Origin of the sequence: Pseudomonas sp. NBRC 111119 (assembly GCF_001320125.1) — a bacterium.
Classification (GTDB): Bacteria; Pseudomonadota; Gammaproteobacteria; order Pseudomonadales; family Pseudomonadaceae; genus Aquipseudomonas; species Aquipseudomonas parafulva.
In genome coordinates, this window is sequence record NZ_BCAV01000005.1 from 113,906 (window position 1) to 169,220 (window position 55,315).

Sequence of the window (55,315 nt, forward strand, 5' to 3'; positions counted from 1 at the left end):
GGAACACCACGCCGATCTGGCGGCGCAGGAACGGGATCTGCGAGTTGCTGATCTGGCCCAGGTCCTGGCCGGCCAGCATCAGCTTGCCGCTGGTGGGGCGCTCCATGGCCAGCAGCAGGCGCAGCAAGGTACTCTTGCCGGCGCCCGAATGGCCGGTGACGAACAGGAATTCGCCCCGGCGCGCCCGGAAACTCAGCTCATGCAGCCCCACATGACCATTGGGATAGCGCTTGGCAACCTGTTCGAATCGGATCATGGTCAGTCTCGCTCGGCGAACAGAGCCTTGACGAACGGCTCGGCTTCGAAGGTGCGCAGGTCATCGATACCTTCACCGACACCGATGAAGCGGATGGGCAGCTTGAACTGCTTGGCCAGGGCGAAGATCACGCCGCCCTTGGCCGTGCCGTCCAGCTTGGTCAGGGCCAGGCCGGTCAATTCGACGCTCTGGTTGAAGTACTTGGCCTGGCTGATGGCGTTCTGGCCGGTACCGGCATCGAGCACCAGCAGCACCTCGTGAGGTGCTTCGGGGTCAAGCTTGCCGATGACCCGGCGCACTTTCTTCAGCTCTTCCATCAGGTTGTCTTTGGTGTGCAGGCGGCCGGCGGTATCGGCGATCAGCACGTCGACGCCACGGGCCTTGGCAGCCTGCACGGCATCGAAAATCACCGAAGCTGAATCGGCGCCGGTGTGCTGGGCGATGACCGGGATCTTGTTGCGCTCACCCCACACCTGCAACTGCTCCACGGCTGCGGCGCGGAAGGTGTCACCGGCCGCCAGCATCACCTTTTTGCCTTCCAGTTGCAGCTTCTTGGCCAGCTTGCCGATGGTGGTGGTCTTGCCGGCGCCGTTCACGCCTACCACAAGGATCACGTAGGGCTTGTTCTGCGCCTGCACCACCAGCGGCTGCTCAACCGGCCTGAGCAGCGCAGCCAGCTCTTCCTGCAGCGACTTGTACAGCGCATCGGCGTCAGCCAGCTGCTTGCGGGCGACCTTCTGGGTCAGGTTCTGCACGATCGTGGAGGTGGCCTCCACACCCACGTCGGCCGTTAGCAGGCGGGTTTCGATTTCATCCAGCAGGTCGTCATCGATCACCTTCTTGCCCAGGAACAGGCTGGCCATGCCTTCGCCAATGCTGGCGCTGGTCTTGGACAGGCCCTGCTTGAGGCGGGCGAAGAAGCCAGGCTTCGCGGCTTCCACCTGGGCGGCCACTGCCACTTCGGCAGGCGCATCTACCTGGGTTTCAGCCACTTCGACGGCAACGGGGGCGGCAGGCTCGGGGGCCTGGCGCTCGGGGATGGCAGGCGGGGCCTTGGGTTCGAGGTCCGGCACCAGCGCCACAGGCTCTTCGGCCACGGGCAACACCAGGTTGCTGATAGGCGCGGCCTGCTCGACGGGCTGCGTGCCAGGCGCTTCGACAACTGGCTGGGCAACCGGCGCAGGCACAACGGGTGCAACCTGCTCAGGCTCCGGCACGCTGGGGGGAGCCACGGGCGCTGGCGCAGGCGGTGAAACGACCGGTGCGGGGGTGACAGGCTGCGGCGCCGGGGCAACAGGCTCGGCCGGCGCTTCCTGCGGCTGCTCGGCAACCGGGGCAGGCGCTACCGGTTCGCCAGCATGCGGCTCGGCGGACGGCGGTTCTGGGGTTTGCGGCTGTTCGGCGACAGGTTGCTGCGGCTTCTTGCGAAACCAGCTGAACAGGCCTTTCTTCTCGCTGGCCTCGGCCGGCGCTTTCTTGTCGTCGTTGGAACCAAACATGGAGACGGCTATCTCAGGGTAGCGATGGGCCAGCTATGGCGCATCGGGAATTCTTTCTACGCAGAACAGACTATCTTGAAGCCGGCTGGTTCATGCGCAACGTTTTGTCTTGATGTCCTGCAAGCCAGAACGGCGACAGGCATGGTCGCCAGGCAACCGGATCAGTATCCTAGCACCTCCTGGCCTGCCGACGCTAAACCCAGCGGGCCGCCGAACAGGTTAAACACCGTATGAATGCTCTAGCCCGCCGCGCCGCAGGCCTGTTGCTCGGCACACTGTGCCTGCCGCTCGCGGCCTTCGCCGCCGATGTGCAACCCACCCACGAATTCATCCTCGACAACGGCCTCAAAGTGGTCGTGCGTGAGGACCACCGTGCCCCGGTGGTGGTTTCGCAAATCTGGTACAAGGTTGGCTCCAGCTACGAAACCCCCGGCCAGACAGGCCTGTCCCACGCGCTTGAGCACATGATGTTCAAGGGCAGTGCCAAAATCGGCCCGGGCGAAGCCTCGCGCATCCTGCGCGACCTGGGTGCCGAAGAAAACGCCTTCACCAGTGACGACTACACCGCTTACTACCAGGTGCTGGCCCGCGACCGTCTGCCGGTGGCCCTGGAACTCGAAGCCGACCGCCTGGCCAGCCTGCGCCTGCCGGCCGACGAGTTCAGCCGTGAAATCGAGGTCATCAAGGAAGAACGCCGCCTGCGCACCGACGACCAGCCCAATGCCAAGGCATTCGAGCTGTTCCGCGCCATGGCCTACCCTGCCAGCGGCTATCACACCCCCACCATCGGCTGGATGGCCGACCTTGACCGCATGAAGGTCGAAGAGCTGCGCCACTGGTACGAGTCCTGGTACGCCCCCAACAACGCTACGCTGGTGGTGGTGGGCGATGTCACCGCCGATGAGGTGAAAGGCCTGGCGCAGAAGTACTTTGGCGCCATCCCCAAGCGCACCGTACCCGCCGCCAAGCTGCCACTGGAACTGGCCGAACCTGGCCAGCGCCAGCTGACCCTGCATGTGCGCACCCAGTTGCCCAGCCTGATCTACGGTTTCAACGTGCCGGGCCTGCCCACCGCGCAGGACCCGCGCACGGTGCATGCCCTGCGCCTGATCTCGGCGCTGCTTGACGGTGGCTACAGTGCGCGCATGCCTGCCCGCCTGGAGCGCGGCCAGGAGCTGGTGGCTGGCGCATCGTCCAGCTACAACGCCTTCACCCGCGGCGACAGCCTGTTCCTGATCTCGGCCACCCCCAACGTGCAGAAGCACAAGACCCTGGCCGACGTCGAGAAAGGCATCTGGCAATTGCTGGATGAACTCAAGACCACCCCGCCGACCGCCGAGGAACTGGAGCGGGTACGCGCCCAGGTCATTGCCGGCCTGGTCTACGACCGCGACTCCATCAGCAGCCAGGCCACCACCATTGGCCAGCTGGAAACCGTCGGCCTGTCCTGGAAGCTGATCGACAGCGAACTGGACGAGCTCAAGCGCGTCACCCCGCAGGACATCCAGAACGCCGCGCGCACCTATTTCACCCGCGAACGCCTGAGCGTTGCCCATGTACTGCCCGAGGAGTCCGCCCATGAGTGACCGCCGCGCACCACGCCCCACCCTGCTGGCCACGGGCATCCGTGCCCTGGCACTGGCGACCGTGCTGGCCGCACCGGCCCTGGCCGACCAGGCGGCCAAGCCCGATACCGCGGCGGCCCGCCCGGCCAATACGCTGCAATCGCTGGCTGAGCTCGACGGCAAGGCCCCCAGCCGTCGTCAGCTGAACATTCAGCACTGGAATACGGCCGAGGGCGCACGCGTGCTGTTCGTCGAAGCCCGCGAACTGCCCATGTTCGACCTGCGCGTAACCTTTGCCGCCGGCAGCAGCCAGGATGGCGCCACCCCCGGGGTGGCAGCTCTGACCAACGCCATGCTCAATGAAGGCGTGGCCGGCAAGGACGTGACCGCCATCGCCCAGGGCTTCGAGGGCCTGGGCGCGGACTTCGGCAATGGTTCCTACCGCGACATGGCCGTGGCCTCGCTGCGCAGCCTGAGTGCCAAGGACAAGCGCGAACCTGCACTGAAGCTGTTCACTGAGGTCGCGGGCAAGCCCACCTTCCCTGAAGAGGCCCTCAAACGCATCAAGAATCAGATGCTGGCGGGCTTCGAGTACGACAAGCAGAACCCGGGCAAAATTGCAGGCAAGGCGGTGTTCGAAAAACTCTACGGTACCCACCCCTACGCGCACCCGAGCGACGGCAGCCCTGAGAGCATCAACAGCCTTGGCCTTGCACAGTTGCGTGCCTTCCATGCCAAGGCCTATACCCCAGGCAACGCGGTCATCGCCCTGGTCGGCGACCTGAGCCGCAGCGAAGCCGAAGCCATCGCCGCCCAGGTGTCCGCCGGCCTGCCGAAAGGCCCTGCATTGCCCGCCCCGGCCCAGCCAGCCGACGCAAAGGCCGGGCTTACCCACATCGACTTCCCCTCCAAGCAAACCCACCTGATGCTGGCCGAGCTGGGCATCGACCGCCAGGACAAGGACTGGCCGGCGCTTTCGCTGGGCAACCAGATCCTGGGCGGTGGCGCGTTCGGTACGCGGCTGATGAGCGAAGTGCGGGAAAAACGTGGCCTGACTTACGGCGTGTATTCGGCGTTCAGCCCGATGCAGGTGCGCGGGCCCTTCATGATCAACCTGCAAACCCGAGCCGAGCTTAGCGAAGGGACGCTGAAGCTGGTTCAGGGTATTCTTGCCGATTACCTCAGCACGGGCCCGACCCAGCAGGAGCTGGACGACGCCAAACGTGAACTGGCCGGCAGCTTCCCGCTGTCCAATGCCAGCAACGAAAGCATCGTCGGGCAGTTGGGCGCCATTGGCTTCTACAACCTGCCACTGACCTGGCTGGAGGACTTCATGCAGCAGTCCCAGGCGCTGACCGTCGAGCAGGTCAAGGCCGCCATGAACCGGCACCTGGCCGCTGACAAGCTGGTGATCGTCACCGTCGGCCCGAACGTGCCGCAAAAGCCGTTGCCTGCCCCCACCGACAAACCCGCCGAGCCAGCCCTCGGGGTACCGGAGCACTAATGCCAAGATCCACCCCTCCCGCCCGCCCGCAGCCGGACCAAAGCAAAGGCTCGGGCCACCTGCGCATCATCGCCGGCCAGTGGCGCAGCCGGCGCCTGGCGGTGCCTGACGGCGAAGGCCTGCGCCCTACCCCCGACCGGGTACGTGAAACCCTGTTCAACTGGCTGGCGCCCTACATCGAAGGGGCACGGGTACTGGATGCCTTCACCGGCAGCGGCGCCCTGGTGCTCGAGGCCTTGTCACGCGGGGCCGAGGATGCCGTGGCGCTGGACAGCAACCCGGCCGCCATCGCCAACCTGAAAAACAACCTGGAGATTCTGCGTTGCCCAAGGGGGCAGATCCTGCAGACCGACGCCCTGCGCTACCTGCAGGCACCGGCCAAACAGCAGTTCGATGTGGTGTTCCTCGACCCGCCGTTCCACCAGCAACTGCTGGCTGAAACCTGCAACCTGCTGGAGCAGAACCAGTGGTTGCGCGAGCAGGCATGGGTGTACACCGAGAGCGAAGCGGCGCCGTCCAGCCTGCAACTGCCTGCCAGCTGGCGCCTGCACCGTGAGAAAAAAACCGGCCAGGTGCATTACGCACTGTGGCAGCGGGGCTAGTTATCTAGCGCAGGCAAGGCGCGCCATTGGCTGAAGCTGTTGGGCTTTCCAACCACCCGAGCACTTCAGCCATGCCACTACCCTCACCTGCGCCGGCCCCTCTCGAAGGGGTGCCCGAGGCACTTGCGTCTCTTGCAGCGGCCACCCCTTCCCCCGTTCAGCATTTCACCCTGGAAAACGGCTTGTCCGTTTACCTTCGCCAGCAGCACGGAACCTCGCTTGCCGCTGTGCAACTGTGGTACCACGTGGGCACCAGCCACGAACCGGCAGGCCACACCAACCTGTCACACCTGCTCGAACACCTGATCTTCGAAGGCAGCAGCAAGCTCGCGGCCGGGGATTATTCCCGCGTCGTCGCACGGCTGGGCGGCCGGGCCAATGCCAGCACCCGCCTGGATGCGACCGCTTACGAGATCTCGCTACCCGTCTCACGCTTGCCAGTGGCACTGGAGATCATGGCCGATGCCATGCACAGCGCCACCTTCGACGCCCCTGACCTGGCCCGGGCTGCCAAGGCGATCGTCGACGAACGCCGCCTCAAGCTCGATACACAGCCAGCCCAGCAAGCACTCGACCACCACCAGGCGCTGGCACACGGTCACAGCCCCTATGCAGCCCCAAGCTTCGGCACTGCGGCCGACCTGGGCAGCCTCGACCTGCAGCAACTGCGTACCTGGTACCGCACCTGGTACCGCCCGAGCAACGCCACCCTGGTGGTGGTCGGCGATATCGACCTGGCGACCCTGCGCGGGCCTGTGGACAAGTACTTTTCACCCTTGATCAGTGGGCCTGTCACAGACTGCCCGGCACCCAGGCACGACGACGCGCTACAGGCGCGCACGCACACCGTCAGCTTGCCGGGGCTCGCCCATGGCCTGTTCATGTCGTTCAACGTTCCTGGCTGCGCCACCGCACCCGACGAAACCACCACGGCGGCCCTCGAACTGATCGGAGAGCTGCTTGGCCAAGGCGCCAGCTCTTGGCTCTACAGCGAGCTGGTGCGGGACCAGCGTGTACTGACAGGTGTAAGAGTGAATTACGACCCCCTGGTACGCGGGGACACGCTGCTCACCGTTGCCGCCTACGTGAATACCACCCACGCCACCCCCGAGCAGGCCGCCGAGGCGGTGTACCAGCAAATTGACCAGCTACGCAGCCTGACGCTGCCCAGCAGTGAACTGCAGCACCTGAAGCTGGGCCTGCTGGCAAGGCGGCTATTCACCCTTGAAGACCCCGCCTCGCAGGCCGAGGGCATTGGCTCGGTAGCTGCGGCCGGTCAACCCGCCAGCCTGGTCGACAGCGAAGCAGCTCGGCTGGTGGCCATCGACGCAACCACCCTGCAACAAGTGGCCAATACCTACCTGGGGCGTGAACGCCTGACCATCACCTTCCTTCGGCCAGGAGCGCAAGCATGACGCACGAACAGTTGCCACCTCATCACCCCCTGCTTTGCCAAGGCCCCACCACAGACCCGGCATTGGCCGCGATGGCGAACCTGGAGTCCATGCAGGCGATCGAGCTCGGCAGGGCGCCCTCCGTGCAGGCGACCGCCGAGCAATGGCAAACGGCCGAGGGGACGCGAGTCAGCTTCATTGCAGCGCGGGGGCGCCCCATGATCGACCTGGTGCTGCGCTTCAGGGCCGGCAGCATGCTGGACGGTGACACCCCAGGCCTTGCAGCACTTGCCCTGTACAGCCTCGACCAAGGCACCGAAGACCTGGACGCGGCACAGTTCGCCCAACGGCTGGCAGGGCTGGGTGCATCCCTGAGCAGGAAAATCAGCGAGGACAGCACCTCCATTGCCCTGCGATGCCTGAGCATGCCCACGTTACGGGCCCAAGCCATCGGCTTGCTGACGCAAATGGTGGCCCGGCCAGCACTGCGCGAGGCTGAGGTGGCGAAGATCCGCGAACGCATAGCGTTCAATCAGGCCCGGCAAAGCCGACACCCCATTCTGCGAATGGCCAATGCCACCATGAGCCATGTGTTCCACGGCCACCCCTACGCTGCGCAGCCGGCTGCACGACCGGCTGATGACCTGGGTGCCGAGCAGGTTCGCGCCTTCCACCAGAAGGCGTACTCTGCCAACAACCTGGACATCGGCCTGGTCGGTGATGTGAGCCGCACTGAGGCCGAGCAGTTGGTAAATGTGCTGGCGCAGGCGCTACCGCAGCAGTGGGCGGCGCAAACCCCGCCCGCCCCGGCCGACCCTCTACCCCTGGTGCAACACCTGGATTTTGCTGGCAGCGCTACCCAGGCGATGCTGACCATCGCGGCCAGGGTTGCCCCCAAAGACCCGCCCTACCCTGCGCTGGTGCTGCTCACCGCTATTCTGGGGGGCAGTTACGAGGCTCGCCTTACCCAGGAACTGCGCCACCTGCGCAGCCTTACCTACGCCGTGTCGGCGTTTCTCAGGCCGCTCGATGCAACCACCCTGTTCCAGATTCATTGGGATGTAGTGCCCCAGCACCGCGACGCATCGGGTGCCCTGGTATCGGCCATGCTGAACTGCCTGCGCGAGCATGGGCCCAGCCAGGCCGAGTGTGACATGGCGGTAAACCAGATCGCCGCCCGGCTGCACCATGACCTGGCCGACCACGGCAAATTGGCCAGTGCACTTGCAACCTACAGCCACCAAGGCTTGCCGGCCGACCACCTGACTACCTACGTGGACACCCTGGCGGCGCTGACACCTGCCCACCTGCTGGAAGCCGCTCAGGTATGGCTGGGCCAGGCGCCAGAAGTGTTCGTTACCAGCGGGCCTGCCGTCGAGCAACTGCCGCTCTCGCAGCCTACGCCAGACGAGCGCTAGCCCAGGCAGGGCGGCGCGGTTCGTGGCATGCTAGGCGGGCACCTCATGAGCCGCCCAGCATGCCCAACCCTGACGCCACCTTTCGCCCCGCCACCGGCCTTTCCAATCCGCACCTGCAGACGTTGTGGGGGCCGCTGTGGCGCAAGATGCCTGACTTGCAGCGCGAGCGGGAGCGTATGTGGCTGGCCGATGGCGACTTCATCGACCTGGACTGGTACGGCCCACACCAGCCAGACGCCCCCTTGGTACTGGTGCTGCACGGCCTCACCGGCTCGTCCCAGTCACATTACGTAAAAGGCTTGCAGCAAGCCTTGCACGCCTGTGGTTGGGCCAGCGCAGCGGTGAACTGGCGTGGTTGTTCGGGTGAACCCAACCTGCTGCCACGCAGCTATCACTCCGGTGCCAGCGAAGACCTGGCTGAAGTCGTCAGCCACGTAAGGGCGCGGCGCCCACTGGCGCCCCTGTATGCGGTAGGTTACTCGCTGGGTGGCAACGTGCTGCTCAAGTACCTGGGCGAATGCGGCGCGGCCAGCCAGTTGCAGGCCGCGGTGGCGGTTTCGGTGCCGTTTCGTCTTGACCACGCCGCCGACCGCATCGCCCAGGGGTTTTCCAAGGTGTACCAGGCCCACTTCATGCGCGAGATGCTGGCCTATGTGCAGGTCAAGCAACGTCACTTCCATGACAATGCCCATCACGACCGGTTGGCAACCCTGGAACAACTGGGGCCACTGGGCAACCTGCGCACGTTCTGGGAGTTCGACGCCAAGGTCACCGCGCCACTCAACGGCTTCAGCGACGTGCACGACTACTACCGTCGGTCATCCAGCCACTTCTTCCTCAAGCAGAACTGTACGCCCACGTTGATTATCCACGCCAACGATGACCCGTTCGTTTCGACCCGGAGCCTGCCGGGCCCTGGGGACCTGGCTTCGAACACCCGGTTCGAACTGCACGGTCGAGGTGGCCATGTGGGGTTTGTGGAGGGCAGCCTGCGGCGCCCGGGGTACTACCTCGAACGCCGGATACCGCAGTGGCTGATGCAGGGCCAATGAGCCGCGATCAGCTGCCAGTCGCTACACCCCGTGCCGGGTCGTTGATCCACTCACTCCACGAGCCGGCATACAGCTTGCCTAACGGGTAACCGGCAAGCGCCAGGGCAAACAGGTTATGGCACGCCGTTACACCTGAGCCGCAGTACGCCACAACCTGCTCCGGCGCACGCCCGGCCAACTGCTGGTCAAACCGCTGCCGCAGCTGCTCCGGCGGCAGGAAACGCCCATCAGGCCCCAGGTTGTCGGTAAAGGCCGCACATTGGGCGCCAGGGATGTGCCCTGCCACCGGGTCTATCGGCTCTACCTCACCGCGAAAGCGTGGCTGCGCGCGGGCATCGAGCAGGGTCAGGTCGCTCGCACCCAGGCGCCTGGCCAGGTGCTCGGCATCAATCAGCAGCTTGCCGTCGGGTTGGCCTACAAACGCTCCCTCACGCTTGAGCGGTGGGTCGAGGCTTAATGGCAAATGGGCGGCGTGCCAGGCCTTCAGCCCCCCGTCCAGAATCGCCACGCCACTACGTTTGCCCAGCCAGGCCAGCAGCCACCAGGCCCGGGCAGCGAAAGCCCCGGGGCCATCGTCGTAAAGCACCACCTGGCTATCGTCGTCGATACCCCAGTCGCGCAGCCGCTCGGCCAGCCTGGCCGGGTCGGGCAACGGGTGCCTGCCGGTCACCCCTTTGCTGATCGGGCCGCTGAGGTCACGCTCCAGGTCGGCGAAATGGGCCCCGGCGATATGCCCTTGGGCGTAACTACGCTGGCCATAGTCCACATCTTCAAGGGCAAAGCGGCAGTCGAGGATCACCAGCCCGGGCGAGTCCAGCCGCTCGGCCAATTGCTGTGGGGTGATCAGTTGCGCAAGTGGCATGACAATCTCCTGGTAGATGACGCCAAGCCTTGCCAGGTCTGCAGGGCCTGGTTGAACGGTACATGAAATACCTGGCGATGGCGCACAAACCTCGCGCCGCAGCATGGGGAGAAGTATAGTGGCCCCAGCCGGCCACATGACTTGGCCGGGCGCAGTCGCTGCGCTACCATCCGACTCCCCAACGCACTCCAGCCAGGATGACGCGATGAACCGAGTGTTGTACCCGGGTACTTTCGACCCCATTACCAAAGGCCATGGCGATCTGGTGGAGCGCGCCTCGCGGCTGTTCGACACCGTGATCATCGCGGTGGCAGCCAGCCCCAAGAAAAACCCGCTGTTCCCACTGGAGCAACGGGTAGCGCTGGCGCGTGAGGTCACCAAGCACCTGCCCAATGTCGAAGTCATCGGCTTTTCTTCGCTCCTGGCGCACTTTGCCAAGGAACAGGGCGCCAACGTCTTTCTTCGTGGCCTGCGCGCGGTGTCCGATTTCGAGTACGAGTTCCAGCTGGCGAACATGAACCGGCAACTGGCGCCGGATGTAGAAAGCCTGTTCCTCACACCTTCTGAGCGCTACTCGTTCATTTCCTCGACCCTGGTGCGGGAAATCGCAGCGCTGGGCGGCGATATCAGCAAGTTCGTCCACCCGGCGGTGGCAGACGCGCTGACCGAGCGCTTCAAGCAGTAGCCACGCTTGCCAGTTTGTCGCGCCCGCGTGCACTGCGGGCGCGAATGCGGCACAATTGTGCCCTTGCGTTGAACATGCCCGGGCCAGGAGCCCCGGCCGGAGCCCCCATGTCTTTGATCATCACCGACGATTGCATCAATTGCGACGTCTGCGAACCCGAGTGCCCGAACGAGGCCATCTCCCAAGGCGAAGAGATCTACGTGATCGACCCCAACCTGTGCACCCAGTGCGTAGGGCACTACGATGAGCCTCAATGCCAGCAGGTATGCCCGGTAGACTGCATCCCGCTGGATGAAGCCCACCCGGAAAGCGAAGAACAGCTGATGGCCAAGTACCTCAGGATTACCGGCAAGGCCTGAGCCCGGGCGGGCAGCAGCGGGTGCTCAGCGCTGGCAGCGTGGGCAGAACACGCTGGCCCGCTGGCCCAGCTTCACATCCCGCAGTTCGGTACCGCACACCTTGCACGGCTGGCCGCCGCGCCCGTAAGCGAACAGGGTCTGCTGAAAATACCCGGGCTGGCCATCGCCGCCGATGAAATCACGCAAGGTCGTCCCGCCCTGTTCGATGGCGGCGGCCAGCACCCGCTTGATCTCGATCGCCAGTTTCAGATAACGCGCCCGCGAGATGCCACCGGCCGGCCGGCGTGGGTCGATGCCGGCGGCAAACAGCGCCTCGGTGGCGTAGATGTTGCCCACCCCCACCACCACGGCGTTGTCCATGATGAACGGTTTGACGGCCATCGACCGCCCGCGTGACAGCTGGAACAAGCGCTCACCATCGAACAGGTCGGTCAGCGGTTCAGGCCCCAGGCGCAGCAACAGCTCATGATTGAGCGGGTCCTGGCTCCAGAGCATCGCGCCAAAGCGGCGGGGGTCGGTGTAGCGCAGCATCAGGCCCGATTCCAGTTCGATATCCACGTGCTCGTGCTTGCCGGGCGGCAGACCCAGCTCGACCAACCGCAAGTTGCCTGACATGCCAAGGTGGCTGATGAGGGTGCCGACCTCGGCATTGATCAACAGGTACTTCGCCCGCCGCTCGACAGTGACGATACGTTGCCCGGACAAGCGTACGTCCAGGTCTTCCGGCACAGGCCAGCGCAGGCGCCGGTCACGCACCACCACACGGCTGACCCGCTGGCCCTCCAGGTGCGGCGCGATCCCGCGCCGGGTGGTTTCTACTTCAGGAAGTTCCGGCATGTGTCAGCGCCCACCCAGCTCTTGGATATTCTGCTTGAGGTTGTCGAAGTCGTATTCCGACAAGCCTATGTAATCGAGCACCAACGGCCCGACCGCGTTCCATTCGTGATCCACCGCCTGGTTGCCCAGTACCCGGAACGACGCGCAGATGTGCTCCGCCATTTTCAGCACCGCCAGCAGGTTCTTCATCTGGCCCTGGTTATTGCTTGAGCTGTCGTCGCGGAACACCGAGAGGGCATTGTGGTGGTTGGCAATGGCCGCGGTCAGGTGTTCGGGCAGGCGCCAGGACTTGGCCGTGAAATACCCCACCACCGAATGGTTGGTATTGAGCGTGCGGTTTTCGGTATCGACCACGCGGGTGTGTTCGTCGGCCTTGGCATAGGCGTCTTCCAGCACCTGCATGTAGTGGGGGAAGCGCTTGAGCATCAGCGGCACGCCGCAGTCATGGAACAGCCCCAGGGTGTAGGCCTCGTCCGCCGGCTGGATGCCCGTGCGCTTGGCCAGGGTCAGGCAGGTCATCGCCACGTCCTGGGCGGTGTCCCAGAAGCGGTTGAGGGTGACGATGGTTTCGTCGCTCATCTCGCCCTTGATCGACTGGGCGTTGATCAGGTTGATGATCGAACGGCTGCCCAGCAGGTTCACCGCGCGCTGGATCGAGCCGATCTTGTTGCTCAGGCCGAAGTGCGGCGAGTTGACGAGCTTGAGCAAGGCACCGGAGAGCCCTGGGTCCTGGGATATCAGCTTGGCGATGGTTTCCAGGTCCGGGTCGGGCATGTATTGCTCGAACTGCAGATCGACCATGATCTGCGGCTGCGGCGGAATGGTAATGCCTTGCAAGGCTTGCTGGATCTGTTCGGCGCTGAGTTCTTGGGACATGCGTGCACACTCGTATGGGACCGCCAATTCTAACGCGGCGGGCGGCCAGGAAACTAACCATTGAATCGGTGCGTTGGAACTTTCCTTTAGCGCCACTGGCCTGTTTCTCATATACATCGAGTAAGGGAGTAAGACCATGAGTACAGCACTGAACGGCAAGCGCGTGGCCATTCTGGTTACCGACGGTTTTGAGCAGGTCGAGCTGACCGGCCCTCGCGAGGCCCTGACCAAGGCCGGCGCACAGGTGCACATTCTCAGCGAGAAAGAGGGCAAGGTGCGTGGCTGGAACCACGACAAACCGGCGGATGAATTCCAGGTCGACGCCACCTTCGATGCAGCCGGCCAGACGGTCTACGATGCGCTGGTACTGCCAGGCGGCGTGCAGAACTCCGACACCATCCGGCTGATTGCCGGGGCGCAGCAACTGGTGAAAAGCCACGATGCGGCCGGCAAGCCGCTGGCCGTGATCTGCCACGGCGGCTGGCTGCTGATTTCCAGCGGGCTGACCAAGGGCAAGCGCATGACCAGCTTCAAGACCTTGCAGGACGACCTGCGCAACGCCGGCGCCGAATGGGTGGATGAAGAGGTGGTAGTGGATGGCAACCTGATCAGCAGCCGTCAGCCAGATGACATCCCCGCCTTCAACGCGCAATTGGTAAAGGCCCTGTCGGCCTGACAGCTGGCAGGCAGCGCGAAGGCCGGACAGGCGTTATACTCCCGCTCTTTTTCCCGGAGCGACGTCATGTCCCTGCCCAGCCTTCGCCTCAAAGCCAACGCCGACCGCCGCCTGCGCGCAGGCCACCTGTGGGTCTACAGCAACGAGGTCGACGTGGCCGCCAGCCCGCTCCAGGGCTTTCAGGCCGGCCAGCAGGCGGTACTGGAAGCTGCCAACGGCAAGCCCCTGGGGATCGTTGCCGTCAGCCCCAATAACCTGATCTGCGCCCGTTTGCTGTCCCGTGACGCCAAGCTGCCGCTGGACAAATCGCTGCTGGTACACCGCCTGAACGTAGCCCTGTCCCTGCGCGAGCGCTTGTTCGAACAGCCCTGCTACCGCCTGGTGTACGGCGATTCCGACCTGCTGCCGGGCCTGGTGGTGGACCGCTTCTTCGATATCCTGGTGGTGCAACTGGCCTCCGCGACCATGGAAGCCCATAAGGACGAGGTGGTCGCCGCACTGGTGCAGGTACTCAAGCCTAGCGGCATTCTGTTCAAGAATGACTCGGCCGCACGGGATGCAGAAGGCCTGCAGCGTTACGTGGACACGGTGTATGGGGAGGTACCCGACTGGGTGCCACTGGAAGAAAACGGCGTTCGCTTCGAAGCCCCGGTACGCGACGGCCAGAAAACCGGCTGGTTCTACGATCACCGCATGAACCGTGCGCGCCTGGCGCCCTACGTGAAGGGCAAGCGCGTACTGGACCTGTTCAGCTACATCGGCGGCTGGGGTGTACAGGCAGGTGCCTTTGGTGCCAGCGAAGTGTTCTGCGTGGATGCGTCTGGCTTCGCCCTGGACGGCGTTGAACGTAACGCGGCCTTGAACGGTATCAGCGAAAAGCTGACCTGCATCGAGGGTGACGTGTTCGAGGCCCTGCGCGAGCTGAAAGCGGCCGAAGAACGTTTTGACGTGATCATCGCCGACCCGCCCGCCTTCATCAAACGCAAGAAAGACCTGAAAAACGGTGAAGCGGCCTACCGGCGCCTGAACGAGCAGGCCATGCGCATGCTGAGCAAGGACGGCATTCTGGTGAGCGCCTCCTGCTCGATGCACCTGCCGGAAGACGACCTGCACAACATCCTGCTGACCAGCGCCCGCCACCTGGACCGCAATATGCAGTTGCTGGAACGCGGCGGCCAGGGCCCGGACCACCCGGTGCACCCGGCCATCGCCGAAACCCGCTACATCAAGAGCATCACCTGCCGGTTGCTGCCCAACAGCTGACCTGCGCGACAAGGGGCCGCTCGGCGGCCCCTCATCCATGCCCTTGCAGGTTAAAGCGCCAGTACCTGCGTGGCGATGCCAAAATACACCAGCACACCCGCCGCATCGGCAATCGATGTGATCAACGGGCCACTGGCCGTTGCAGGGTCCAGCCGCAAGCGGCTGAGCAGAAACGGCAAGCTCATGCCGATCAGGCTGCCCACCATCACGATCACCACCATGCTGCTGGCAACGATCAGTGCAATCTCCGGCCCACCGCGCAGCAGCCCCAGCGCCGCCACGGCAACAGCCATGGTGCAGCCCAACAGCAACGCTACCCCGAACTCCCGGCCCAGCATGCGTGCCCAGTCGCGCAGCATGACTTCGCCGGTGGCCAGCCCGCGCACCATCAACGTTGCCGACTGGGAGCCGGCATTGCCGCCGCTGTCTACCAGCAATGGCAGGAAGAATACCAACGCGATGTTGGCGGCGATGGTTTCTTCAAAGGCTGCGATGCCGGCCCCCGAAAACAGGTTGCCGAACACCAGCAACACCAGCCACAGCACACGCTTGCGGTACAGCAGGCCAAGCGTGGCATGCCGCAGGTTGCCTATGTGGTTGGTGATGGAAGCACCCTTGTGGAAGTCTTCGGTAGCTTCGCGGCGTTGCGCCTCGAGCGCCGCGTTCACGTCCGAACCTGGGGTGTTTTTTTCGATTTGCTGTTGCATGAAGTTCTCCAGGCGCCGATGCAGGCGCCTGCAGACCTCAACCACACGGGCTCAAGCCTTCGGCAGCCCTGGCGACGGCGCGCTCAGTGCCAGATTGCAGTTCGTTGGGAACCGGTAACTGGGAAGGTCCATTGAGGATGTATCTCGTGTAACCGCACATGCGGCGGCCGGATGATAGTGATAGGTGGCAGCAAGGTCAGCCCTTTGCAGGGCATTTCAGACGTTTCCTACAGGCACCGGTAACAAGCCCAAAACCGCCGTCCAGGCACATCGTCGTTCCCTCCCCGCCTCAGCGGTGTAGAATCGGCCTATTCATCGCCAGTCATCCCCGGCGGGTTTATGAGCTCTGGTCAAGCACGCGGCGATCCCGCGCGGTCTTCGGCCCCATCCGTGCCTGTGGCAACCGGCCTGCGGTACAAAGGACAAGAGAAGCTCACTCCCCTTTTTGTGACCTGATTAAGCCGCCAGGAGTGCTTCATGCCTGATTATCGTTCCAAGACTTCCACCCACGGCCGCAACATGGCCGGCGCCCGTGCCCTGTGGCGCGCCACCGGCATGAAAGACGACGACTTCAAGAAGCCGATCATCGCCATCGCCAACTCGTTCACCCAGTTCGTCCCAGGTCACGTACACCTGAAGGACCTGGGCCAGCTGGTTGCCCGCGAAATCGAGTGCGCCGGTGGCGTGGCCAAGGAATTCAACACCATCGCGGTCGACGACGGCATCGCCATGGGCCATGACGGCATGCTGTATTCGCTGCCAAGCCGCGAAATCATCGCCGACGCCGTGGAGTACATGGTCAATGCCCACTGTGCTGACGCCATCGTGTGCATCTCCAACTGCGACAAGATCACCCCAGGCATGCTCATGGCTGCCCTGCGCCTGAACATCCCGGTGATCTTCGTGTCCGGCGGCCCGATGGAGGCCGGCAAGACCAAACTGGCCAACCATGGCCTGGACCTGGTGGACGCCATGGTCATCGCCGCCGATAGCACGGCGTCCGACGAGAAGGTCGCCGAGTACGAGCGCAGCGCCTGCCCAACGTGCGGCTCCTGCTCCGGCATGTTCACGGCCAACTCCATGAACTGCCTGACCGAGGCTCTGGGGCTGGCACTGCCGGGCAATGGCTCGACCCTGGCCACCCACTCCGACCGCGAGCAGCTGTTCCTTACGGCTGGCCGTACCATCGTCGATCTGTGCAAACGCTATTACGGCGAGAACGACGAGTCGGTGCTGCCGCGCAACATCGCCAACTTCAAGGCGTTCGAAAACGCCATGATGCTCGACATCGCCATGGGTGGCTCCACCAACACCATTCTGCACTTGCTGGCAGCCGCCCAGGAGGCCGAAGTGGCCTTCGACCTGCGAGACATCGACCGCCTGTCGCGCAAGGTGCCGCAGCTGTGCAAGGTGGCGCCGAACATCCAGAAGTACCACATGGAAGATGTGCACCGCGCGGGCGGCATCTTCAGCATTCTTGGTTCGCTGGCACGTGGCGGCTTGCTGCACACCGACCTGCCGACCGTTCACAGCCGCAGCATGGAAGAAGCCATCGCCAAATGGGACATCACCCAGACCGACGATGAGGCAGTGCACACGTTCTTCAAGGCAGGCCCTGCCGGCATCCCGACCCAAACCGCGTTCAGCCAGTCCACCCGCTGGCCAACCCTGGACCTGGACCGCGCCGAGGGGTGTATCCGCAGCGCCGAGCACGCCTACTCGCAAGAGGGTGGGCTGGCCGTGCTGTACGGCAACATCGCCCAGGACGGTTGCGTGGTGAAAACTGCCGGCGTCGATGAGTCGATCCTGGTGTTTGAGGGCAATGCGAAGATCTTCGAGAGCCAGGACAGCGCCGTGCGTGGCATTCTTGCCGACGAGGTAAAGGCCGGCGACATCGTCATCATCCGCTACGAAGGCCCCAAAGGTGGCCCGGGCATGCAGGAAATGCTGTACCCCACCTCCTACCTGAAGTCCAAGGGCCTGGGCAAAGCCTGCGCACTGCTCACCGACGGCCGCTTCTCGGGCGGCACCTCGGGCCTGTCCATCGGCCATGCCTCACCGGAGGCCGCAGCAGGCGGTGCCATCGGCCTGGTGCGCGACGGCGACAAGGTGCTGATCGACATCCCCAACCGTTCGATCAACCTGCAGGTCAGCGATGAAGAACTGGCACACCGCCGCATCGAGCAGGACAAGAAAGGCTGGAAACCCGCCGAAGTGCGCCCCCGCAAGGTAACCACCGCCCTCAAGGCCTACGCCCTGTTGGCGACCAGTGCCGACAAGGGTGCAGTGCGGAACAAGGCGATGCTGGACGGGCTTTGAAGCTGCAGTTGCTCGGGTTGGTTACAGGGGCCGCTTTGCGGCCCCTTTTTGCGGCCCGACCTACTGAATCTGCTCCGGCGTCACAATCACCCAGTTCTTGTCGGCAGTCACCGGCAACCCTTCCTTGGCCTGGGCCGCCGCCTGCTTGGCGATCATCCCGTTCAGCTGGTCCATGTACTTGGCCTTGCGGTTTATCCACAGGTGGATACCCCCCTTGCCAACATCCACCCCGTGGAACTGCATGTAGCCGTCGCTTGTGGGCGTGTCGCCGCCGACCAGCACGGGTTTCCTCCACTCATCGATGTACGTCAGGATGGCGGCCTGCTTGCCGGCCATCCAGGTAGCCGGCGTCCACAGGTAAGGGGTGAGTTCGAGACGCTCGTTGGCCTTGGGGTCATAGTGCCCGGCGCTGATCTGCTTGCGCGCGGTGGTGAGCGCGCCGCTGGCGGGGTCCTTGAGCAGCAGGCTGACGCCGATCACGTTCTGGGGTTTGACGTTGTAGCCGTACTTGGGGTCTGACGCGACCATGCGCACCAGTTCCTCGGACGCTGCGGATATCACGTACACGTCGATGCCGTTTTCCATCAGCTTGTTGTACAGCTCGGCCTGGCCCTGGAATACCTTGGGCGGCTGCACGTCCAGGGTCTTGACCTGGTCGCCCTCGTAGTAGGTGGCGGGGATGGGCGCTGTGCTGGCCATCAGCTCATCCACCTGCTGTTTCAACTGCTGCAGGGTGAACCCTGAAAACACCTGGGCGACCCAGGGGTAGCAGACCATATCGTCGACCTCGCACAGCCGATTGTAATAGCTGTACAGGCTCTCCTTGTGCTCAGCGGTATCCTTGAACGGCATCAGTTTCAAAGAGGGGTCGAGCTTTTCACGGGTCAGCAGGCCCTTGTTCTCCATGAACGGCAGCAGCGCCTCCTCAAGGTCGTAGCGGTAGCTGGTGTTGTCCATGTCGAACACCGCGTAGTTACCTTTGTTGGCATTGGCGGCAATCATGCTGTCGAGTTGCTTCGCCGCCTCAGGGGGCCAATGGGTGAGCTCGGTGGCCATGGTTTCGATACTCACCAGCGAGGCGAGGAAAAAGGCGAGGGTCTTCGGCGCGAACGTCATGTACGAATCTCCTGAAGTGACCCAGCAACGCTAGTGCAACTGCTGCAATTGGCAAACCCCGGATAACGACCCCAAACCCGCCACGAGCGCCTTGCGCATCACTGTGTACGACAACCCGTTATTCCAAAAACGACTATGCACATTCCATTTAGGTATAAATTCGTTTGTTTTCGGGCTGTTAGCATTTCCGTTCGCAATCGCTCACAGAGGCGATGCCCCTTATCGCTTTTCTCGCTGGAGCTTCAATGAACCTGCCGCTGTCACTCAACCTGCTGGCATTCCTGGCCCTGTTGCTGGGCCTGGCACAAACCCGCCGCACGCAATGGAGCCTGGCCAAGAAAGTACTGCTGGGCCTGGCAATGGGCGTGGCGTTCGGCCTGGTGCTGCACAGCCTCTATGGTGCCGGCCACCCGGTGCTGAAGGCCACTATCGGCTGGCTGGACCTGGTCGGCAATGGCTACGTCGGCTTGCTGCAGATGATCGTGATGCCGCTGATCTTCGCCTCCATCCTCAGCGCAGTAGCGCGCCTTCACAATGCATCGTCCCTGGGGCGCATCAGTGTGCTCAGCATCGGTACGCTGCTGCTGACCACGGCCATCGCTGCACTGATCGGCATCGTGTTGACCAACCTGTTCGGCCTGAGCGCCGAGGGGCTGGTGGCCGGTGCGCAGGAAAGCGCACGCATGCAGGTTATCCACAGCGACTATGCAGGCAAGGTCGCCGATCTCAACATCCCGCAACTGCTGCTCTCGTTTATCCCCAGCAACCCGGTTGGGGATTTGGCACGGGCCAAACCGACGTCGATCATCAGCGTGGTGATCTTTGCGGTGTTCATCGGCCTGGCAGCGTTGCAACTGATCAAGGACGACGCCGAAAAGGGCCAGCGCGCCCTGTCGGCCATCGATACCCTGCAGGCTTGGGTAATGCGCCTGGTGCGCGTGGTGATGAAACTCACGCCCTACGGCGTGCTGGCGCTGATGGCCAAGGTGGTAGCCAGCTCCAACCTGGAAGACATCCTCAAGCTGGGCAGTTTCGTGGTGGTGTCCTACCTGGGCCTGGGGCTGATGTTCGTGGTGCACGCCATCATCCTGGCCTCGACCGGCGTGAGCCCGCTGCGCTTCTTCCGCAAGGTGTGGCCGGTGCTTACCTTTGCCTTCACCAGCCGTTCCAGCGCAGCCAGTATTCCGCTGAACATCGAAGCGCAGACACGCCGCCTGGGTGTGCCGCAGTCGATTGCCAGCTTCAGTGCATCGTTCGGTACCACTATTGGCCAGAACGGCTGCGCCGGCTTGTACCCGGCCATGCTGGCGGTGATGGTGGCACCGGCCGTGGGCATCGACACCTTCGACCCACTGTGGATCGCCACCCTGGTGGCCATCGTCACCCTGAGCTCTGCGGGGGTGGCAGGCGTAGGTGGCGGCGCCACGTTCGCCGCACTGATCGTGCTGCCGGCCATGGGCTTACCGGTTGAGCTGGTGGCCTTGCTGATTTCGGTGGAACCCCTGATCGACATGGGGCGCACGGCATTGAACGTCAACGGTTCGATGACCGCAGGCGTGGTGACCAGCCAGTTGCTGAAAGAAACCGACAAGGCAGTGCTGGCAGACGACGAGCACGCCGAGCTGAGCCATACCTGAGGTTCACCGAGGTGGGGGCGGGCTCGCCGGCCCCCACTCAACCGCCGGCTGTCAAACCCTGTCCCACACCTCAAACTGATACCCAGGCTTCCCCTCCTCCACCTGGGCCTCGCTGGACACCAGTGCCCACTGCTGCGGGTCGAACGCCGGGAACCAGGCGTCGCCCTCGGGCGACAACGCCACCCGGGTCAGGTACATGCGGCTGACCAGCCCTTTCTCCAGTGCCTGCCCATACAGCTGCGCACCGCCGATCAGCATCAGCTCGTCGACGCCCTGCTCACGCGCCCACTGCTCGGCACGCACCAGCGCCTGCTCCAGCGAACCGAACACTTCGGCGCCAGCCAGCGCCAGGCCCGGTTGCCGGCTGACCACAATGTTCAGCCGCCCTGGCAGTGGCCGGCCCAGCGAATCCCAGGTCTTGCGGCCCATGATGATCGGCTTGCCCAAGGTGGTGGCCTTGAAATACCTGAAGTCCCCCGGCAGGTGCCAGGGCATGGAGTTGTCGATACCTATCACGCGGTTTTCGGCATACGCCGCGATCAGGCTGAGGGGCAGTGATGTATTCATGCCAGCGAGAATAGCACCGGCCGGGTGGGTTATGCTTCTGCCCAGACCTGTGCAATGGAAGACTTCGTGACTGCCCTTACCCCCCTGGACAAGCGCTGGCTTACCGAAGCAGTACGCCTGCGCGAGGAACACGCCGGCCCGCTGGAAGACCAGGAAGCCAACCGCCGCGCCCGCCAGCAAGGCGGCGAGCTGGCGACCCGGGTGGAAACCCGTGCGTTGCTGCTGGCAGACCGCGACGGCATGACCACGGCGCTGCGCCACTGGAAACAAGGCGCCCGTCTGGCCTTGCTGGCATTGCTGCTGATGGCGGTGCTCAGTGGTGCAGGCTTGGCACTGGCAGCCCTGGGCGATGGGCAACGCCCGGTGAACGTGTTCTGGGCCTTGGGCAGCCTGCTTGGGCTGAACCTGCTGATGCTGCTGGGCTGGGCCGCTGGCTTCATGCTCAGCGGCGAGCAGGGTGCGGTGCTTGGCCGGTTTTGGCTGTGGTTGAGTGAGCGCTTTGCCAGGGATGCCAAGGCCGCGCAGCTGGCGCCGGCTCTGCTGGTGCTGTTGCAACGCCAGCGCCTGAACCGCTGGGTGCTGGGCCTGCTGGTCAACAGCCTGTGGCTGGTGGCGATGCTCAGCGCCATGGGGGTGATGCTGGCACTGCTTGCCACCCGGCGCTACGGCTTTGTGTGGGAAACCACCCTGCTGGCCGCCGACCCGTTCATCTCCCTGACCCAGGCACTGGGGGCGCTGCCTGGGCTACTGGGCTTTGCGGTACCCGACCCGGCCATGGTCCGCGCCAGTGGCGACACGCTGCCGGCGCTGACCTTGACCCGCCAGGCCTGGGCCAGTTGGCTGCTGGGTGTGGTGCTGGTGTTCGGGCTGCTCCCGCGCCTGTTGCTGGCCGGGCTGTGCCTGTGGCGCTGGCGACAAGGCCGCAGCCGCCTGGTGATGGACCTGAACCTGCCCGGCTATGCGTCACTGCGCGAGGCACTGATGCCCCACAGCGAGCGCATGGGCGTGCAGGACGACGCCCCTGAAAGCCTGCCGGCGTTCACGGCAGGCAAAATGCCGGGCGACGGCAGCGGCGGCCTGTTGGTCGGCCTGGAGCTGGACGACCAGCGGCCCTGGCCCCCCGCGCTGCCCGCAGGCGTAACCGACGCCGGCGTGCTCGACAGCCGTGAGTCGCGCAACCACCTGCTTGAACAGTTGGGCCGCTTCCCCCCGGCGCGCCTGGCCATCGCCTGCGACCCAAGCCGCTCCCCTGACCGCGGTAGCTTGGCCCTGCTGGCCGAGCTGGCCCGCACGGCCGGTAGCACGCGGGTCTGGCTGCTGCCAGCAACGCCTGGGCTGACGGTGGACGCCCAACGCCTGGGCGATTGGCACGAAGCCCTTGATCGCCTTGGCCTGCACCATGGCGAGGCGCCTCCATTGACCTGGCTGGAGCTTGGCCATGACTGAGCCACTTAAACTGGCCGTGGTTGGCCACACCAACGTCGGCAAGACCTCTCTGCTGCGCACGCTTACCCGCGACGTCGGCTTTGGCGAGGTATCGCACCGCCCCAGCACCACCCGTCACGTGGAAGGGGCGCGCCTGTCGGTGGGCGGCGAACCCCTGCTGGAGCTGTACGACACCCCCGGCCTGGAAGATGCCATCGCCCTGCTCGACTACCTCGAGCGCCTGGAGCGCCCCGGCGAACGGCTCGATGGCCCGGCACGGCTGCAGCGCTTTTTGCAGGGCAGCGAAGCCCGGCAGCGTTTCGAACAGGAGGCCAAGGTGCTGCGCCAATTACTGGCAAGCGATGCCGGGCTGTATGTCATTGATGCGCGCGAGCCGGTGCTGGCCAAGTACCGAGACGAGCTTGAGGTACTGGCCAGCTGCGGCAAGCCGCTGCTGCCGGTGCTCAATTTTGTCGCCAGCCAGCAACACCGCGAGCCCCAATGGCGTGAAGCCCTTGCCAGGCTTGGACTTCACGCGTTGGTGCGGTTCGACAGCGTGGCCCCGCCCGAGGAGGGTGAGCGGCGCCTCTACGAAAGCCTGGCCCTGCTGCTGGAAAACGCCCGCCCCAACCTGCAGCGGCTGATCGACGACCAGCAGGCGCAGCGCTTGGCCCGCCGGCAAAGCGCCAAACGCCTGATCGCCGAACTGCTGCTGGACTGCGCTGCATGCCGGCGCAGCGTCGCGGCCGAGCCTGCGGCAGAAGCCCAGGCCATCGGGGCATTACGTGATGATGTGCGCCAGCGTGAACAGCGCTGCGTCGAGGCCCTGTTGAAGCTGTATGCCTTTCGCCGCGAGGATGCCCATGCCAACGACCTGCCGCTGCTCGATGGGCGCTGGGGTGACGACCTGTTCAACCCCGAAACCCTCAAGCTGCTGGGGGTGCGCCTGGGCAGTGGCGTAGCGGCCGGGGCAGCAGCTGGCGCCGGGGTCGACCTGCTGGTCGGCGGCCTGACGTTAGGTGCTGCAGCGTTGGCCGGGGCCATCGCCGGCGGCGCGCTGCAAACCGCCCGCAGCTATGGTTCACGGCTGATGGGCAAACTGAAGGGCAAGCGTGAGCTGACGGTGGACGATACCGTGCTGCGCTTATTGGCCCTGCGTCAGCAGCAGTTGCTGGTGGCGCTGGAAAACCGGGGGCATGCGGCCCAGCACAGCATTCTTCTGGGTGAGCTGGATGAAAAGGCCTGGCGGCAGGGCAAGTTGCCAGAGGCGCTGGTCAGTGCCCGTGCCCATCCGCAGTGGTCCACCCTCAACCCGGGGGCGAAAGTGAACCAACCGCAACGGCAAGAGCAACTGGACGCGCTGGCCCAGCAGCTTTAACGCCCCAGGCCGCTAGTGCCCTCTACTTGCGCAACAGACGCAGGCCGTTGAACACCACCAGCAAACTCACGCCCATGTCGGCAAACACAGCCATCCACATGGTGGCCATGCCCGCGAAGGTAATGGCCAGGAAGATCGCCTTGATGCCCAATGCCAGCACGATGTTCTGCATGAGGATGGCTGCGCTCTGCCGCGAAAGCCTGATGAAGGCCGGGATCTTGCGCAAATCGTCGTCCATCAGGGCCACATCGGCGGTTTCGATGGCGGTATCGGTGCCTGCTGCGGCCATGGCGAAGCCCACTTCGGCCCGCGCCAGGGCCGGCGCATCATTGATCCCGTCACCGACCATACCCACCCGATGGCCCTCGGCATACAGCGCTTCGATGCTTTTGAGCTTGTCGGCAGGCAGCAGATTACCCTCGGCACGGTCGATCCCCACTACCGCGGCAATGGCCTGGGCAGTATGTGGGTTGTCACCGGTCAGCATCACGGTCTTGATGCCCAGTTCATGCAGCTCGGCAATGGCCTGACGGCTGGTTTCCTTGACGGTATCGGCCACCGCGAACAGTGCCAGCGGGCCGGAGCTGTCCAGTAACAGCACCACGGTCTTGCCCTGGCGCTCCAGCACGTCCAACTGAGCTTCAAGCTCGGGCGAGCACAACCCCAGCTCTTCCACCAGGCGGTGATTGCCCAGGTGATACACCTGGCCCTCGATGGTACCGCGCACGCCACGGCCAGCCAGTGCGGCAAAGTCCTGCACCTCCTGGGTGGCCACGCCTTGTGCCTGGCCAAACTGTGCAATGGCACGCGACACCGGGTGGTCGGAGCGCCCACCCAGGCTGGCGGCCAATGCCTGGGCACGGCCTTCGAACAGCGGCTGCAGCACGGTGGCGTCGGTTTGCACCGGCTTGCCGTGGGTGATGGTGCCGGTTTTGTCCAGCGCCAGGAAGTCCAGGTGTCGGCCCCCTTCCAGGTACACGCCACCCTTGATCAGGATGCCCTTGCGGGCCGCAGCGGCCAGGCCGCTGACGATGGTCACCGGGGTGGAAATCACCAGGGCACAGGGGCAGGCCACCACCAGCAGCACCAGCGCACGGTAGATCCAGTCGAACCAGGCGCCACCCGTGAACAGCGGCGGAAGAATCGCCACTGCCAGGGCGATGGCAAATACCACCGGGGTGTAGATGCGCGAGAAACGGTCGACGAAGCGCTGGGTAGGCGCCCGTGCGCCCTGGGCCTGTTCAACAGCCTTGATGATGCGCGCCAGGGTCGACTGGCCGGCGGCCGCCGTGGCGCGGAACTCCAGCGCCCCGGCCTGGTTGATGGTGCCGGCGAACAGCTTGTCGCCCACGGCCTTTTCCACAGGCAGGCTTTCGCCCGTAATCGGCGCCTGGTCGACACTCGACTGCCCACTGGTGACCTCGCCATCCAGGCCGATGCGCTCACCAGGGCGCACCCTGACCAGCGCGCCGATGGCCACTTCGCGCACATCAACCTCACGCCACTGGCCGTCGGCCTGTTGCACCGTGGCCATGTCCGGCGTCAGTTGCATCAACCCGCTGATGGCATTGCGTGCGCGGTCCAGTGAGCGTGCCTCGATCAACTCGGCGACGGTGAACAGCACCATCACCATGGCAGCTTCAGGCCACTGGCCGATCAACAACGCGCCGGTCACGGCAATGCTCATCAGGGCGTTGATGTTGAGGTTGCGGTTTTTCAGGGCGATCCAGCCCTTTTTGTAGGTGCCAAGGCCGCACCCCAGAATGGCCGCCAGTGCCAATGCCGCCACTACCCATTGCGGGGCCAGTTGAGCAAAGTGCACGATTTCGGCGGCAATCGCCGCCACGCCTGACAACGCCAATGGCCACCAGCGGCTCTTCACCGGCTGGGCGGCAGTGGCAGCGCCGTCGTCCTCGTCGCCCAGCGGCTCGGCTTTCATACCCAGGCTGTCGATGGCCCGCTCGATCTCGGCGGTGCCCTGCAAGGTATGACGCACACCCAGCACGCGGTTGATGAGGTTGAACTCCAGTTGCTCGATGCCGGCCAGGCGGCCCAGCTTGTCTTGGATAAGCGTCTGCTCGGTCGGGCAGTCCATGGCATCGATGCGGAAACGGCTCAGTTGCGCCTGGTCGCTGGCCTTGTCGGTCAGCTGTACCAGGGCCGGCGCCGCTTGCGAGCCACAGCAAGCGTGCGCATGCGGGGCATGGTTGTGCCTGGCATGGCTATGGGCGTGATCGCCATGGTCGTGATCATGCGTGTGGTCGTGGCTGACAGGCTTGTTCATGGGGTGTCCTTAAATGGCCTGTTGCCAAGTGAACACCCTGTAGCCACTATAGGGGCAAGCCATTATGGGGGATGAGTGATGAAAATCGGCGAACTGGCCAAGGCAACCGAGTGTGCGGTAGAAACCATCCGCTATTACGAGCGCGAGCAACTGTTGCCGGAGCCCGCCCGCACCGATGGCAATTACCGGCTATACACCCAGGCCCACGTGGAACGCCTGACGTTCATCCGCAACTGCCGCACGCTCGACATGACCCTGGAAGAAATACGCAGCCTGCTGCAACTGCGCGACAGCCCACAGGCCTCCTGTGGCAGCGTGAACGCGCTGATCGACGAGCATATCGAGCACGTCCAGGCACGCATCGACGGCCTGGTAGCGTTGCAGGAGCAACTGGTGGACCTGCGCCGCCGCTGTAACAGGCAGGGGGCAGAATGCGCCATCTTGCAGCAGCTGGAGACCAATGGCGCGGTTTCAGTGCCCGATGTGGAGCATTCACATGTCGGCCGAAGCCACGGCCACTGATTCTGTACGCTAGACCGCCATCGGCGCTGTCATCGGCGGATGGTGCTCGTACCCTTCCAGCCAGAAATCACCCGGCTCGATCTGCTCCAGCCATTGCGGCTCGTACTTGCCAGTCTCGGCAAACGCCGGCACGCGGTCGCTGATCACCAGCTTGGGCGCCTCCAGCGGCTCACGCTTGAGCTGCTCGTTGAGCATGTCCAGGTGGTTTTCATACACATGGGCGTCGCCAATGAAATACGTGAACCAGCGCGGGGTGTAACCGGTCAGTCGGCCGAACAGCGACAGCAACGCCGCGCCCTCGGTCAGGTTGAACGGTGTGCCCAGGCCCAAGTCGTTGGAGCGGATGTACAACGTCAGGGAAATCTCGCGGGTTTCGACGTTAGGGTGGAACTGGTACAGCAGGTGGCACGGCGGCAGCGCCATTTCATCCAGCTGGGCGCAGTTCCAGCCGTGGAACAGGATGCGCCGGCTGCCCGGGTCGTTGGCGATGGTGTCCAGGCACTGACGCACCTGATCGATGGCCTTGTACAGGATGACAAACGCCACACCGTTTTCTTCGTCCTGGGCAATGCGGCGAAAACCTGCCAGCTCGGCTTTCTCGATGGCCGCCGAATTGCTCAGCGGGATGCGTTTGTAGCCCGGCCATTGGCGCCATTGCACGCCGTAGATCTCGCCCAGGTCGTCATGCCCCTGGCGGAACGGGTTGGCCAGCCACTGGGCATTTTCGTTGGCGTTCTGGTCCCAGACCTTGCAACCCAGTTCACGGAATTCACCCGCGTTACGTACGCCGCGCAAGAACCCGACCATTTCACCGATGGCCGACTTGAACGCCAGCTTGCGGGTGGTGATGGCGGGGAAGCCTTTTTGCAGGTCGAAGCGCAGCATGGCACCCGGCAGGCTGATGGTACGGATGCCGGTGCGGTTTTCCTGCAGCGTGCCGTTGTCGATGACGTCGCGGACCAGGTCCAGATACTGTTTCATGGCTTACCTGTAGCAAATACGGCAGGGGGATCGCCCCTGCCGTGGGATTAATCAGGCGGGTGTCGCCGTGGGCTTGCGATTATAAGCCCACCAGATCAGGCCAATGCCAGCCAGGATCATGGGCACGCAGAGAATCTGACCCATGGTCAGCCAACCCCAGGCGATGTAGCCCAGCTGGGCGTCCGGCACACGTACGAACTCCACGATGAAGCGGAAGATGCCGTAGAACAAGGCGAACATGCCAGACACCGCCATGGTTGGCCGTGGCTTGCGCGAGAACAGCCAGAGAATGGCGAACAGCGCCACGCCTTCCAGCGCGAACTGATACAGCTGCGACGGGTGGCGCGGCAGCTGCGCCGGGTCGCTGAACGGCGGGAAGATCATCGCCCAAGGCACGTCGGTAGGCTTGCCCCACAGCTCGGCGTTGATGAAGTTGCCAATGCGCCCTGCGCCCAGGCCGATGGGTACCAGTGGGGCAACGAAATCCATCAGTTCGAAGAACGACTTGTTGTTGCGCTTGCCGAACCACAGCGCCGCCAGCATCACGCCGATGAAGCCGCCGTGGAACGACATGCCGCCCTTCCACACCTCAAGGATCAGGGTGGGGTTGGACAGATAGGCGTGCAGGTCGTAGAACAATACATAGCCCAGCCGCCCACCGACAATTACCCCCATCGACAGCCAGAACACCAGGTCGGAGAGCTTTTCCCGGGTCCAGGTGGGATCGAAGCGGTTCAGGCGCCGCGTGGCGAGCAGCCAGGCGCCGCCGATACCAACCAGGTACATCAGCCCGTACCAGTGAATCTTCAATGGCCCCAGGGCCACCGCCACGGGGTCTATCTGCGGGTAAGGCAGCATGTAACTTCCTCTTGGTTCAAATCAAAAAACTCAGGCCGACACTGAACAGCAGTGCCGCAAACAGGCGCTTGAGCAGGCGTGGCGACAGCCTATGAGCCAGGCGCGCGCCAAAACGTGCGAAAAACATGCTGGTGACTGCGATACCCACCAGTGCCGGCAGGTACACATACCCTACGCTGTTGGGCGGCAGGTTTGACTCGTGCCAGCCCAACACCATGAAACTGAGCGCACTGGCCACGGCAATGGGCAGGCCGCAGGCCGAGGATGTGGCAACCGCCTGCTGCATCGGCAGGCTGCGCCAGGTGAGGAACGGCACGGTCAGTGAGCCCCCACCGATGCCAAAGATGGCGGAGGCCCAGCCAATGACGCCACCGGCCGCGATCAGCCCAGGCTTGCCAGGGATACCACGGCTGGCCTTGGGCTTGAGGTCCAGCGCCATCTGCACAGCGATGACCAGGGCGAATACGCCGATGATCTTCTGCAGCATCGGCCCCTGGATCAACGACGCAGTCTTGGCGCCGATACCGGCGCCCAGCAGGATACCCAAAGTCATCCAGGCGAAGATCGGCCACTGCACCGCGCGCTTGCGGTGGTGTTCGAGCACGGCGTTGATCGAGGTGAAGACGATGGTTGCCAGTGAGGTGCCGACCGCCAGATGTGTCAGCACCGAGGCATCGAAGCCCTGCAAGGTGAAGCTGAACACCAGCACGGGCACGATGATGATCCCGCCCCCCACGCCGAACAGCCCGGCCAGTACCCCGGCGCATGCACCCAATAGCAGATAGAGCACGAATTCCACTCGGCATCCCCCGAAAAATCAATCCGGCATGGTAACGGAAGCCGGCCTTGGCGCTCTAGTGAACTCTGCATCACAATGGATCTGCACTGTTACCCTGGGTAAAGTGGCAGAAAACAGGGAGGCCGGGCTCATGTGCCTGATCGTATTCGCCTGGCGGCCAGGGCATGCCCTGCCGCTGATCGTGGCGGGCAACCGCGATGAGTTCTATGCCCGCCCTACCCAGGCCCTTGCCCCATGGGGTGATGCCCCCGGCGTGCATGCCGGCCGCGACCTGGAAGCGGGTGGAACCTGGTTGGGTGTGGGCCCCCGGGGGCGGTTCGCAGCGCTGACCAACATTCGTGACCCCGGCCAGCCCCTTGGCCCACGCTCGCGGGGCGAGCTGGTAGCGGCTTACCTGCAGGGTGAGCTGGGGGTTGAGGCCTACCTGGACGAGGTGGCCGGCCGTAGCGGCCAGTATTCCGGGTTCAACCTGTTGGTAGGTGATGGGCAGCGGCTGGGCTATGTGAACGCCAGGGAGGCTGCACCGCGCCTGCTGGGGGCTGGGGTCTACGGGCTTTCCAATGCAGGCCTGGATACTCCGTGGCCAAAGTTGGTGAAGGCACGCAGCCGGCTGGAAAATCTTTTGGAAACAGCAGGGCCGGATGTGCTGCTGGCATTGCTGGCGGATAACCAGCCTGCTGCTGACAGCGAATTACCGGAGACAGGCGTGGGGGTGGCAACAGAGAGGTTGCTGTCCAGCGTATTCATCGCCAGCCAGAACTACGGCACCCGGGCGAGTACAGTGCTGATTATGGATGCCGAGGGCAGGCGGCGGATGGTGGAGCGTAGTTTCGGGCCCTTTGGGGGGCATTTGGGTGAGGTGGTGTTGGACGTGTGAGGGGGCCGCGCGAACGCCTTGGCGCATGGCGCGGTGGCACATCACAAGGTCTTGTCAGCCCCAGGCCCGATCATCCGCGCCAGCCCCAGGTTTTTCAGGGCCAGTTGCAACGAGCTGTGGATAACCTGCGGGTTGTCGTGGCTCATTGCCTCGGCCAGCAGCTCCCTGGCCTTGACCATGTCGACCTGGCGCAGCATCCACTTCACCTTCGGCAGGTTGGTGGCGTTCATCGACAGGCTGTCGAACCCCATGGCCATCAACAGGATCGCCGCAGCCGGGTCACCGGCCATTTCGCCGCAGATGCTCACGGGCTTGCCTTCACCATGTGCGTCACGCACCACGGTACTGAGCGCCTGCAGCACCGCCGGGTGCAGGTAGTCGTACAAATCCGCCACACGCGGGTTGTTGCGGTCCACCGCCAGCAGGTACTGGGTAAGGTCGTTGGAACCCACCGACAGGAAGTCCACCTGCCGCGCAAGCTCTTTGGTCTGGTACACCGCGGCCGGGATTTCAACCATCACCCCCACCGGTGGCATCGGCACGTCAGTGCCTTCGTCACGCACTTCGCCCCAGGCGCGGTGGATCAGGTGCAAGGCCTCTTCCAGCTCGTGGATGCCCGAGATCATCGGCAGCAGGATACGCAGGTTGTTCAGGCCCTCGCTGGCCTTGAGCATGGCCCGGGTCTGGACCAGGAAGATTTCCGGGTGGTCGAGGGTGACGCGGATGCCGCGCCAGCCCAGGAAGGGGTTGTCTTCCTTGATCGGAAAGTACGAAAGCGCCTTGTCGCCGCCGATGTCGAGCGTACGCATGGTGACCGGCAGCGGGTGGAACGCCGCCAATTGCTCACGGTAGATCGCCAGCTGCTCTTTCTCGCTGGGGAAGCGCTGGTTGATCATGAACGGCACTTCGGTGCGGTACAGGCCTACCCCTTCGGCGCCGCGCTGCTGCGCGCGCGCCACGTCCGCCAGTAGGCCAGTGTTCACCCACAACGGCATGCGGTGGCCGTCCGGGGTCACGCACGGCAACTCACGCAGCGCGTCCAAGCCCTTGGCCAGCTGGCGCTCCTCCTCCACCACATCGCTGTACTGCTTGCGCAGCACCTCGCTGGGGTTGGTGTACACCTCGCCCTTGTAACCGTCGACGATCAGCTCGATGCCGTCGACCTTGGAGTACGGCAGGTCGACCAGGCCCATCACCGTGGGGATACCCATGGCCCGGGCCAAAATCGCCACGTGGGAGTTGCCCGAGCCCAGTACCGAAACCAGGCCCACCAGCTTGCCTTCTGGCACTTCCCCCAGCATGGCCGGGGTCAGCTCTTCACTCACCAGGATGGTGTTGTCGGCATACACCAGCGACTGCGAACGCGCCTGTTGCAGGTAGGCCAGCAGCCGCCGCCCCAGGTCCTTGACGTCAGAGGCACGCTCACGCAGGTAGTCATCGTCCATCAGCTCGAAGCGGTTGACGTGCTCGCCCACCACCTGGCGCAGGGCGCCCTGGGCCCACTGGCCGGTGCGGATCACATCGCGCACCTCGCCACCGAGGGCCGCGTCCTCGAGCATCATCAGGTACACATCGAACAGCGCCCGCTCTTCGGGGCGCAGCTGGGTGGCCAGCTTGGCGGAAAGCTTGCGCATGTCGGCACGCACGCCCTCGAGGGCGTTGTGGAACAGGGCCAGTTCAGCGTCGATGTCTTCGACGGTTTTGTCCGGCACCACTTCCAGGTCGGCGGGCGGCAACATGACCACGGCACGCCCCACGGCAGCACCCGGCGAGCCCGGTACGCCGACGAAGCGCGCTTCCTGGATGCCCTTGCCCTGTCGGCCGAGGCCGCGGATGGAGCCAGTGGCTTCGGCGTGGGCGATTACCCCCGCCAGCTGGGCACTCATGGTGACCAGGAAGGCTTCCTCACCTTCGTCGAACTGGCGCCGCTCTTTCTGCTGGATGACCAGTACCCCCACCACACGGCGGTGGTGGATGATGGGGGCGCCAAGGAACGATGCGAATTTCTCTTCGCCGGTTTCGGCAAAGTAGCGGTAGCGCGGGTGGGCAGCGGCGTTTTCCAGGTTGAGCGGCTCTTCCCGGGTGCCCACCAGGCCCACCAGGCCCTCGTTGGGCGCCATGCTGACCTTGCCGATGGAGCGCTTGTTGAGGCCTTCGGTCGCCATCAGCACGAAGCGGTTGGTTTCCGGGTCGAGCAGGTAAACCGAGCAGACCTGGCTGCCCATGGCTTCCTTGACACGCAAGACAATGATCCCCAACGCCGACTTGAGATCTTTGGCGGAGTTCACTTCCTGGACGATCTTGCGCAGCGTATTGAGCATGGCTCGGGGTCGAACTCCGTCGTCAGTCGCGCGTCAGAAGACGCGGTGCTAGCTCTTTCAGGGCGCGGCGGTAAACCTCGCGCTTGAATGTCACAACCTGCCCCAGCGGGTACCAGTAACTCACCCAGCGCCAGCCGTCGAACTCCGGCTTGCCGGTCAGGTCCATGCGCACCCGCTGTTCATTGCTGATCAGCCGCAGCAGGAACCACTTCTGTTTCTGGCCGATGCACAGGGGCTGGCTGTGGGTACGCACCAGCCGCTGGGGTAAACGATAACGCAACCAGCCACGGGTGCAGGCAAGAATTTCTACATCGTCGCGTTCAAGGCCAACTTCTTCGTTCAGCTCGCGGTACAGGGCATCTTCCGGCGTCTCGTCAGGGTTGATACCACCCTGGGGAAATTGCCAGGCATCCTGGTTGATCCGGCGAGCCCATAACACCTGCCCGGAATCATTCGTAAGAATGATCCCTACATTGGGGCGAAAACCATCCGGGTCGATCACGGCAGCAACCTCGCAAACGCATGTCACCGCATTGTTCCACAAAGCCTGCGAGCGCAGCAACGCGCCTGCCCGGCTTATATGCAGCAAGGGCTGCGGGATAGCCGGCCTGGGTGCTTGCCAACCTGCCCAGTTGCCTCACAGGTACCGTTCAGACCGGCTTGGCGCCCATCAGCCCGGCGATGGACAGGAAGCACAGCCCGCTGAACAGCGACAGCGCCAAGGTGTAGCGCAAACCCACGGCCTGCGCCTTGCGCAGGCGGTTCAGACGCAGCAACAGCCAGGCTGCGGCAAAAGCGCCCAAGGTATACAGTACGCTCGAGGCCAGCAGCCAGGTCTGCCCCAGCGGCCAGCCAACCAGGTGCACCAGCCACCAGCCGGTGAACGGCATGCTGACCAGGCACACGGCCATGACCAGCCAGACGAAGATCAGCGGGCGCTGCAACAACCTGGCCCAGGGCTGTGGGTCGCCCTTTCGGTAAGCACGCAGGGTCCACAAGGCAAGCCCTGCGGCCCCCAGCAGCAGGAGCACGGTGGCGATCACATGGAGCGTCTTGAGGGTGGTCAGGTGTTCCATCTCATGTGTCCTTTGGCCTGCGGTGCACGCCCAAGCTTAGCCGTTCAGCCCAGGAACAGCTTGTAGGCCGGGTTTTCGGTTTCGTCCCAGTAGGGGTAGCCGATCTTGGCCAGCGCCGCAGGCACCAGGTGACGTTCCTCTTCCGGCACCTGCAGCCCCGCCACCACGCGCCCGTCTGCCGCCCCGTGGTTGCGGTAGTGGAACATGGAGATGTTCCAGCGCCCACCCAGCTTGTCGAGGAAGTTGAACAGCGCGCCTGGCCGCTCCGGGAACTCGAAACGCAGTACCATTTCGTCGCTGGCGCCCGCCGAATGGCCGCCGACCATGTGGCGGATGTGCAACTTGGCCAGTTCGTTATCGGTAAGGTCGGTCACCGGGAAGCCCTGGTCCACCAGTTGCTGCACCAGGGCAGCACGTGGGTCGTTTTCCGGGTGGGTTTGCACGCCGACGAAGATGTGGGCTTCGTCGGAGGTATGCTTGCGGTAGTTGAATTCGGTGATCTGCCGCTTACCGATCGCTTCGCAGAACGCCTTGAAGCTGCCTGGCCGCTCCGGGATGGTCACGGCGATGATGGCCTCGCGCTTTTCACCCAGCTCGGCACGTTCGGCCACATGGCGCAGGCGGTCGAAATTGACGTTGGCGCCTGAGTCGATGGCCACCAGGGTGTGGCCCGTCACGCCATACATTTCCACGTAGCGCTTGATACCGGCCACACCCAGTGCCCCGGCAGGCTCGGTGATGGAGCGGGTATCGTCGTAGATATCCTTGATGGCCGCGCAAATTTCATCGGTGCTGACGGTGACCACTTCGTCCACGTGGTGACGGCAGATATCGAAGGTATGCTGGCCGATCTGCGCCACCGCCACGCCATCGGCGAACAAGCCCACCTGCGGCAGCACCACCCGCTCACCGGCAGCCATCGCCGCCTGCAGGCAGTTGGAGTCGTCCGGTTCCACGCCGATCACCTTGATGTCGGGGCGCAGGTACTTCACGTAGGCGGCGATGCCGGCAATCAGGCCCCCGCCGCCCACAGGCACGAAGATGGCATCCAGACGGCCAGGGTGCTGGCGCAGGATTTCCATGGCCACGGTGCCCTGCCCGGCAATGGTGTGCGGGTCATCGTAAGGGTGGATGTAGACGAAGCCCTTCTCGTCGACCAGTTTCAGCGAGTAGGCCAGCGCCTCGGGGAAGGAGTCGCCGTGCAGCACCACCTTGCCGCCCCGCGAGCGCACGCCCTCGATCTTGATCTCGGGGGTGGTCTTGGGCATCACGATGGTTGCCTTGATGCCCATTTCCCGCGCCGCCAGTGCCAGGCCCTGAGCGTGGTTGCCAGCCGATGCCGTGACAACGCCCCGGGCCAGCTCCTGCGGGGTCAGTTGCGCCAGCTTGTTGTAGGCCCCGCGGATCTTGAACGAGAACACCGGCTGCAGGTCTTCGCGCTTGAGCAGGATCTGGTTACCCAGGCGTGCGCTGAGCTGCCCGGCAGGCTGCAACGGGGTTTCGACGGCAACGTCATAGACGCGCGAGGTGAGGATCTTCTTGACGTACTGTTCGAGCATCTGGAAAGCATCACTGGGCCGCGGGACAAGGCCTGGAAGTCTACCCCAGCGCTACGTCGGGCGACCACAGCAAAGCCCTGCAAGCCGTTATACTAGGCCCCTTTGAAAACGCCCTGCCCCATTTCGGAGCCCGCATGACCCAGGACCAACTCAAACAGGCCGTCGCCCAGGCCGCTGTCGACTTCATTCTGCCCAAGCTGGATGAAAAGAGCGTTGTCGGCGTCGGGACCGGCTCCACCGCCAACTTCTTCATCGACGCCCTGGCCCAGCACAAGGCCGCCTTCGATGGCGCCGTCGCCAGCTCCGAGGCTACCGCGCAGCGCCTGAAGGGCCACGGCATTCCGGTATTCGAGCTGAACAGCGTCAGCGAGCTGGAGTTCTACGTGGACGGCGCCGACGAAAGCGACGAGCACCTGAACCTGATCAAGGGCGGTGGCGCAGCCCTGACCCGCGAGAAAATCGTCGCGGCGGTCGCCAAAACCTTTATCTGTATCGCCGACGGCAGCAAGCTGGTGCCTGTGCTGGGCGCTTTCCCGCTGCCGGTCGAGGTCATCCCCATGGCCCGCAGCCACGTGGCGCGCCAGCTGGTAAAGCTGGGCGGCGACCCGGTGTACCGTGAAGGTGTGGTCACCGACAACGGCAACGTGATCCTCGATGTGCACAACCTGCAGATCACCAACCCGGTCGAGCTGGAAGCACAGATCAATGCCATTGTCGGCGTGGTAACCAATGGCCTGTTCGCCGCTCGCCCGGCAGACCTGCTGCTGCTGGGCACCGCCGATGGCGTGAAGAGCCTGAAAGCCGAATAAGCCTGGGTGGGGCCCCGCCGGCTCATGGGGCCGGCAGCTTGAACACGTAGAACAGGTTCGGCTCACTGACCATATAAAGGGTGCCGGCGTCGTCCATCGCCACGCCCTCCGCCTGCGGCACCGTCGCCTTCAGCCCATGGGCACCCTTGCGTAAAGACAGGGTGCTCAGCGGCTTGCCTTGTACATCCAGTTCCAGCAGCAGGCGCGACTCGTCCGACAGCGCCAGCAGGTGCCCGCTGCGCTCATCGAACTGCAAGCTCGACAGGTCGCGTACAAACAGCCGCGCATCGCGCTTGCTGTCCTGCACCACGTTCACGGCATAAGGCTGCTGCGGGTTGTCGTGGGGGAACCCGTGCACCTCGTAGATCAGCATCGGGTCCCGCTCCTTGGCCACGAACAGGCGCTTGCCGGCAGAATCGTAGGCCAGCCCTTCGAAGCCCTTGTTGCCATTCAGGCCAATGCCCAAGGTAAGCTGCTCGGCATCGGCCGCGTCCAGGAACGGGGTGTCATCCTGCAGCCGCACACGGATCAGCCGTTGCTGGCGTTCATCGGTGATGACGTAGCTGTTGGGCCCCACGTACTCGACCGCCTCAGGGTCACCAAAGCCGGTCAGCGGCACGCGGCGCAGAATGCGCCCCTCGAGCGACAACTCAATCAGTTCGGAACGGGCATTGGTGACGGTAAACAGGGTTTTGCGGTCCGGGTCATAGGTCAGCGCCGAAAGGTCGTCGTCCAGCCCCTCCACCGGCCGGGCTTCCACCGCTACCCGGTAACGGTCCAGGCCGATGCCCTGTTCGGCAGGGTGCCACCAGGCCTTGAGGTTGAACCAGGCGCGCTCGAAAAGACGCAGCTCCTGCCCTGCCCAACCGAGCACGAGCAGGCACAGGGCCACGGGGATCAACGACAAACGCAAGTAGCGGGGCATGCGGGCAGGCTCGACGAAGGATGGCGAATTTAAGCACAGACAACTGAAATAAAGCTTAATGCCATCATTCAATTATCCATCGCCGAGCACGCGTTCAGCCTTTCTTGAACCGGTAGAACAGCGCGGGTTCGCTGATGATGTACAGGGTGCCCTGGTCATCCATGGCCACCCCTTCGGCACGGGGGATGGTTTTTTGCAGGCCGTTGAACCCACCTAACAAGGTCATGAAACTGATCTTTTCGCCCTTGTGGTTCAGCTCCAGCAGCATGTGCGAGTCGGCGGAGAGCGCCAGCAAGTGCCCGGTGCGCGGGTCGATGCCCAGTGCCGAGAGGTTGCGCAGGTCCAGCGGGTCGGTGGGCAACGCCGTCTTGTTGCCACTCAGCAGGCTTTGCCCGTTGCTGCTCCATTCATAAAGCCGCGGCGGGCGCTCTTCGCCGATCACCAGGCGTTTGCGCCGAGGGTCCCAGACCACGGCCTCGAAACCCTTGTTGCCATTTTCAGAAAGGCCCAGGTCATGGCTCTGGAAATCGGCGTGGTTCAACTCCGTGGTGCTCGCATCCACTTTGACGACAGTCAGGTCATGCAGACGCTCATCGGTGATGGCCATGTAGCCGCCCTCCATCACCGTGACACCTTCAGGGTTGGCCCAGCCCTTGAGCGGGATGTTGCGCAGTACATCACCGTCGAGGTTCAACTCGGTCAAAATTGGCTTTTTGCCCATGACGGAAAACAGCGTGCGCGTACTGGGGTTGAAGGCGAGATCTGACGCTTCGTCATCTGCCATGCCCGGAAGGGGTTTCGCGTCGATTTCCACTTTGTAGTCCGGTAACCAGACGCTTTCGCCGCGTTCGGCAGTGGTCTCGAAGTGCTCCTTGACCCACAGCATGCCGCGGTCATCCCAGTGCATGAGAAATGCCACGCCATAAGCGATTGCCGCCACCACGGCTAGGGCGAAAGGCCAGCGCAGGTAGAAGCGTCGCATCGGGGCCGCCGGGGCCGTGGCTGAAGAGGGCATGCGAGCAGGATCCTGTGTGATGGGCGGGGATCAGCGCATTATCCAGATAGGGTGTGAAAAAATCGGTAAACAAAACCCCACCGCCGCCGCGGTGGGGCTTCGCCCAGGTCAGAGTACGCGGCTTTCGAAACGGCTGACGCCTGGCAGCTCCAGTACCACCTCGTCACCCGCAATGAATGGCCCTACCCCAGCCGGCGTGCCGGTCAGGATCACATCCCCGGCCTGCAACGAGAACTGTGCGGCCATGTGCTGGATCATGGGCACGATGGGGTTGAGCATCATGGCGCTGCTGCCATCCTGGCGCACTTCACCGTTCACCGTCAGGCGTACGGGGATGGCCGTGGTGTCCTCGAAGCTGGAGGCAGACACGAAGGGCGGCAACACGCAGGCGCCGTCGAAGCACTTGGCGAGCTCCCAGGGCAGGCCTTTTTCCTTGAGCTTGGCCTGCAGGTCACGCAGGGTAAGGTCCAGTGCCGGGGCGTAACCGGAAATGGCGTCCAGCACTTCCTCCGGGGTTGGCCGGGTGGACAGCGACTTGCCCAGCAGCACGGCAATTTCCACTTCGTAGTGCACCGAGCCCCGATCGGCCGGGATCTTGAAACCGCCCTCGGCCGGCACCACGCAACTGCCGGGCTTGATGAACAGCAACGGCTCGGTCGGAATGGGGTTGTCCAGTTCCTTGGCATGCTCGGCGTAGTTGCGACCGATGCACACCACCTTGCCCAGCGGGAAGTGGATGCGCGTGCCGTCTACGTACTGGTGCTGGTAACTCATGGCCGACTCCTCTGGATACTGCTTTTTATTCAGATGCGAAGATCTTACCCGGATTCATGATGCCGTTAGGGTCGAACACAGCCTTTATTGCCTTCATGCAGGCGATCTCTTCCGGCGACCTGCTGTAGCCCAGGTAGTCACGCTTGGTCATGCCGACGCCGTGCTCGGCGGAAATGGAACCGCCGTAGCGCTCGACGATCTCGAACACCCATTTGTTGACCCGGGCGCATGAGGCAAAAAACGCGTCCTTGCTCATGTGCTCGGGCTTGAGGATGTTCAGGTGCAGGTTGCCATCCCCGATATGGCCGTACCACACCACCTCATAGTCGGGGTAATGGGCCTGCACGACGGCATCGATATCGCGCAGAAAGGCCGGCACCTTCGATACGGTTACCGAAATATCGTTCTTGTAAGGGGTCCAGTGGGAAATGGTTTCGGACAGGTACTCGCGCAGCTTCCACAGGTTCTTCAGCTGCGTTTCGCTCTGGCTCATGACCCCGTCCAGCACCCAGCCCTGCGCCACGCAATGCTCGAACGTGGCCAGGGCTTCATCGGCCACCTGCTCGGTGCTGGCCTCGAACTCCAGCAATGCATAGAACGGGCAAGGCGTGTCGAACGGCGCAGGCACATCGCCACGCGCGAGTATCCTGGCCAGGCCCTTATCGGAGAAAAACTCGAACGCCGTCAGGTCCAGCTTGCCCTGAAACGCGTGCAGCACCGGCATGATCGAGTCGAAGTCAGGCGTGCCCAGCACCATGGCGGTGAGGTTGCGCGGCGCGCGGTCCAGGCGCATGGTGGCCTCCACCACGAACCCCAAGGTACCCTCGGCACCGATGAACAGGTGACGCAGGTCGTAGCCGGTGGCGTTCTTGACCAGGCCTTTGTTCAGTTCCAGCAGCTCGCCAGTACCGGTGACCACCTTCAGCCCGGCCACCCAGTTGCGGGTCATGCCGTAGCGAATCACCTTGATGCCGCCGGCATTGGTGCCGATATTGCCACCGACCTGGCTGGAACCACTGGAGGCGAAGTCAACCGGGTAATACAGGCCCTGCTCTTCGGCATAGGCCTGCAATTGCCGGGTAATCACCCCAGGCTGGCAGACCACGGTGCGGTCGAAGGCATCGAAACCCAGAATCTGGTTCATGTAGTCGAACGCCACCACCACTTCACCCTTGGCGGCAACCGCACCCGCAGACAACCCGGTGCGCCCGCCAGAGGGCACCAGCGCCACCTTGTGGGCATTGGCCCAGCGCACGATGGCCTGCACCTGCTCGACCGTTCTGGGCAGCACGATGGCGCTGGGCGCAGGCGGATAATGCTTGGTCCAATCCTTGCCGTAGGCCTCCAGGGAGGCCGCGTCGGTCAGCACCTTGCCAGGGTCGACAAGGGTCATCAGCTCATCTAGTGAAGCGCGCTGGATCATCGCCTGAACTCTCGACTTATTCATGGTCACCCTGAGCACACTTCACCTGTCGGGATAAGCTCAGAGTGTGTCGCGTATGCTAGCATAGCGCTCCTTCTGTTCATGCTAGGGCCGCCCCAGCGGGGCTGCCTCTCGCCATTTTTCTTCGGGATACAGGTTTACGCAGATGAGCAAGACTTCTCTTGAAAAGAGCAAGATCCGGTTCCTTCTTCTTGAAGGTGTACACCAGAATGCGGTCGATACCCTCAAGGCTGCCGGCTACACCAACATCGAATACCTCACCGGTTCGCTGCCCGAAGCCGAACTGAAGGAAAAGATCGCCGATGCCCATTTCATCGGTATCCGCTCACGCACCCAACTGACTGAAGAAATCTTCGACTGCGCCAAGAAACTGGTCGCCGTTGGCTGCTTCTGCATCGGTACCAACCAGGTCGACCTGGAAGCTGCGCGCCAGCGCGGTATCGCGGTATTCAACGCCCCGTACTCCAACACCCGCTCGGTGGCCGAGCTGGTGCTGGCCGAGGCCATCCTGCTGCTGCGCGGCATCCCGGAAAAAAACGCATCCTGCCACCGTGGCGGCTGGATCAAGAGCGCGGCCAACTCCTTCGAGATCCGTGGCAAGAAGCTGGGCATCGTCGGCTATGGCTCCATCGGCACTCAGCTGTCGGTACTGGCCGAAAGCGTTGGCATGCAGGTCTATTTCTTCGACCCGCTGACCAAGCTGCCGCTGGGTAACGCAGTACAGGTCACCAGCCTGCACGAACTGCTGGGCCTGGCCGACATCGTGTCGCTGCACGTACCTGAGCTGCCCTCCACCCAGTGGATGATCGGCGAGAAGGAAATCCGCGCGATGAAGAAGGGCTCGATCCTGATCAACGCCGCCCGCGGCACCGTCGTAGAGCTGGACCACCTGGCCGCCGCGATCAAGGACAAGCACCTGATCGGCGCCGCCATCGACGTGTTCCCGGTAGAGCCGCGCTCCAACGATGAAGAGTTCGAAAGCCCGCTGCGCGGCCTGGACAACGTCATCCTCACCCCGCACATCGGTGGCTCCACCGCAGAAGCCCAGGCCAACATCGGCCTGGAAGTCGCCGAGAAGCTGGTCAAGTACAGCGACAACGGTACGTCCGTATCCTCGGTCAACTTCCCTGAAGTGGCCCTGCCGGCGCACCCTGGCAAACACCGTCTGCTGCACATCCACGAGAACATCCCGGGCGTGCTCAGCGAGATCAACAAGGTGTTTGCCGAGAACGGCATCAACATCTCCGGTCAGTTCCTGCAAACCAACGAGAAAGTGGGTTATGTGGTGATCGACGTCGACGCTGAATACTCCGACCTGGCGCAAGAAAAACTGCAACAGGTCAAGGGCACCATCCGCTCCCGCGTGCTGTTCTAAGTAAGCTGCCCCCGCGGCAAGCAAAGCCCAGGTTGCTGACACCCGTCAGTCAAGCAACCTGGGCTTTTGCTTTAGCGCTTGATTTTCGCGACTTCAGAGGCCGGATTTGCCACGGCTGAGGGTGACGGTAACCCGTCTGCGACATACCTGCCTGTGCAGAAAATTTTGGCCTGCGGTCAAACATCGCCGAGACTTCAATGTCATAGGCTGCGCTCGATCACGGCGAGGAAGAAAGCCGTGACGACAGGTACTCATTTAGCTGAAAGAAAGGGGCAAGCATGCGTTCGACCATAGGAGTACTGCTGGCAGTACTGATCAGCCCACTGGCTCAGGCAGAGCTGCTGGACGAAATCGCCGACCGCGGTGAACTGCGTATTGCCGTGCAAGCCGACAACTCGCCGTATGCCTTCAAGCAGGACGACCACCTGACCGGTTTCGACATCGAGTTCGGCCAGGCACTGGCTACAGAGCTGGACCTGCGCGCCGAGTTCATCGAAGCCCCGGCACCGGACGTGATCCCAGGTGTGGAAAGCGGCAAGTACGACGTAGCGCTCACGCCTGCCAGCGAGGCCCCAAAGGCCGATAGCCCGCTTGACGCCAGCCAGTCATTCGGCGGCGAGCAGAAGCTGGTGATCCCCTTCCAGCAAGACAACCCCGCGTTCGAAAGCGCGCTCAACAACGCCCTGCAGCGCCTCAAGGACAGCGGCCGCACCGCCGAGCTCGAGCAAAAATGGTTTAGCCCAAGCCCCTGAGCGGCAGCCGCCCCGGTCAGCGGCGGGGCGCACCGCGCGATAGCCCACACCCCAGTGCCCGCTCCGCCTCCGGCAGCTCCAGCTCGCTGAACACCTGCACCCCGGCCCGCCGCAACAGGGCAGCAGTCACCCCCTGCCCGGCTACCTTCACCCCACTGAAGGACCCATCGTACGTCAGCAGGTTGCCGCACGATGGGCTACCGGCCTTCAGCACCGCCACCTGAATGCCATGCCGTTGCACCAGCGCCAATGCCTGGTGTGCACCTGCGAGAAACGCGGCGGTTACATCCTCCCCCAGCAGCGTCACCACCTGCGCCTGGCCATCGAGCACCTGCGTGCCCTGCCCGCCGGGGATTTCGGCAGCGGGCCGCGGCGTGGGCAAACCGCCAGCCACTTCTGGGCACAACGGCACCACTCGCCCCTCTGCCTGCCAACGCTGCAACAGGTCAGGGTGGCCGCTGGCACGCCCGTCATAACGCACAGGCTGGCCGAGCAGGCAGGCGCTCACCAGCACCTTGGGCAATTCAGAACGGGTCATTGCCGCGTCGCCTGAACCAGCCGGTCAACGACAACCGCTCGCGGCCTGCCGGCAGTACCTCATGGGGCACATCGCCCGACAGAAATACCACCAGGCAGCCGGCCACAGGCTCGACATCATGCTCAACGCCCTGGGCCAGGAACATGCGCAACTGGCCGCCGTCCTCGGGCTGCCAACCTTCGTTGAGGTACAGCACTGCCGACACCGTACGCCGGTCATCGTCGCGAAAACGGTCCAGATGGCGGCGGTAGAACGCACCCGGCGGATACAGCGCAAAATGGCATTCGAAGTCTTCCAGGCCGAGGAACAAGCCCTGGTTGATCGCCAGGCGCAATTGGTCCATCGCAGCCAGGTACTGGTCGCAGGCATCGGCCTGGCCCGGGTCGACCCACTGGATCTGGTCGCCGCGGATGGCTTCACGCACCTCCTGGGAGGCGCCGCGCCCTACGCCTGCAGGGTTCAGCTCACCTTCGGCATTACGCCGCCGGCACTCGCTCGCAAGCGCCCGCACCAGGTCGCCGGGTAAAAACAGCGCCTGCTGGGACCAGCCACGGGTGGCCAGATCGTCGACGACGGCCGCTAGCATCGGGTTTTCAGGGGAATTTTGCATGGCGCATCATATCCATTCGCCAGATCGGCGCACAGCGCCACTTGGCCGAGAACCACGCACATATCTCGACAAACAGCCGCTGCCACACAGACAATAGCCACCTGCCGACAGGAGTCTTGAATGCGCCGTCTGTTTTCCCTGATTCTGCTGATGATCTGCACCGTACCTGTCTGGGCAGATACCCTGGGTCAGCTGTACAAGGTCGCTGGCTGGCCCGACCAGCGCGCCCACTTCACCGATGCCGTCACCGCCGCCCAGCAGCGCTACCGCAACAGCTTGCCGCCGGCCGTTTACCAGGCGCTGGTCAGCAACAGCAACCAGCGCTTCCAGGCCCAGGCCATGGACCGGCGTGCCCAGGCCCAACTGCGCACCGCCTTGCCCAACCCGGCGCCGGCCCTGGCGTTTTTCCAGTCGCCCTTGGGCCGCAAGGTGGTGGCCGCCGAGCTCAAGGCCACGCGCAAGGATGAACTGGCACGCAATGCCCAGGGCCTGCCAAAGATTCAGGCCAGCGACACTCGCCAGCTGATCATCGGCCACCTCGCCCAGGCCCTGCCGGCCCGGGAAGCCGGTGCCGAGGTCAGCCTGGCCATCGCAGGCGTGGCAGCCGACAGCCTCAGCTCCATGATCCCCGGCCTGTTCGGCGGTGGTCAGGCCCAGGGCCTGCTCGACGGCCAGCGCCAGCGCCTGATGAACCAGATTGGCGAAGACCTGAACAACACCCTGCTCTACGTCTACCGTGATTTGTCGGATGCCGAGCTGGAAGAATTCGCCACCTTCGCCGAATCTGCCGATGGCAAGGCGTATTACCAGGCTGCCCTCACCGCCGTGCGCGCGGGGCTGGCTGTTGGCCAGGACGCCAACCAGCTGAATTGATCAGCCTATCTGCAGGTCGAGGAAATCGAAATAGCGCTGGCGGATAGCCGGTAGCTCGTTTGCCAGGTGATGGCGGGCCCCGGGCAGCATCAGCACCCGGGGCGTATCGAACTTGGCCTTGAGCACGGCGAGGTTGTACGGCCAGTCCACAGTGCCGTCGTTCTCCCCTTGCACGATCACCGGGTGCCGGGCACTGCAGGGCGCGGCTTCTATGCGTTTGATCCAGGCGATCAGCGCGCCCACCCAGGCCGTGGGCAGGCGACGGGGCTGCAGCGGGTCGGCCTGAAGAAACGCCAAGAATGCCGGGTCATTGGTGTTGTCGCTGAAGCGCCGTTCGATACCGTTCACAAAGTGACGCAACACCTGGTAGCTGAACTTCGACCAGCCCCAGGCACACGGGCGCACCAAGGGTGCCAACAGGATGACCTCGCCATCCACAGGGCTGTGCTCAGCCTGGTGCAACAGATGGTCGACGGCGATTGCACCACCGGTGCTTTGGCCGCACAGGTGCCACGGGTGGGGCAGCCGCAGTGCGCGGGCCTGTTCGAACAGGGCGTCGAGCACCTGCTGATACACCGCAAAGTCATCGATGCTGGCACGCTCGCCACTGGACAAGCCATGGCCCGGCAAGTCGCAGCTGATTACCGCAAACCCATGTTTCAGCGCCCAGGCAATCACATGCCGGTACAAGCCCATGTGGTCGTAATAACCGTGCAGCAGAAACAGCGTTGCCTTCGGCTGCAGGGGCGACCACACCTGCCCCACCACCTCGAACCCAGCAACGGGGAAGCTGCCCAGCCAGCTGTGCACGGGCACATCCAGACCATAGAAGCGTTGATAATGCTGGGCATGCGCCGACAGCGGCTGGCGCGCGCCGAGCGGGGCCAGGCTGGTGCGCAACAGGTCGGGGTGAAAGGCAGCGGGCATCGGGTACATCCACAGTGCAACAAGTATTGACTTGGGATATTCAGCTCATGGCCGCGCCGTGGCAAGCTTGCCGTTCACCCCACACGAGCCCGCATCCGGTTCATGAATACCCGAACCCTCAAAACGTCGTGCCTGGCGCTTGGCCTGATCGTGGGCGCAGTCATCCTCTGGCAGGCCTACAGCAGTTTCCAGGCCCGCTACCTGCGCCCGTTCGACAACCAGGCCACGGTGTTCGATGGCAGCCAGCTGCAGTTGCCTGCAGCGCTTGCGGGCCCCGGGCCCATCCGCGTGGTGCATTTTCGCGACCCGGCCTGCCCCTGCAACGTTGGCAACCAACAGCACCTGGCCGACCTGGTTGGCCAGTTCGCAGGCAAGGGCGTGAGGTTTTATGTGCTGCAAAAGCCTGGCAGCCAAGGCCGCATGCCTGCAGACCTGACCGCCTTGCAGCCCCTGGCCAGCCTGCCGGGCAGCGAACGGCTGCCGGCCTCGCCGGCGGTCGCCATCTGGGACCGCCAAGGCCATCTGGCCTACTTTGGCCCCTACAGCGAGGGGGCGGTGTGCAATGCCAGCAACAGCTTCATCGAGCCGATTCTGAAGGCACTGCTCGACGGCCGCCAGGTCCAGGCATCCAATACCTTGGCCGTTGGCTGCTACTGCCCGTGGGCCGGTTGACGGATACGCGCCGGGTTGCCCACCACCACAGCGCCCGCCGGCACGTCACGGGTGACCACGCTGCCAGCGCCCACCACCGCATCATCGCCAATGGTCACGCCAGGCAGGATGATCGCCCCGCCGCCGATCCATACATTATTGCCGATGGTCACCGGGCGCCCGCTCTCGAGGCCGGTGCGACGCACCTCGGGGTCCAGGGGGTGGTCAGCCGCGTAGATCTGCACGTTGGGGCCAACCTGGCAATCGTCGCCGATGCGCACGGGCAGTACATCGAGAATCACACAGTTGAAGTTCATGAACGTGTTACGGCCCACACTGATGTTGTAGCCATAGTCGCAGTGAAACGGCGGGCGAATCACCGTGTTGTCGCCGACGTGGCCAAAGTGCTCGGCCAACAGCCCATGGCGGGCTTGCGAGTGCATCTCTGTACCGCTGTTGTACCGTAGCATCCACTGCCGGTTGGCGCTTTGCTCGGCCTGCAGCTCTGGACAGGTGGCGTGGTACAGCTGGCCTGTCAGCATTTTCTGTTTTTCGCTGAGTGACATGGAAACTCCTGCCTGGGGGCTATGCTCTTTTCGCGAATGTGTCGATGATCGGACCACACAATCTGCCCAATCACTCAAAGGAGACTGCATGAAGCGCGGCCTGGCCCTGTTGGTTGTCGTTATCGCCCTGGCCGTCGGGGCTGGCTACGTATACGTACAGGGCAAACTGCCGCGCCGCGACGGCGAGGTAGCGGTTGCCGGCCTGCAGGCCCCCGTCAGCGTGCGTTACGACACCCGGGGTGTGCCGCACCTGCAGGCGCAGAACGAGCCTGACCTGTACCGGGCACTGGGGTACGTGCACGCCCAGGACCGGCTGTTCCAGATGGAGATCATGCGCCGCCTGGCACGGGGCGAGCTGGCTGAAGTGCTGGGTGAAAAACTGGTCCCTACAGATACCCTGTTCCGCAGCCTGCGCATCCGGGAACAGGCCACCCTGATGGCCCGGCGTCAAGACCACCAGGCTCCTGCCTGGCGCGCACTGCAGGCCTACCTCGCCGGGGTGAACAGCTGGCAGGCCAGCCACCCAAAGCCAGTGGAGTTCGACTTGCTCGGCATCAGCCCGCGCCCCTTCACCGCCGAGGACACCCTGAGCATCGCCGGGTACCTGGCCTACAGCTTTGCCGCCGCATTCCGCACCGAGCCTGCACTCACTTTCATCCGCGACCAACTGGGGCCTGAGTACCTGGGCATCTTCGACCTCGCCTGGCAACCAGGCGGCGCACTGGGCACGCCGCTGGCGGCTGCCGACTGGCGCAGCCTGGAAACCCTGGCCACGGTCAGCCACAACGCGCTGACGGCATTGGCGGTGCCGCAGTTCGAAGGCAGCAATGCCTGGGCAGTGGCTGGCAGCCGCACCCGCAGCGGCAAGCCGCTGCTGGCCGGCGACCCGCATATCGGCTTTGCAGCGCCGGCAGTGTGGTACGAAGCGGAGCTGTCGGCACCGGGTTTCAATTTGTACGGGTACTTCCAGGCCCTGAACCCTTTTGCCTTGCTGGGCCATAACCGTGATTTCGGCTGGAGCCTGACCATGTTCCAGAACGATGACATCGACCTGATCGCAGAAAGGCCCAACCCAGCCGATGCCCAGCAGGTACTGGTCAAGGGCCAGTGGCAGCCACTGGAGCACAGCGAACAGACCATCGCCGTCAAGGGCGGGCAGCCGGTCACCCTGCAACTGCGCCGGTCCCCCCACGGCCCGATCGTCAACGATGTGCTTGGGGAGTCGGCGGGCAACACGCCCATTGCCATGTGGTGGGCGTTTCTGGAAACCGAAAACCCCATTCTCGACGGTTTCTACCAGCTCAACCGTGCCGACACCCTGGGCAAGATGCGCCAGGCCGCCGCCCAGGTGCATGCACCCGGTTTGAACTTCGTGTGGGCCAACGCCCGTGGTGATATCGGCTGGTGGGCGGCTGCGCGCTTGCCGATCCGCCCTGACGGCGTGAACCCGGCATTCATCCTCGATGGCAGCAGTACCCAGGCGGACAAACTGGGTTTCTACCCCTTCAGCGCCAACCCGCAACAGGAAAACCCTGCCAGTGGGTACATCGTTTCGGCCAACTACCAGCCGCCGGGCGCCATGCCCATACCCGGCTACTACAATCTGCCAGACCGGGGCCGCCAGCTCGATCGCCTGCTGGCAGACACGCAAACACAATGGGACACCGCCAACAGCCAGGCCCTGCAGCTGGACACCTCCAGTGACTACGGCCCGCGCACCCTGGCGCCACTGCTGGCGACACTGCGCGCAGTAGCCGAGGGTGATGAGGAAAAGGAGCTGGTGGAACAGTTGGCGGCCTGGGAGGGCGACTACCCGCTGGGCTCCATCAACGCCACGGTGTTCAACCAGTTCTTGTATGAGCTGGCATTTGCCGCGATGCATGACGAACTGGGTGACGCCTGGTTCCCGGTACTCATCAGCACCCGAGCCATCGACGCTGCCTTGCCACGCCTGGCCGCCGACGCCGATTCCCCCTGGTGGAACACCCGCGGCGCCAGCCAGCCCACCGATCGCACCGGGGTTGTGCGGGTGGCCTGGCAACAGACGGTGCAGCACCTGCGCAAGGCCCTGGGCGACGACCCTGCCAGTTGGCAGTGGGGCAAGGCGCATACCCTCACCCATAACCACCCGCTGGGTGTGCAAAAGCCCCTGAACCTACTGTTCAACGTGGGCCCGTTCCCGGCCCCTGGCACCCACGAAGTGCCCAACAATCTATCGGCCAAGATCGGCCCCGCGCCGTGGCCGGTCACCTACGGCCCGTCCACCCGGCGCCTGATCGACTTCGCCGATGCCGGCCAGGCACTGACCAGTAACCCGGTCGGGCAAAGCGGCGTGCCTTTCGACAAGCACTACGCGGACCAGGCCGAGAGGTATGTGCAGGGGCATTACCAGAAAACACAGATGGGGGCTATTCCGGCGCACAGTACCTTGAGGCTCGTGCCTGGCGGTTGATCAGCGGGGCTGCTACGCAGCCCCGGCCAGCCCTTTCACCCCTGCCACTTGCCGCCTTCTACGATCACGCTCTCGGGCTTGGTGTCGTCGCTCAGCTCCTTGCGTACATATTGGTCATACAGTTTCAGCAGGAACTTCTCTTCGCCCAGCTTGGCCAGCTCGGCGTTCACCCAGTCGCGCAGTTCGGTATTGCCCTTCTTCACCGCCGGCGCAATGGGCGCCTCATCGCCCAGCAACTCAGGCAATACGCGGTAGCCCGGGTTTTGCTTGGCCCAGCTGAACAGGATCAGGTTGTCCTGGGCGTAGGCATCGCCACGGCCGGTGGCCAAGGCCTGGAGCGACTCGCTGTTCTTCTCGAACTTCAACAGCTTCCAGTCCGGATGATGCGTTGTCAGCCAGATATCAGCTGTGGTGCCCGTGGTGACGATAATGGTCTTGTCGGCCAGGTCGTCGAGTTTCTGCACCGGGCTGCCATCGGCAACAATGGCTTGTACCGCCACCCGCAAGTTGGGGTTGGTGAAATCCACGGCCTCTTTACGTTCGGGGGTCACGGTCATGTTGGCAAGGATCAGGTCCACCTTGTCGCTCTGCAGGAAGGGGATACGGCTGGCCGGCTCCACGGCAACGAACTCGACCTTGTTCTCGTCACCCAGCAGGTCCTTGGCCAGGCGACGGCCAATGTCGGTATCGAAGCCAACGTAGCGGCCCTTTTCGTCAACGAAACCGAACGGCGGCTTGTCGGTGAATACCCCGATGATCAGCTTGTCCCTGGCCTTGATGGTTTCCAGGTAACTGGTAGCCGGCGATGCCACACCGGGTTTGGGCGGCTCGTCGGCCTTGTTGCAGCCGGCGAGCAGGGCAAGGCCCAGGAGAGGTGCGAGCAGTTTGGTGAAGTGGGCAATTCTCATGACAGTTCCTTGTGCAATGTTTTCGGCAGGGTTGCTACGAAGGAGAATTTCTCCAGGAACTGCTGCGCGCGTGCGGTTTGCGGTTGGGTGAAGAAGCTCTCAGGGTCGCCCTGTTCAAGGATCCTGCCGGCCTCCATGAACACGATGCGGTCGGCCACCGCGCGAGCGAAGGCCATTTCGTGGGTAACAATCAGCAAGGTCATGCCGTCACGGGCCAGGCCCTGGATCACCTGCAGCACTTCCTTGACCATTTCCGGGTCGAGCGCTGCGGTGACCTCGTCGAACAGCATCACTTCGGGGTTCATGCACAGCGAGCGCACGATCGCGATGCGCTGCTGCTGGCCACCAGACAACTGCCGTGGAAAGGCGTCGCGCTTGTCCAGCAGGCCGACACGCGCCAGCAATGCCTCGGCCTGGGCCTGGGCCTCACCGCGTTCACGCCTCTGCACCTTCAACGGGCCCAGCAGCAGGTTATCCAGCACGCTCATGTGGCCAAACAGGTGGTAGCTCTGGAACACCATGCCGACACGCTGGCGAACCGCGCGCCAGTCCGTACCGGGCGCCAACAGCGCCTGCCCGGCAAGGCGCAACTGGCCGCTGTGGGCCTGCTCCAGGCCGTTGAGGCAACGCAGCAGCGTGCTCTTGCCGCAACCGCTGGGGCCGAGGATGACCACGACTTCCCCGGCGGCCACTTTCAGGTCGACGTTTTCGAGCACCTGGTGCTCACCGAAATACTTGTTGAAACCCTGAAATTCGATCAATGCGTTCATGAGTGGGCCCAGCGCCGCTCCAGCACGCGTGAAGCGGCCGACAGTGGATAACAGACGATGAAAAAGAACAGAAACAGCGCCCCATAGATGAGCACCGACTCGTAGGTGCGCTCGATGATCTGCTGGCCCGCCTTGATCACTTCGACCACGCCGATCAACACCGCCAGCGAACTGGTCTTGATGATCCGCGTGTAGATATTGATGGTGGGCGGGGTCATGCGCTTGAGCGCCTGCGGCAGCAGCACGTAGCCGTAAAGCTGCCACCCCGCCAGGCCGATCGACAGGCCCGCTTCACGCTGACCGCGTGGCAGTGATCGCAGCGCGCCGCGTACCACCTCGCCGACTTCACTGGCACCCCACAGGCCCAGTACCAGTACGGCGCACCAGAAGCTGGGAATGCTGATGGCAAAAAAGATCGGCAAGCCGAAGAACACCAGGTACAGCCACACCAGTACCGGGATGGCGCGAAACAGCTCCAGGTACACCTGCAGCGCGATATCCAGCACACGGCTGCCCAGGGTTGCCAGTACGCCGTACAGCACACCCCCCAAAGTCGCGAATACAATGCCCAGCGCAGAAATAGCCAGGGTTTGCGCGGCGCCTCCTGCCAGCTGCGGCAGCGCCTGGGTCAGCAGCTCAATTGCCGAACTGGCCATCTTGCAGCCTCCGTTCCACGTGACGCAGCAGCAATGAAAGGGGCAGGAACAGCAACACGCAGAGCAGCGTCAGCACCGTGAGCATTTCGTAGGTCTTGTAGTACAGGGCAATGTAGTTCTTGGTGGTGTAGAGGATCTCTGGCACCGCCACCGCCGATACCACTGTGGTTTCCTTCAACAGGAAGATGAAATTTGCGAACAGTGCCGGCAGGCTGAGGATGCCGGCCTGGGGCAGTACCACGTGGCGCAGCAACTGCCCTTCGGACAGCCCGATGGAGCGCCCGGACTCAAGCTGAGCCTTGGGGACGGCTTCGACACCGGCTCTGAGCACCTCGGTCAAGTAGGCGCCGCCCATGAAGGTCATGGTGATGATCGCGGCTGCAAACCCGGAAACCTTCACACCCAGGCTTGGCAGGGCGAAGTAGATGAAGAACAGCTGGATCAGCAGCGGTGTATTGCGTGCCAGTTCCACATAGGCTTTCACCAGCCGCCACAGGTAGGGAACACGCAGGACCAGCAAGCTGGCGTTGATCAGGGCAACCAGCAGTGACGTGGCAATGGCGATCAGGCCGACCTGCAACGTCACCCCAACGGCCTTGAGAGAAGTGGGTAGTGTGCTGAGGATGAAGGCGGTGTCGAGGGTCATGGGAGCATGTCTACAGGGTGCGGGGCGGCACGACAGATAGACTCTAATGCTCTAAAAGACTTTAGATAAATACCTTTATGGAATATACATAGTTTGCGTATGAAGGGGGGCCAAAGCGCCACCCGCAGCCCGCCCAATGCCCCAATAAATAAAAACGCCGACACATCAGTGTCGGCGTCAGGTCACACTACCAGCAGCAAACGCATCAGAACGCTGGCAGCACAGCACCCTGGTACTTCTTGGCGATGAAGGCCTTCACCTCGGGGCTGGTCAGGGCCTTGGCCAGTTTCTGCATGGCGTCGCTGTTCTTGTTGTCCGGGCGGGCTACCAGGAAGTTCACGTAAGGCGAGTCGCTGCCTTCGATCACCAGCGCATCCTTGGCCGGATTCAAGCCGGCTTCAAGGGCGTAGTTGGTGTTGATCATGTCCAGATCCACTTGGTCCAGTACGCGGGGCAGCATGGCCGACTCAAGCTCGCGGAATTTCAACTTCTTGGGGTTCTCGGCGATGTCCTTTGGCGTTGCCAGGGCATTTTTCGGATCCTTAAGGGTAATCAGGCCGGCCTTCTGCAGCAGCAGCAGTGCACGGCCGCTGTTGCTGCCTTCGTTAGGGATGGCGACCGTGGCACCTTCTGGCAGGTCGTTCAGGCTCTTGACCTTTTTCGAGTAGCCGCCGAAGGGCTCAACGTGCACGCCGATCACGGTTTCCAGGTGCGTGCCCTTGCCCTCGTTGAAGCTCTGCAGGTACGGCAGGGTCTGGAAGTAGTTGGCGTCCAGACGCTTCTGGTCTACCTGCACGTTAGGCTGCACGTAGTCGGTGAAGACCTTGATCTGCAGGTCCACCCCTTCCTTGGCCAAGGTCGGCTTGATCAGCTCCAGGATCTCGGCATGGGGTACGGGGGTTGCAGCAACCACCAGTTTTTCGGCGGCAGCGGCCAGGCCGGCGAACGACAGGGCGGCAGCCAGGGCGGTGGTCAGCAGGGTCTTCTTCATGGTGATCCTTGTTCTGAATGCGGGCCATCGGCGATGGCAGATGTGTGTGCCTACCGACGATTCAGCGGGCGCGAGGCGGACAATACCTAGATTTTTTATGCCGGAACAATATCTTTTAATTAGCTGCTTATTCCAAAATCAAAATGCCACCTACCCATTTGCTTATTAGCACCTGCTAACGCGCAGCGCTGGGCAAATCGAGGTCTTGAGGCAGGATCTCTTCCCCGTCGTTGACCAGCAAGGCGAAGTGGATGACGTTCTCCAGTTCACGGGTATTGCCCGTCCAGGGGTGGGCCTCGAGTAACTGCTGCGCCGCCTCGCTCACCAGCGGTACCGGCCGCTGCAGGCGAACGCTGTAGATCCCCACGAAATACTCGGCCAACGCCAGGATATCGCCGGGCCGCTCGCGCAAGGGTGGCAACTCCAGCGCACCTTCGCGCAAGTATTGATACAGGCGCTCATTGAACCGCCCGGCCTTGACCACCCGGGCCAGGTCGATGCTGGTAGCAGCCACTAGGCGGACATCCACCGGCTGCGGCTTCTGCGCGCCTACCCGCGTCACTTCACGGTTCTCCAAGGCTGCCAGCAGCTTGCCCTGTATGGTCAACGGCAGGTCAGCAATTTCGTCCAGGTACAGCGTGCCGCCGTTGGCCGAGCCGAACCAACCGGCGCGGCTACTGGCCGTGCCCCCCTGGCTGCCGGCGCTGTAGCCGAACAGCTCGGCATCGGCGTAGGTCGCACTGATGGCGGCGCAGTTGACCGAGACGAACAGGCCGCTGCGGTCACTGGCGCGGTGGATCTGGCGGGCCAGCAGTTCCTTGCCCGAACCTGTTTCACCCCGGATGAGCACTGGCAATGGCAGTGGTGCCAGGCGTTCCAGGTCCTCACGCAGTTGCTGCGAGCGGGGGTCGATGAACACCAGGGCCTTGGCACGAATGCTCAGGGGGCTCTTGTCCAGTTCGGGAAAGGTCAGCAGCGGCTGGCCAAACGGGTTTTGAAACGTCATGACAAACTCCCACACCGGCCCTGCTGGGCCCGGCTTCACGCCGACAATAAACAGAAAAGGCTGTCAGGCACGGCGCAGTGCGCGCTGCTCCACCCGGCTTTGCAGGCGGTACAGGTAAGCGAAACCGCCCTCCCAGCGCTCATGGCCTGACTTCACGTTGATGTGCCCCGCATTGCTCAGCAACCCCGCTTCGGCACCCCAGGCCTGAGCCAGCGACAGCGCCCGCGGTACGCTCACCGCCGGGTCGTTGTCGGAGCTGACGACCTGGCTTGGAAACGGCAGTGGCGCGCTTGGGATGGGCGCGAAGTTGCGCAGCGCCGCCGCGCAGGTTGGCCGCTCCACATCGGCCGGCGCCACCAGCAATGCCCCCCGTACCCGCCGTAGCAGGCCGGGGGTGGCTTGCGCGGCCCAGTGGGCAACCGTGATGCAGCCAAGGCTGTGGGCAATCAGGATAACGGGCGAGCGCTCGGCGGCAATCGCCTGCTCCAGCGCCTGCACCCAGTCCTGGCGTTGCGGGGTGAGCCAGTCGTGCTGCTCCACCCGCGCGCTGTTGGGCAGGGTGCGCTGCCAGTGACTCTGCCAATGGTTGTCTGGCGATCCTTGCCAGCCCGGCACAATCAGGTAACGAATTGACTCATTGCGCATGGGACGCCTCCAGGGGTGTTTGCGTGCTTGGAGACCAGTATAGGGTGGGGGTTATATTCGTAAAGGAATAAGAAGATATTTGTTAATAACAAAAAGTTTAAGCTGTGGAAGCGGGTTTACCCGCGAAGCCTTTTATCCACAGCGGGGCAAAAAAAAGGGCCATCCCCTGCCAAGAGATATGGCCCATAAGCATTGCCTGAAGAGGTTGATGGCATCAGCGCGCAGTGATGACCGCCAATTTGCTGATGCCGGCACGTTCGATGGCGGCCATGGCGCGCGCCACCTCACCGTAGTTCACGCCGTCGTCGGCCTGCAGTTGCACACGCAGGTCAGCGTCCTTGGCCTTGGCGGCCTTGAGGCTGCCTTCCAGCGCGTCAGGCTGGAGCTCGTCCTTGTTGATGAACAGCTTGCCGCTGCCATCGATGCTGACCACCAGCGGGTCCTTCTGCTCCACCGGGGCCACGGCCTCGGTCTTGGGCAAGTTGATGGGGATGGCATTGGTGAGCAGCGGTGCAGTGACGATGAACACCACCAGCAGCACCAGCATTACATCCACCAACGGCGTCACGTTGATTTCGCTGAGGACTTCGTCGCTGTCCTGGGTCGAGAACGCCATGTCAGGAGGCCTCCTTCACGGGCTGGGTAAAACCACCCTGAGGCTTGTGTACAGCCGGGTGTACCAATACGCGGAAGGCACTCTTCTGCGCC

The 55,315-nt window shown here is 63.6% G+C and carries 55 protein-coding genes (2 of these 55 cut by a window edge); 22 read left to right on the forward strand and 33 right to left on the reverse strand.

From position 1 onward, the window contains the following. Positions 1 to 256, reverse strand: partial view of a cell division ATP-binding protein FtsE gene (gene ftsE, locus APH25_RS01380; protein ID WP_028632059.1) — the 5' portion only. It extends 416 nt beyond the left edge of the window; only the first 256 of its 672 coding nucleotides appear in the window; the start codon lies at positions 254 to 256; its stop codon lies beyond the left edge, outside the window. Positions 257 to 258: 2 nt separating this feature from the next. Further along, positions 259 to 1,755 carry a signal recognition particle-docking protein FtsY gene (ftsY, locus tag APH25_RS01385; protein ID WP_060480821.1) on the reverse strand — a complete coding sequence of 499 codons (1,497 nt, stop codon included), beginning with the start codon at positions 1,753 to 1,755 and terminating at the stop codon, positions 259 to 261. 230 nt (positions 1,756 to 1,985) lie between these two features. Between ftsY and APH25_RS01390 the strand changes: the two genes are divergently transcribed. The 6 genes from APH25_RS01390 to APH25_RS01415 all read left to right on the forward strand — a co-directional run bounded on the left by APH25_RS01390 (position 1,986) and on the right by APH25_RS01415 (position 9,290). Further along, complete coding sequence (locus tag APH25_RS01390; RefSeq protein WP_028632061.1) at positions 1,986 to 3,341, forward strand: pitrilysin family protein; 1,356 nt, start codon at positions 1,986 to 1,988, stop codon at positions 3,339 to 3,341. After that, positions 3,334 to 4,824, forward strand: a complete 1,491-nt coding sequence (locus APH25_RS01395) for a pitrilysin family protein (protein WP_060480822.1) — start codon at positions 3,334 to 3,336, stop codon at positions 4,822 to 4,824. The genes APH25_RS01390 and APH25_RS01395 overlap by 8 nt, the downstream gene beginning before the upstream one ends. Beyond that, on the forward strand, positions 4,824 to 5,426 hold the full coding sequence (rsmD, locus tag APH25_RS01400) for a 16S rRNA (guanine(966)-N(2))-methyltransferase RsmD (RefSeq protein WP_060480823.1): 603 nt from the start codon (positions 4,824 to 4,826) through the stop codon (positions 5,424 to 5,426). Before APH25_RS01395 ends, rsmD begins: the two co-directional genes overlap by 1 nt. 182 nt (positions 5,427 to 5,608) lie before the next feature. Next, positions 5,609 to 6,841 (forward strand): pitrilysin family protein, encoded by a 1,233-nt coding sequence (locus tag APH25_RS01405; protein WP_177331148.1) that lies wholly within the window; start codon positions 5,609 to 5,611, stop codon positions 6,839 to 6,841. Then, positions 6,838 to 8,238, forward strand: a complete 1,401-nt coding sequence (locus tag APH25_RS01410; protein ID WP_060480825.1) for a pitrilysin family protein — start codon at positions 6,838 to 6,840, stop codon at positions 8,236 to 8,238. Before APH25_RS01405 ends, APH25_RS01410 begins: the two co-directional genes overlap by 4 nt. Positions 8,239 to 8,297: 59 nt before the next feature. Beyond that, complete coding sequence (locus tag APH25_RS01415) at positions 8,298 to 9,290, forward strand: hydrolase (RefSeq protein WP_060480826.1); 993 nt, start codon at positions 8,298 to 8,300, stop codon at positions 9,288 to 9,290. 7 nt (positions 9,291 to 9,297) lie between these two features. Here APH25_RS01415 and APH25_RS01420 read toward each other — a convergent pair whose 3' ends face one another. Then, entirely contained in the window at positions 9,298 to 10,152 is an 855-nt protein-coding gene (locus APH25_RS01420) for a sulfurtransferase (protein ID WP_060480827.1), read from the reverse strand. 205 nt (positions 10,153 to 10,357) lie between these two features. Between APH25_RS01420 and coaD the strand changes: the two genes are divergently transcribed. After that, positions 10,358 to 10,837 (forward strand): pantetheine-phosphate adenylyltransferase, encoded by a 480-nt coding sequence (gene coaD / locus APH25_RS01425; RefSeq protein WP_028632068.1) that lies wholly within the window; start codon positions 10,358 to 10,360, stop codon positions 10,835 to 10,837. Between the two features lie 107 nt (positions 10,838 to 10,944). Beyond that, positions 10,945 to 11,196: a YfhL family 4Fe-4S dicluster ferredoxin gene (locus APH25_RS01430; protein WP_028632069.1), complete on the forward strand. Its 252-nt coding sequence runs from the start codon at positions 10,945 to 10,947 to the stop codon at positions 11,194 to 11,196. A 24-nt stretch (positions 11,197 to 11,220) separates the two neighbouring features. On the opposite strand, the gene mutM is transcribed toward APH25_RS01430, so the two are convergent. Continuing rightward, positions 11,221 to 12,033 carry a bifunctional DNA-formamidopyrimidine glycosylase/DNA-(apurinic or apyrimidinic site) lyase gene (mutM, locus tag APH25_RS01435; protein WP_028632070.1) on the reverse strand — a complete coding sequence of 271 codons (813 nt, stop codon included), beginning with the start codon at positions 12,031 to 12,033 and terminating at the stop codon, positions 11,221 to 11,223. 3 nt (positions 12,034 to 12,036) lie between these two features. Next, positions 12,037 to 12,855, reverse strand: coding sequence for an HDOD domain-containing protein (locus APH25_RS01440; RefSeq protein WP_174435892.1), 819 nt, complete (start codon positions 12,853 to 12,855; stop codon positions 12,037 to 12,039). Positions 12,856 to 13,045: 190 nt separating this feature from the next. On the opposite strand from APH25_RS01440, the gene APH25_RS01445 reads away from it, so the two are divergent. Together APH25_RS01445 and APH25_RS01450 are read left to right on the forward strand one after the other, a co-directional pair. Then, on the forward strand, positions 13,046 to 13,585 hold the full coding sequence (locus APH25_RS01445) for a type 1 glutamine amidotransferase domain-containing protein (RefSeq protein WP_060480828.1): 540 nt from the start codon (positions 13,046 to 13,048) through the stop codon (positions 13,583 to 13,585). 66 nt (positions 13,586 to 13,651) lie between these two features. After that, positions 13,652 to 14,848 carry a class I SAM-dependent rRNA methyltransferase gene (locus tag APH25_RS01450; RefSeq protein WP_028632073.1) on the forward strand — a complete coding sequence of 399 codons (1,197 nt, stop codon included), beginning with the start codon at positions 13,652 to 13,654 and terminating at the stop codon, positions 14,846 to 14,848. A 50-nt stretch (positions 14,849 to 14,898) separates the two neighbouring features. Here the strand turns inward: APH25_RS01450 and APH25_RS01455 are convergent, their stop codons facing one another. Continuing rightward, the gene (locus APH25_RS01455; protein ID WP_080667808.1) at positions 14,899 to 15,555 is read right to left on the reverse strand and encodes a magnesium transporter; all 657 of its coding nucleotides are present in this window, start codon (positions 15,553 to 15,555) and stop codon (positions 14,899 to 14,901) included. Between the two features lie 477 nt (positions 15,556 to 16,032). On the opposite strand from APH25_RS01455, the gene ilvD reads away from it, so the two are divergent. Continuing rightward, positions 16,033 to 17,874: a dihydroxy-acid dehydratase gene (gene ilvD / locus APH25_RS01460; RefSeq protein ID WP_060480829.1), complete on the forward strand. Its 1,842-nt coding sequence runs from the start codon at positions 16,033 to 16,035 to the stop codon at positions 17,872 to 17,874. Between the two features lie 60 nt (positions 17,875 to 17,934). On the opposite strand, the gene APH25_RS01465 is transcribed toward ilvD, so the two are convergent. Further along, a complete protein-coding gene (locus APH25_RS01465) occupies positions 17,935 to 18,990 on the reverse strand; it encodes a phosphorylcholine phosphatase (protein WP_060480830.1) in 1,056 nt (351 codons plus the stop codon). A 245-nt stretch (positions 18,991 to 19,235) separates the two neighbouring features. Between APH25_RS01465 and APH25_RS01470 the strand changes: the two genes are divergently transcribed. Continuing rightward, positions 19,236 to 20,627 (forward strand): L-cystine transporter, encoded by a 1,392-nt coding sequence (locus APH25_RS01470; RefSeq protein WP_060480831.1) that lies wholly within the window; start codon positions 19,236 to 19,238, stop codon positions 20,625 to 20,627. Positions 20,628 to 20,678: 51 nt separating this feature from the next. Here APH25_RS01470 and APH25_RS01475 read toward each other — a convergent pair whose 3' ends face one another. Further along, positions 20,679 to 21,194, reverse strand: a complete 516-nt coding sequence (locus tag APH25_RS01475) for a dihydrofolate reductase (RefSeq protein WP_028632077.1) — start codon at positions 21,192 to 21,194, stop codon at positions 20,679 to 20,681. Positions 21,195 to 21,248: 54 nt separating this feature from the next. Here APH25_RS01475 and APH25_RS01480 point away from each other — a divergent pair, with 54 nt between their 5' ends. Together APH25_RS01480 and APH25_RS01485 are read left to right on the forward strand one after the other, a co-directional pair. After that, the gene (locus APH25_RS01480; RefSeq protein ID WP_060480832.1) at positions 21,249 to 22,640 is read left to right on the forward strand and encodes a DUF2868 domain-containing protein; all 1,392 of its coding nucleotides are present in this window, start codon (positions 21,249 to 21,251) and stop codon (positions 22,638 to 22,640) included. After that, the gene (locus APH25_RS01485) at positions 22,633 to 23,997 is read left to right on the forward strand and encodes a GTPase/DUF3482 domain-containing protein (protein WP_060480833.1); all 1,365 of its coding nucleotides are present in this window, start codon (positions 22,633 to 22,635) and stop codon (positions 23,995 to 23,997) included. The genes APH25_RS01480 and APH25_RS01485 overlap by 8 nt, the downstream gene beginning before the upstream one ends. Before the next feature lie 22 nt (positions 23,998 to 24,019). Here APH25_RS01485 and APH25_RS01490 read toward each other — a convergent pair whose 3' ends face one another. Next, positions 24,020 to 26,281 (reverse strand): heavy metal translocating P-type ATPase, encoded by a 2,262-nt coding sequence (locus APH25_RS01490; RefSeq protein WP_060480834.1) that lies wholly within the window; start codon positions 26,279 to 26,281, stop codon positions 24,020 to 24,022. Between the two features lie 78 nt (positions 26,282 to 26,359). Here APH25_RS01490 and cadR point away from each other — a divergent pair, with 78 nt between their 5' ends. Further along, entirely contained in the window at positions 26,360 to 26,803 is a 444-nt protein-coding gene (gene cadR / locus APH25_RS01495; RefSeq protein ID WP_028632081.1) for a cadmium resistance transcriptional regulator CadR, read from the forward strand. Positions 26,804 to 26,812: 9 nt separating this feature from the next. On the opposite strand, the gene APH25_RS01500 is transcribed toward cadR, so the two are convergent. From APH25_RS01500 to APH25_RS01510, 3 genes are read right to left on the reverse strand one after another with little or no spacing between them, the layout of a single operon-like run. Then, positions 26,813 to 27,784, reverse strand: coding sequence for a thymidylate synthase (locus tag APH25_RS01500; RefSeq protein WP_060480835.1), 972 nt, complete (start codon positions 27,782 to 27,784; stop codon positions 26,813 to 26,815). 51 nt (positions 27,785 to 27,835) lie between these two features. Then, positions 27,836 to 28,642: a prolipoprotein diacylglyceryl transferase gene (gene lgt / locus APH25_RS01505; protein WP_028632083.1), complete on the reverse strand. Its 807-nt coding sequence runs from the start codon at positions 28,640 to 28,642 to the stop codon at positions 27,836 to 27,838. Between the two features lie 16 nt (positions 28,643 to 28,658). Next, complete coding sequence (locus APH25_RS01510) at positions 28,659 to 29,441, reverse strand: sulfite exporter TauE/SafE family protein (RefSeq protein ID WP_060480836.1); 783 nt, start codon at positions 29,439 to 29,441, stop codon at positions 28,659 to 28,661. Between the two features lie 130 nt (positions 29,442 to 29,571). Here APH25_RS01510 and APH25_RS01515 point away from each other — a divergent pair, with 130 nt between their 5' ends. Further along, the gene (locus APH25_RS01515; protein ID WP_060480837.1) at positions 29,572 to 30,318 is read left to right on the forward strand and encodes an NRDE family protein; all 747 of its coding nucleotides are present in this window, start codon (positions 29,572 to 29,574) and stop codon (positions 30,316 to 30,318) included. 41 nt (positions 30,319 to 30,359) lie between these two features. Here the strand turns inward: APH25_RS01515 and ptsP are convergent, their stop codons facing one another. The 4 genes from ptsP to ilvA form a co-directional block, all read right to left on the reverse strand. Continuing rightward, entirely contained in the window at positions 30,360 to 32,639 is a 2,280-nt protein-coding gene (gene ptsP / locus APH25_RS01520; RefSeq protein WP_028632086.1) for a phosphoenolpyruvate--protein phosphotransferase, read from the reverse strand. Positions 32,640 to 32,661: 22 nt separating this feature from the next. Further along, positions 32,662 to 33,141, reverse strand: a complete 480-nt coding sequence (locus APH25_RS01525) for an RNA pyrophosphohydrolase (RefSeq protein WP_028632087.1) — start codon at positions 33,139 to 33,141, stop codon at positions 32,662 to 32,664. A 148-nt stretch (positions 33,142 to 33,289) separates the two neighbouring features. Further along, complete coding sequence (locus APH25_RS01530; RefSeq protein WP_060480838.1) at positions 33,290 to 33,715, reverse strand: DUF2269 family protein; 426 nt, start codon at positions 33,713 to 33,715, stop codon at positions 33,290 to 33,292. A gap of 44 nt (positions 33,716 to 33,759) precedes the next feature. After that, positions 33,760 to 35,274: a threonine ammonia-lyase, biosynthetic gene (gene ilvA / locus APH25_RS01535; RefSeq protein WP_060480839.1), complete on the reverse strand. Its 1,515-nt coding sequence runs from the start codon at positions 35,272 to 35,274 to the stop codon at positions 33,760 to 33,762. A gap of 134 nt (positions 35,275 to 35,408) precedes the next feature. On the opposite strand from ilvA, the gene rpiA reads away from it, so the two are divergent. Beyond that, positions 35,409 to 36,083: a ribose-5-phosphate isomerase RpiA gene (gene rpiA / locus APH25_RS01540; RefSeq protein ID WP_028632090.1), complete on the forward strand. Its 675-nt coding sequence runs from the start codon at positions 35,409 to 35,411 to the stop codon at positions 36,081 to 36,083. 22 nt (positions 36,084 to 36,105) lie between these two features. Here the strand turns inward: rpiA and APH25_RS01545 are convergent, their stop codons facing one another. The 4 genes from APH25_RS01545 to APH25_RS01560 all read right to left on the reverse strand — a co-directional run bounded on the left by APH25_RS01545 (position 36,106) and on the right by APH25_RS01560 (position 40,220). Further along, positions 36,106 to 37,008 carry an SdiA-regulated domain-containing protein gene (locus APH25_RS01545; RefSeq protein ID WP_028632091.1) on the reverse strand — a complete coding sequence of 301 codons (903 nt, stop codon included), beginning with the start codon at positions 37,006 to 37,008 and terminating at the stop codon, positions 36,106 to 36,108. Positions 37,009 to 37,102: 94 nt separating this feature from the next. Beyond that, positions 37,103 to 38,023, reverse strand: a complete 921-nt coding sequence (locus APH25_RS01550) for an SdiA-regulated domain-containing protein (RefSeq protein ID WP_060480840.1) — start codon at positions 38,021 to 38,023, stop codon at positions 37,103 to 37,105. 108 nt (positions 38,024 to 38,131) lie between these two features. Continuing rightward, entirely contained in the window at positions 38,132 to 38,797 is a 666-nt protein-coding gene (locus APH25_RS01555; protein ID WP_060480841.1) for a fumarylacetoacetate hydrolase family protein, read from the reverse strand. 25 nt (positions 38,798 to 38,822) lie between these two features. After that, positions 38,823 to 40,220, reverse strand: a complete 1,398-nt coding sequence (locus tag APH25_RS01560) for an FAD-binding oxidoreductase (RefSeq protein ID WP_060480842.1) — start codon at positions 40,218 to 40,220, stop codon at positions 38,823 to 38,825. 166 nt (positions 40,221 to 40,386) lie between these two features. On the opposite strand from APH25_RS01560, the gene serA reads away from it, so the two are divergent. Both serA and APH25_RS01570 read left to right on the forward strand, forming a co-directional pair. Continuing rightward, positions 40,387 to 41,616, forward strand: coding sequence for a phosphoglycerate dehydrogenase (serA, locus tag APH25_RS01565; protein ID WP_028632095.1), 1,230 nt, complete (start codon positions 40,387 to 40,389; stop codon positions 41,614 to 41,616). Positions 41,617 to 41,894: 278 nt separating this feature from the next. Beyond that, positions 41,895 to 42,368 carry a transporter substrate-binding domain-containing protein gene (locus APH25_RS01570; RefSeq protein ID WP_028632096.1) on the forward strand — a complete coding sequence of 158 codons (474 nt, stop codon included), beginning with the start codon at positions 41,895 to 41,897 and terminating at the stop codon, positions 42,366 to 42,368. Positions 42,369 to 42,384: 16 nt separating this feature from the next. On the opposite strand, the gene APH25_RS01575 is transcribed toward APH25_RS01570, so the two are convergent. Further along, a complete protein-coding gene (locus tag APH25_RS01575; RefSeq protein WP_060480843.1) occupies positions 42,385 to 42,906 on the reverse strand; it encodes a DUF523 domain-containing protein in 522 nt (173 codons plus the stop codon). After that, positions 42,893 to 43,516 (reverse strand): 2OG-Fe(II) oxygenase, encoded by a 624-nt coding sequence (locus tag APH25_RS01580; protein WP_060480844.1) that lies wholly within the window; start codon positions 43,514 to 43,516, stop codon positions 42,893 to 42,895. Before APH25_RS01580 ends, APH25_RS01575 begins: the two co-directional genes overlap by 14 nt. Before the next feature lie 120 nt (positions 43,517 to 43,636). Between APH25_RS01580 and APH25_RS01585 the strand changes: the two genes are divergently transcribed. Then, positions 43,637 to 44,389 (forward strand): DUF2059 domain-containing protein, encoded by a 753-nt coding sequence (locus APH25_RS01585; RefSeq protein ID WP_028632099.1) that lies wholly within the window; start codon positions 43,637 to 43,639, stop codon positions 44,387 to 44,389. On the opposite strand, the gene APH25_RS01590 is transcribed toward APH25_RS01585, so the two are convergent. Then, the gene (locus APH25_RS01590) at positions 44,390 to 45,316 is read right to left on the reverse strand and encodes an alpha/beta hydrolase (RefSeq protein ID WP_028632100.1); all 927 of its coding nucleotides are present in this window, start codon (positions 45,314 to 45,316) and stop codon (positions 44,390 to 44,392) included. It abuts the gene before it with no gap. Between the two features lie 102 nt (positions 45,317 to 45,418). Here APH25_RS01590 and APH25_RS01595 point away from each other — a divergent pair, with 102 nt between their 5' ends. Beyond that, positions 45,419 to 45,988 (forward strand): DUF6436 domain-containing protein, encoded by a 570-nt coding sequence (locus APH25_RS01595; RefSeq protein ID WP_060480845.1) that lies wholly within the window; start codon positions 45,419 to 45,421, stop codon positions 45,986 to 45,988. Here the strand turns inward: APH25_RS01595 and APH25_RS01600 are convergent. After that, positions 45,967 to 46,533 (reverse strand): sugar O-acetyltransferase, encoded by a 567-nt coding sequence (locus tag APH25_RS01600; RefSeq protein ID WP_060480846.1) that lies wholly within the window; start codon positions 46,531 to 46,533, stop codon positions 45,967 to 45,969. The two genes, APH25_RS01595 and APH25_RS01600, sit on opposite strands and share 22 nt — an antisense overlap. A gap of 88 nt (positions 46,534 to 46,621) precedes the next feature. On the opposite strand from APH25_RS01600, the gene APH25_RS01605 reads away from it, so the two are divergent. Further along, a complete protein-coding gene (locus APH25_RS01605) occupies positions 46,622 to 48,985 on the forward strand; it encodes a penicillin acylase family protein (protein ID WP_060480847.1) in 2,364 nt (787 codons plus the stop codon). A gap of 35 nt (positions 48,986 to 49,020) precedes the next feature. Here the strand turns inward: APH25_RS01605 and APH25_RS01610 are convergent, their stop codons facing one another. The 9 genes from APH25_RS01610 to APH25_RS01650 form a co-directional block, all read right to left on the reverse strand. Then, on the reverse strand, positions 49,021 to 49,893 hold the full coding sequence (locus APH25_RS01610; protein WP_060480848.1) for a transporter substrate-binding domain-containing protein: 873 nt from the start codon (positions 49,891 to 49,893) through the stop codon (positions 49,021 to 49,023). Beyond that, positions 49,890 to 50,663 (reverse strand): amino acid ABC transporter ATP-binding protein, encoded by a 774-nt coding sequence (locus APH25_RS01615; RefSeq protein WP_060480849.1) that lies wholly within the window; start codon positions 50,661 to 50,663, stop codon positions 49,890 to 49,892. Before APH25_RS01615 ends, APH25_RS01610 begins: the two co-directional genes overlap by 4 nt. Continuing rightward, a complete protein-coding gene (locus APH25_RS01620; RefSeq protein WP_060480850.1) occupies positions 50,660 to 51,319 on the reverse strand; it encodes an amino acid ABC transporter permease in 660 nt (219 codons plus the stop codon). The genes APH25_RS01615 and APH25_RS01620 overlap by 4 nt, the downstream gene beginning before the upstream one ends. Beyond that, complete coding sequence (locus APH25_RS01625; protein WP_060480851.1) at positions 51,300 to 51,965, reverse strand: amino acid ABC transporter permease; 666 nt, start codon at positions 51,963 to 51,965, stop codon at positions 51,300 to 51,302. The genes APH25_RS01620 and APH25_RS01625 overlap by 20 nt, the downstream gene beginning before the upstream one ends. 205 nt (positions 51,966 to 52,170) lie before the next feature. Continuing rightward, positions 52,171 to 52,956 carry a MetQ/NlpA family ABC transporter substrate-binding protein gene (locus tag APH25_RS01630; RefSeq protein ID WP_028632104.1) on the reverse strand — a complete coding sequence of 262 codons (786 nt, stop codon included), beginning with the start codon at positions 52,954 to 52,956 and terminating at the stop codon, positions 52,171 to 52,173. Between the two features lie 175 nt (positions 52,957 to 53,131). After that, the gene (locus APH25_RS01635) at positions 53,132 to 53,962 is read right to left on the reverse strand and encodes a sigma 54-interacting transcriptional regulator (RefSeq protein WP_060480852.1); all 831 of its coding nucleotides are present in this window, start codon (positions 53,960 to 53,962) and stop codon (positions 53,132 to 53,134) included. Positions 53,963 to 54,025: 63 nt separating this feature from the next. After that, positions 54,026 to 54,607 (reverse strand): alpha/beta hydrolase, encoded by a 582-nt coding sequence (locus APH25_RS01640; protein WP_060480853.1) that lies wholly within the window; start codon positions 54,605 to 54,607, stop codon positions 54,026 to 54,028. 214 nt (positions 54,608 to 54,821) lie between these two features. Then, positions 54,822 to 55,223, reverse strand: a complete 402-nt coding sequence (locus APH25_RS01645; protein ID WP_028632107.1) for a biopolymer transporter ExbD — start codon at positions 55,221 to 55,223, stop codon at positions 54,822 to 54,824. 1 nt (position 55,224) lies between these two features. Continuing rightward, a protein-coding gene (locus APH25_RS01650; protein WP_060480854.1) for a MotA/TolQ/ExbB proton channel family protein crosses the window boundary here: on the reverse strand, positions 55,225 to 55,315 show its 3' end. Its footprint extends 629 nt past the window's final position; 91 of the gene's 720 nt are visible here — the last part of the coding sequence; the start codon falls outside the window, past its right edge — the gene reads right to left on this strand; its stop codon occupies positions 55,225 to 55,227.

Excerpts from the sequence above, each read along its gene's own strand:
- ftsY (WP_060480821.1), bottom strand. The coding sequence starts at position 1,755 with ATGTTTGGTTCCAACGACGACAAGAAAGCGCCGGCCGAGGCCAGCGAG.
- APH25_RS01390 (WP_028632061.1), top strand. The coding sequence starts at position 1,986 with ATGAATGCTCTAGCCCGCCGCGCCGCAGGCCTGTTGCTCGGCACACTG.
- APH25_RS01395 (WP_060480822.1), top strand. The coding sequence starts at position 3,334 with ATGAGTGACCGCCGCGCACCACGCCCCACCCTGCTGGCCACGGGCATC.
- rsmD (WP_060480823.1), top strand. The coding sequence starts at position 4,824 with ATGCCAAGATCCACCCCTCCCGCCCGCCCGCAGCCGGACCAAAGCAAA.
- APH25_RS01410 (WP_060480825.1), top strand. The coding sequence starts at position 6,838 with ATGACGCACGAACAGTTGCCACCTCATCACCCCCTGCTTTGCCAAGGC.
- APH25_RS01415 (WP_060480826.1), top strand. The coding sequence starts at position 8,298 with ATGCCCAACCCTGACGCCACCTTTCGCCCCGCCACCGGCCTTTCCAAT.
- APH25_RS01420 (WP_060480827.1), bottom strand. The coding sequence starts at position 10,152 with ATGCCACTTGCGCAACTGATCACCCCACAGCAATTGGCCGAGCGGCTG.
- coaD (WP_028632068.1), top strand. The coding sequence starts at position 10,358 with ATGAACCGAGTGTTGTACCCGGGTACTTTCGACCCCATTACCAAAGGC.
- APH25_RS01430 (WP_028632069.1), top strand. The coding sequence starts at position 10,945 with ATGTCTTTGATCATCACCGACGATTGCATCAATTGCGACGTCTGCGAA.
- mutM (WP_028632070.1), bottom strand. The coding sequence starts at position 12,033 with ATGCCGGAACTTCCTGAAGTAGAAACCACCCGGCGCGGGATCGCGCCG.
- APH25_RS01445 (WP_060480828.1), top strand. The coding sequence starts at position 13,046 with ATGAGTACAGCACTGAACGGCAAGCGCGTGGCCATTCTGGTTACCGAC.
- APH25_RS01450 (WP_028632073.1), top strand. The coding sequence starts at position 13,652 with ATGTCCCTGCCCAGCCTTCGCCTCAAAGCCAACGCCGACCGCCGCCTG.
- APH25_RS01455 (WP_080667808.1), bottom strand. The coding sequence starts at position 15,555 with ATGCAACAGCAAATCGAAAAAAACACCCCAGGTTCGGACGTGAACGCG.
- ilvD (WP_060480829.1), top strand. The coding sequence starts at position 16,033 with ATGCCTGATTATCGTTCCAAGACTTCCACCCACGGCCGCAACATGGCC.
- APH25_RS01465 (WP_060480830.1), bottom strand. The coding sequence starts at position 18,990 with ATGACGTTCGCGCCGAAGACCCTCGCCTTTTTCCTCGCCTCGCTGGTG.
- APH25_RS01470 (WP_060480831.1), top strand. The coding sequence starts at position 19,236 with ATGAACCTGCCGCTGTCACTCAACCTGCTGGCATTCCTGGCCCTGTTG.
- APH25_RS01475 (WP_028632077.1), bottom strand. The coding sequence starts at position 21,194 with ATGAATACATCACTGCCCCTCAGCCTGATCGCGGCGTATGCCGAAAAC.
- APH25_RS01480 (WP_060480832.1), top strand. The coding sequence starts at position 21,249 with ATGGAAGACTTCGTGACTGCCCTTACCCCCCTGGACAAGCGCTGGCTT.
- APH25_RS01485 (WP_060480833.1), top strand. The coding sequence starts at position 22,633 with ATGACTGAGCCACTTAAACTGGCCGTGGTTGGCCACACCAACGTCGGC.
- APH25_RS01490 (WP_060480834.1), bottom strand. The coding sequence starts at position 26,281 with ATGAACAAGCCTGTCAGCCACGACCACACGCATGATCACGACCATGGC.
- cadR (WP_028632081.1), top strand. The coding sequence starts at position 26,360 with ATGAAAATCGGCGAACTGGCCAAGGCAACCGAGTGTGCGGTAGAAACC.
- APH25_RS01500 (WP_060480835.1), bottom strand. The coding sequence starts at position 27,784 with ATGAAACAGTATCTGGACCTGGTCCGCGACGTCATCGACAACGGCACG.
- lgt (WP_028632083.1), bottom strand. The coding sequence starts at position 28,642 with ATGCTGCCTTACCCGCAGATAGACCCCGTGGCGGTGGCCCTGGGGCCA.
- APH25_RS01515 (WP_060480837.1), top strand. The coding sequence starts at position 29,572 with ATGTGCCTGATCGTATTCGCCTGGCGGCCAGGGCATGCCCTGCCGCTG.
- ptsP (WP_028632086.1), bottom strand. The coding sequence starts at position 32,639 with ATGCTCAATACGCTGCGCAAGATCGTCCAGGAAGTGAACTCCGCCAAA.
- APH25_RS01530 (WP_060480838.1), bottom strand. The coding sequence starts at position 33,715 with ATGGAACACCTGACCACCCTCAAGACGCTCCATGTGATCGCCACCGTG.
- ilvA (WP_060480839.1), bottom strand. The coding sequence starts at position 35,274 with ATGCTCGAACAGTACGTCAAGAAGATCCTCACCTCGCGCGTCTATGAC.
- rpiA (WP_028632090.1), top strand. The coding sequence starts at position 35,409 with ATGACCCAGGACCAACTCAAACAGGCCGTCGCCCAGGCCGCTGTCGAC.
- APH25_RS01545 (WP_028632091.1), bottom strand. The coding sequence starts at position 37,008 with ATGCCCCGCTACTTGCGTTTGTCGTTGATCCCCGTGGCCCTGTGCCTG.
- APH25_RS01550 (WP_060480840.1), bottom strand. The coding sequence starts at position 38,023 with ATGCCCTCTTCAGCCACGGCCCCGGCGGCCCCGATGCGACGCTTCTAC.
- APH25_RS01555 (WP_060480841.1), bottom strand. The coding sequence starts at position 38,797 with ATGAGTTACCAGCACCAGTACGTAGACGGCACGCGCATCCACTTCCCG.
- APH25_RS01560 (WP_060480842.1), bottom strand. The coding sequence starts at position 40,220 with ATGATCCAGCGCGCTTCACTAGATGAGCTGATGACCCTTGTCGACCCT.
- serA (WP_028632095.1), top strand. The coding sequence starts at position 40,387 with ATGAGCAAGACTTCTCTTGAAAAGAGCAAGATCCGGTTCCTTCTTCTT.
- APH25_RS01570 (WP_028632096.1), top strand. The coding sequence starts at position 41,895 with ATGCGTTCGACCATAGGAGTACTGCTGGCAGTACTGATCAGCCCACTG.
- APH25_RS01575 (WP_060480843.1), bottom strand. The coding sequence starts at position 42,906 with ATGACCCGTTCTGAATTGCCCAAGGTGCTGGTGAGCGCCTGCCTGCTC.
- APH25_RS01580 (WP_060480844.1), bottom strand. The coding sequence starts at position 43,516 with ATGCAAAATTCCCCTGAAAACCCGATGCTAGCGGCCGTCGTCGACGAT.
- APH25_RS01585 (WP_028632099.1), top strand. The coding sequence starts at position 43,637 with ATGCGCCGTCTGTTTTCCCTGATTCTGCTGATGATCTGCACCGTACCT.
- APH25_RS01590 (WP_028632100.1), bottom strand. The coding sequence starts at position 45,316 with ATGCCCGCTGCCTTTCACCCCGACCTGTTGCGCACCAGCCTGGCCCCG.
- APH25_RS01595 (WP_060480845.1), top strand. The coding sequence starts at position 45,419 with ATGAATACCCGAACCCTCAAAACGTCGTGCCTGGCGCTTGGCCTGATC.
- APH25_RS01600 (WP_060480846.1), bottom strand. The coding sequence starts at position 46,533 with ATGTCACTCAGCGAAAAACAGAAAATGCTGACAGGCCAGCTGTACCAC.
- APH25_RS01605 (WP_060480847.1), top strand. The coding sequence starts at position 46,622 with ATGAAGCGCGGCCTGGCCCTGTTGGTTGTCGTTATCGCCCTGGCCGTC.
- APH25_RS01610 (WP_060480848.1), bottom strand. The coding sequence starts at position 49,893 with ATGAGAATTGCCCACTTCACCAAACTGCTCGCACCTCTCCTGGGCCTT.
- APH25_RS01615 (WP_060480849.1), bottom strand. The coding sequence starts at position 50,663 with ATGAACGCATTGATCGAATTTCAGGGTTTCAACAAGTATTTCGGTGAG.
- APH25_RS01620 (WP_060480850.1), bottom strand. The coding sequence starts at position 51,319 with ATGGCCAGTTCGGCAATTGAGCTGCTGACCCAGGCGCTGCCGCAGCTG.
- APH25_RS01625 (WP_060480851.1), bottom strand. The coding sequence starts at position 51,965 with ATGACCCTCGACACCGCCTTCATCCTCAGCACACTACCCACTTCTCTC.
- APH25_RS01630 (WP_028632104.1), bottom strand. The coding sequence starts at position 52,956 with ATGAAGAAGACCCTGCTGACCACCGCCCTGGCTGCCGCCCTGTCGTTC.
- APH25_RS01635 (WP_060480852.1), bottom strand. The coding sequence starts at position 53,962 with ATGACGTTTCAAAACCCGTTTGGCCAGCCGCTGCTGACCTTTCCCGAA.
- APH25_RS01640 (WP_060480853.1), bottom strand. The coding sequence starts at position 54,607 with ATGCGCAATGAGTCAATTCGTTACCTGATTGTGCCGGGCTGGCAAGGA.
- APH25_RS01645 (WP_028632107.1), bottom strand. The coding sequence starts at position 55,223 with ATGGCGTTCTCGACCCAGGACAGCGACGAAGTCCTCAGCGAAATCAAC.